52 protein-coding genes and 4 pseudogenes (2 of these 56 running past the window's edge) are annotated in these 57,206 nt (G+C 59.8%); 13 read left to right on the top strand and 43 right to left on the bottom strand.

Annotated features, from left to right (window positions below; translation table 11 throughout):
* Together NUH86_RS22825 and NUH86_RS22820 are read right to left on the bottom strand one after the other, a co-directional pair.
* Positions 1-101 carry the beginning of a S8 family peptidase gene (locus tag NUH86_RS22825; protein ID WP_267253052.1) on the bottom strand. Its footprint begins 2,356 nt before the window's first position, so 101 of the gene's 2,457 nt are visible here — the first part of the coding sequence; the start codon lies at positions 99-101; its stop codon lies beyond the left edge, outside the window.
* The gene (locus NUH86_RS22820) at positions 7-1,095 is read right to left on the bottom strand and encodes an AAA family ATPase (protein ID WP_416365395.1); all 1,089 of its coding nucleotides are present in this window, start codon (positions 1,093-1,095) and stop codon (positions 7-9) included. The genes NUH86_RS22825 and NUH86_RS22820 overlap by 95 nt, the downstream gene beginning before the upstream one ends.
* 466 nt (positions 1,096-1,561) lie before the next feature.
* Here NUH86_RS22820 and NUH86_RS22815 point away from each other — a divergent pair, with 466 nt between their 5' ends.
* Positions 1,562-2,881, top strand: a complete 1,320-nt coding sequence (locus NUH86_RS22815; protein WP_267253051.1) for a hypothetical protein — start codon at positions 1,562-1,564, stop codon at positions 2,879-2,881.
* Positions 2,882-2,918: 37 nt separating this feature from the next.
* Here NUH86_RS22815 and NUH86_RS22810 read toward each other — a convergent pair whose 3' ends face one another.
* The 22 genes and pseudogenes from NUH86_RS22810 to NUH86_RS22705 form a co-directional block, all read right to left on the bottom strand.
* A complete protein-coding gene (locus NUH86_RS22810; RefSeq protein ID WP_267253050.1) occupies positions 2,919-3,203 on the bottom strand; it encodes a hypothetical protein in 285 nt (94 codons plus the stop codon).
* A 739-nt stretch (positions 3,204-3,942) separates the two neighbouring features.
* Entirely contained in the window at positions 3,943-6,717 is a 2,775-nt protein-coding gene (locus NUH86_RS22805) for a conjugal transfer protein TraG N-terminal domain-containing protein (RefSeq protein WP_267253049.1), read from the bottom strand.
* Positions 6,718-6,728: 11 nt separating this feature from the next.
* Entirely contained in the window at positions 6,729-8,129 is a 1,401-nt protein-coding gene (locus NUH86_RS22800) for a conjugal transfer protein TraH (RefSeq protein ID WP_267253177.1), read from the bottom strand.
* A 65-nt stretch (positions 8,130-8,194) separates the two neighbouring features.
* Entirely contained in the window at positions 8,195-8,941 is a 747-nt protein-coding gene (locus NUH86_RS22795; RefSeq protein ID WP_416365400.1) for a conjugal transfer protein TraF, read from the bottom strand.
* Between the two features lie 81 nt (positions 8,942-9,022).
* Positions 9,023-9,418, bottom strand: a complete 396-nt coding sequence (locus NUH86_RS22790) for a hypothetical protein (protein WP_267253047.1) — start codon at positions 9,416-9,418, stop codon at positions 9,023-9,025.
* Positions 9,399-10,268 (bottom strand): annotated as a pseudogene (locus tag NUH86_RS22785) (conjugal transfer protein TraN); the annotation flags it as partial. The gene NUH86_RS22790 and the pseudogene NUH86_RS22785, both read right to left, overlap by 20 nt.
* A gap of 1,931 nt (positions 10,269-12,199) precedes the next feature.
* Positions 12,200-12,949, bottom strand: a complete 750-nt coding sequence (gene trbC / locus NUH86_RS22780; RefSeq protein ID WP_267253046.1) for a type-F conjugative transfer system pilin assembly protein TrbC — start codon at positions 12,947-12,949, stop codon at positions 12,200-12,202.
* Positions 12,946-13,410 (bottom strand): hypothetical protein, encoded by a 465-nt coding sequence (locus NUH86_RS22775; RefSeq protein WP_267253045.1) that lies wholly within the window; start codon positions 13,408-13,410, stop codon positions 12,946-12,948. The genes trbC and NUH86_RS22775 overlap by 4 nt, the downstream gene beginning before the upstream one ends.
* Positions 13,407-14,426 (bottom strand): conjugal transfer pilus assembly protein TraU, encoded by a 1,020-nt coding sequence (traU, locus tag NUH86_RS22770; protein ID WP_044663437.1) that lies wholly within the window; start codon positions 14,424-14,426, stop codon positions 13,407-13,409. The genes NUH86_RS22775 and traU overlap by 4 nt, the downstream gene beginning before the upstream one ends.
* Positions 14,423-14,680: a hypothetical protein gene (locus NUH86_RS22765; protein ID WP_323749041.1), complete on the bottom strand. Its 258-nt coding sequence runs from the start codon at positions 14,678-14,680 to the stop codon at positions 14,423-14,425. The genes traU and NUH86_RS22765 overlap by 4 nt, the downstream gene beginning before the upstream one ends.
* A gap of 11 nt (positions 14,681-14,691) precedes the next feature.
* Positions 14,692-15,348 (bottom strand): type-F conjugative transfer system protein TraW, encoded by a 657-nt coding sequence (gene traW / locus NUH86_RS22760; RefSeq protein WP_416365394.1) that lies wholly within the window; start codon positions 15,346-15,348, stop codon positions 14,692-14,694.
* Positions 15,345-15,881: a S26 family signal peptidase gene (locus tag NUH86_RS22755; protein ID WP_196227592.1), complete on the bottom strand. Its 537-nt coding sequence runs from the start codon at positions 15,879-15,881 to the stop codon at positions 15,345-15,347. Before NUH86_RS22755 ends, traW begins: the two co-directional genes overlap by 4 nt.
* On the bottom strand, positions 15,862-16,407 hold the full coding sequence (locus NUH86_RS22750) for a TrbI F-type domain-containing protein (protein ID WP_267253175.1): 546 nt from the start codon (positions 16,405-16,407) through the stop codon (positions 15,862-15,864). The genes NUH86_RS22755 and NUH86_RS22750 overlap by 20 nt, the downstream gene beginning before the upstream one ends.
* Before the next feature lie 112 nt (positions 16,408-16,519).
* Positions 16,520-16,846, bottom strand: a complete 327-nt coding sequence (locus tag NUH86_RS22745; RefSeq protein WP_267253044.1) for a hypothetical protein — start codon at positions 16,844-16,846, stop codon at positions 16,520-16,522.
* 4 nt (positions 16,847-16,850) lie between these two features.
* The gene (gene traC / locus NUH86_RS22740; RefSeq protein WP_267253168.1) at positions 16,851-19,436 is read right to left on the bottom strand and encodes a type IV secretion system protein TraC; all 2,586 of its coding nucleotides are present in this window, start codon (positions 19,434-19,436) and stop codon (positions 16,851-16,853) included.
* Between the two features lies 1 nt (position 19,437).
* Positions 19,438-20,292, bottom strand: coding sequence for a TraV family lipoprotein (locus NUH86_RS22735; protein WP_267253167.1), 855 nt, complete (start codon positions 20,290-20,292; stop codon positions 19,438-19,440).
* On the bottom strand, positions 20,289-21,158 hold the full coding sequence (locus NUH86_RS22730) for a DsbC family protein (RefSeq protein WP_267253166.1): 870 nt from the start codon (positions 21,156-21,158) through the stop codon (positions 20,289-20,291). The genes NUH86_RS22735 and NUH86_RS22730 overlap by 4 nt, the downstream gene beginning before the upstream one ends.
* Positions 21,145-22,470, bottom strand: a complete 1,326-nt coding sequence (locus NUH86_RS22725) for a TraB/VirB10 family protein (RefSeq protein WP_267253174.1) — start codon at positions 22,468-22,470, stop codon at positions 21,145-21,147. Before NUH86_RS22725 ends, NUH86_RS22730 begins: the two co-directional genes overlap by 14 nt.
* Positions 22,470-23,273: a type-F conjugative transfer system secretin TraK gene (locus NUH86_RS22720; RefSeq protein ID WP_267253165.1), complete on the bottom strand. Its 804-nt coding sequence runs from the start codon at positions 23,271-23,273 to the stop codon at positions 22,470-22,472. Before NUH86_RS22720 ends, NUH86_RS22725 begins: the two co-directional genes overlap by 1 nt.
* Positions 23,270-23,836: a type IV conjugative transfer system protein TraE gene (locus NUH86_RS22715; protein WP_267253164.1), complete on the bottom strand. Its 567-nt coding sequence runs from the start codon at positions 23,834-23,836 to the stop codon at positions 23,270-23,272. Before NUH86_RS22715 ends, NUH86_RS22720 begins: the two co-directional genes overlap by 4 nt.
* Position 23,837: 1 nt before the next feature.
* Positions 23,838-24,128, bottom strand: coding sequence for a type IV conjugative transfer system protein TraL (gene traL / locus NUH86_RS22710; protein ID WP_267253163.1), 291 nt, complete (start codon positions 24,126-24,128; stop codon positions 23,838-23,840).
* A gap of 61 nt (positions 24,129-24,189) precedes the next feature.
* Positions 24,190-24,510: a TrbC/VirB2 family protein gene (locus NUH86_RS22705; RefSeq protein ID WP_267253173.1), complete on the bottom strand. Its 321-nt coding sequence runs from the start codon at positions 24,508-24,510 to the stop codon at positions 24,190-24,192.
* A 630-nt stretch (positions 24,511-25,140) separates the two neighbouring features.
* Between NUH86_RS22705 and NUH86_RS22700 the strand changes: the two genes are divergently transcribed.
* Positions 25,141-25,668 (top strand): hypothetical protein, encoded by a 528-nt coding sequence (locus tag NUH86_RS22700; RefSeq protein ID WP_267253162.1) that lies wholly within the window; start codon positions 25,141-25,143, stop codon positions 25,666-25,668.
* Positions 25,669-26,082: 414 nt separating this feature from the next.
* Here NUH86_RS22700 and mazF read toward each other — a convergent pair.
* The 3 genes and pseudogenes from mazF to NUH86_RS22685 form a co-directional block, all read right to left on the bottom strand.
* A pseudogene (mazF, locus tag NUH86_RS22695) lies at positions 26,083-26,419 on the bottom strand (endoribonuclease MazF).
* Positions 26,419-26,661, bottom strand: a complete 243-nt coding sequence (locus NUH86_RS22690; RefSeq protein WP_044663450.1) for an AbrB/MazE/SpoVT family DNA-binding domain-containing protein — start codon at positions 26,659-26,661, stop codon at positions 26,419-26,421. Before NUH86_RS22690 ends, mazF begins: the two are co-directional and overlap by 1 nt.
* A 437-nt stretch (positions 26,662-27,098) precedes the next feature.
* Positions 27,099-27,743, bottom strand: coding sequence for a hypothetical protein (locus tag NUH86_RS22685; RefSeq protein WP_157009874.1), 645 nt, complete (start codon positions 27,741-27,743; stop codon positions 27,099-27,101).
* A gap of 258 nt (positions 27,744-28,001) precedes the next feature.
* Between NUH86_RS22685 and glmM the strand changes: the two genes are divergently transcribed.
* Positions 28,002-29,342: a phosphoglucosamine mutase gene (gene glmM / locus NUH86_RS22680; RefSeq protein WP_044663451.1), complete on the top strand. Its 1,341-nt coding sequence runs from the start codon at positions 28,002-28,004 to the stop codon at positions 29,340-29,342.
* 1,041 nt (positions 29,343-30,383) lie between these two features.
* Here glmM and NUH86_RS22675 read toward each other — a convergent pair.
* The 3 genes from NUH86_RS22675 to NUH86_RS22665 are packed head-to-tail and all read right to left on the bottom strand — an operon-like array spanning position 30,384 to position 32,059.
* On the bottom strand, positions 30,384-30,530 hold the full coding sequence (locus tag NUH86_RS22675; RefSeq protein WP_157009875.1) for a hypothetical protein: 147 nt from the start codon (positions 30,528-30,530) through the stop codon (positions 30,384-30,386).
* Complete coding sequence (locus NUH86_RS22670) at positions 30,520-31,185, bottom strand: phosphoribosyltransferase (protein ID WP_044663452.1); 666 nt, start codon at positions 31,183-31,185, stop codon at positions 30,520-30,522. The genes NUH86_RS22675 and NUH86_RS22670 overlap by 11 nt, the downstream gene beginning before the upstream one ends.
* The gene (locus NUH86_RS22665; RefSeq protein ID WP_044663453.1) at positions 31,154-32,059 is read right to left on the bottom strand and encodes a DNA-processing protein DprA; all 906 of its coding nucleotides are present in this window, start codon (positions 32,057-32,059) and stop codon (positions 31,154-31,156) included. Before NUH86_RS22665 ends, NUH86_RS22670 begins: the two co-directional genes overlap by 32 nt.
* Before the next feature lie 223 nt (positions 32,060-32,282).
* On the opposite strand from NUH86_RS22665, the gene NUH86_RS22660 reads away from it, so the two are divergent.
* Positions 32,283-32,783 carry a GNAT family N-acetyltransferase gene (locus NUH86_RS22660; RefSeq protein WP_044663454.1) on the top strand — a complete coding sequence of 167 codons (501 nt, stop codon included), beginning with the start codon at positions 32,283-32,285 and terminating at the stop codon, positions 32,781-32,783.
* A 218-nt stretch (positions 32,784-33,001) separates the two neighbouring features.
* On the opposite strand, the gene NUH86_RS22655 is transcribed toward NUH86_RS22660, so the two are convergent.
* Positions 33,002-33,883 (bottom strand): lytic transglycosylase domain-containing protein, encoded by an 882-nt coding sequence (locus tag NUH86_RS22655; RefSeq protein ID WP_267253161.1) that lies wholly within the window; start codon positions 33,881-33,883, stop codon positions 33,002-33,004.
* 111 nt (positions 33,884-33,994) lie between these two features.
* On the opposite strand from NUH86_RS22655, the gene NUH86_RS22650 reads away from it, so the two are divergent.
* Together NUH86_RS22650 and NUH86_RS22645 are read left to right on the top strand one after the other, a co-directional pair.
* Entirely contained in the window at positions 33,995-35,287 is a 1,293-nt protein-coding gene (locus NUH86_RS22650) for a hypothetical protein (RefSeq protein ID WP_267253160.1), read from the top strand.
* A 91-nt stretch (positions 35,288-35,378) separates the two neighbouring features.
* Positions 35,379-36,122, top strand: coding sequence for a MucR family transcriptional regulator (locus tag NUH86_RS22645; RefSeq protein ID WP_044663456.1), 744 nt, complete (start codon positions 35,379-35,381; stop codon positions 36,120-36,122).
* Between the two features lie 208 nt (positions 36,123-36,330).
* On the opposite strand, the gene NUH86_RS22640 is transcribed toward NUH86_RS22645, so the two are convergent.
* Positions 36,331-36,726, bottom strand: a complete 396-nt coding sequence (locus NUH86_RS22640) for a glycine zipper 2TM domain-containing protein (protein WP_044663457.1) — start codon at positions 36,724-36,726, stop codon at positions 36,331-36,333.
* A gap of 46 nt (positions 36,727-36,772) precedes the next feature.
* Here NUH86_RS22640 and NUH86_RS22635 point away from each other — a divergent pair, with 46 nt between their 5' ends.
* The gene (locus NUH86_RS22635; protein WP_267253159.1) at positions 36,773-37,120 is read left to right on the top strand and encodes a hypothetical protein; all 348 of its coding nucleotides are present in this window, start codon (positions 36,773-36,775) and stop codon (positions 37,118-37,120) included.
* A 199-nt stretch (positions 37,121-37,319) separates the two neighbouring features.
* On the opposite strand, the gene NUH86_RS22630 is transcribed toward NUH86_RS22635, so the two are convergent.
* The 6 genes from NUH86_RS22630 to NUH86_RS22605 all read right to left on the bottom strand — a co-directional run bounded on the left by NUH86_RS22630 (position 37,320) and on the right by NUH86_RS22605 (position 45,649).
* A complete protein-coding gene (locus tag NUH86_RS22630) occupies positions 37,320-38,390 on the bottom strand; it encodes a hypothetical protein (RefSeq protein ID WP_230463534.1) in 1,071 nt (356 codons plus the stop codon).
* A 94-nt stretch (positions 38,391-38,484) separates the two neighbouring features.
* Positions 38,485-38,931, bottom strand: coding sequence for a hypothetical protein (locus NUH86_RS22625; protein ID WP_267253158.1), 447 nt, complete (start codon positions 38,929-38,931; stop codon positions 38,485-38,487).
* A 1,253-nt stretch (positions 38,932-40,184) separates the two neighbouring features.
* Positions 40,185-41,429, bottom strand: a complete 1,245-nt coding sequence (locus tag NUH86_RS22620) for a hypothetical protein (protein ID WP_196227588.1) — start codon at positions 41,427-41,429, stop codon at positions 40,185-40,187.
* The gene (locus NUH86_RS22615) at positions 41,429-43,633 is read right to left on the bottom strand and encodes a GumC family protein (RefSeq protein ID WP_196227587.1); all 2,205 of its coding nucleotides are present in this window, start codon (positions 43,631-43,633) and stop codon (positions 41,429-41,431) included. Before NUH86_RS22615 ends, NUH86_RS22620 begins: the two co-directional genes overlap by 1 nt.
* 13 nt (positions 43,634-43,646) lie before the next feature.
* On the bottom strand, positions 43,647-44,300 hold the full coding sequence (locus NUH86_RS22610) for a polysaccharide biosynthesis/export family protein (protein WP_267253157.1): 654 nt from the start codon (positions 44,298-44,300) through the stop codon (positions 43,647-43,649).
* 107 nt (positions 44,301-44,407) lie between these two features.
* Complete coding sequence (locus NUH86_RS22605; RefSeq protein WP_267253156.1) at positions 44,408-45,649, bottom strand: O-antigen ligase family protein; 1,242 nt, start codon at positions 45,647-45,649, stop codon at positions 44,408-44,410.
* A gap of 416 nt (positions 45,650-46,065) precedes the next feature.
* Here NUH86_RS22605 and NUH86_RS22600 point away from each other — a divergent pair, with 416 nt between their 5' ends.
* Both NUH86_RS22600 and NUH86_RS22595 read left to right on the top strand, forming a co-directional pair.
* On the top strand, positions 46,066-47,415 hold the full coding sequence (locus NUH86_RS22600) for an IS1380-like element ISSp1 family transposase (protein ID WP_013039775.1): 1,350 nt from the start codon (positions 46,066-46,068) through the stop codon (positions 47,413-47,415).
* Positions 47,416-47,942: 527 nt separating this feature from the next.
* Complete coding sequence (locus tag NUH86_RS22595) at positions 47,943-48,497, top strand: sugar transferase (protein WP_267253155.1); 555 nt, start codon at positions 47,943-47,945, stop codon at positions 48,495-48,497.
* Here the strand turns inward: NUH86_RS22595 and NUH86_RS22590 are convergent.
* Positions 48,494-49,363 carry an NAD-dependent epimerase/dehydratase family protein gene (locus tag NUH86_RS22590; protein ID WP_267253154.1) on the bottom strand — a complete coding sequence of 290 codons (870 nt, stop codon included), beginning with the start codon at positions 49,361-49,363 and terminating at the stop codon, positions 48,494-48,496. The two genes, NUH86_RS22595 and NUH86_RS22590, sit on opposite strands and share 4 nt — an antisense overlap.
* A 93-nt stretch (positions 49,364-49,456) precedes the next feature.
* On the opposite strand from NUH86_RS22590, the gene NUH86_RS22585 reads away from it, so the two are divergent.
* Together NUH86_RS22585 and NUH86_RS22580 are read left to right on the top strand one after the other, a co-directional pair.
* Complete coding sequence (locus tag NUH86_RS22585) at positions 49,457-50,566, top strand: glycosyltransferase family 4 protein (protein WP_267253153.1); 1,110 nt, start codon at positions 49,457-49,459, stop codon at positions 50,564-50,566.
* 192 nt (positions 50,567-50,758) lie between these two features.
* Positions 50,759-52,078 carry a UDP-glucose dehydrogenase family protein gene (locus tag NUH86_RS22580; protein ID WP_267253152.1) on the top strand — a complete coding sequence of 440 codons (1,320 nt, stop codon included), beginning with the start codon at positions 50,759-50,761 and terminating at the stop codon, positions 52,076-52,078.
* Positions 52,079-52,207: 129 nt separating this feature from the next.
* On the opposite strand, the pseudogene NUH86_RS22575 reads toward NUH86_RS22580, so the two are convergent.
* A pseudogene (locus tag NUH86_RS22575) lies at positions 52,208-52,734 on the bottom strand (ABC transporter permease); the annotation flags it as partial.
* 74 nt (positions 52,735-52,808) lie between these two features.
* Here NUH86_RS22575 and NUH86_RS22570 point away from each other — a divergent pair.
* Positions 52,809-53,066: pseudogene (locus NUH86_RS22570) on the top strand (IS110 family transposase); the annotation flags it as partial.
* A gap of 190 nt (positions 53,067-53,256) precedes the next feature.
* Positions 53,257-54,492, top strand: coding sequence for a hypothetical protein (locus NUH86_RS22565; RefSeq protein WP_267253151.1), 1,236 nt, complete (start codon positions 53,257-53,259; stop codon positions 54,490-54,492).
* A 207-nt stretch (positions 54,493-54,699) separates the two neighbouring features.
* On the opposite strand, the gene NUH86_RS22560 is transcribed toward NUH86_RS22565, so the two are convergent.
* The 3 genes in view from NUH86_RS22560 to NUH86_RS22550 are tightly spaced (at most 34 nt apart) and all read right to left on the bottom strand, a layout consistent with a single transcriptional unit that may run on beyond the window.
* Entirely contained in the window at positions 54,700-55,821 is a 1,122-nt protein-coding gene (locus NUH86_RS22560; RefSeq protein ID WP_267253150.1) for a glycosyltransferase, read from the bottom strand.
* A gap of 34 nt (positions 55,822-55,855) precedes the next feature.
* A complete protein-coding gene (locus NUH86_RS22555; protein WP_267253149.1) occupies positions 55,856-57,076 on the bottom strand; it encodes a hypothetical protein in 1,221 nt (406 codons plus the stop codon).
* Positions 57,061-57,206: the final stretch of a glycosyltransferase family 2 protein gene (locus tag NUH86_RS22550; protein WP_267253148.1), read on the bottom strand. 751 nt of this gene lie beyond the right edge of the window; only the last 146 of its 897 coding nucleotides appear in the window; its start codon lies beyond the right edge, outside the window — the gene reads right to left on this strand; it ends in the stop codon at positions 57,061-57,063. Before NUH86_RS22550 ends, NUH86_RS22555 begins: the two co-directional genes overlap by 16 nt.

The raw sequence follows: 57,206 nt of genomic DNA, 5'->3' as shown, positions 1-57,206 counted from the left end.
AGGACGTCACTGGGCGCTTTGCCGCTGCCCCCGCCCTTTGCGCGAAAGGGGTGCGGCTTTCCGAGATCCTTCAGGAGAAAGTGACGTAGATTCCGTGGCATTCGCGCTTCTTCCCAGCCCCTGCAGCGATCGACGACGCTCCAGCGAGTTCACCAGATCGACGGTCGTTATGCTGTTGCGATCGCTCAGAACCGCGCGACGGGCCGCATCCTCTGCGGCAGCCACGACGTCGGCCGTCGACAGGCCGATCGCGCAATCCGTAACCTTTTTCCAAGACAGCCGCGCGTGGGAAAAGCCTATGAGGCGACGCTCGAGAGCCTGACGGATCGACGCTGCATCGGGCAACTCGTAGGAGAGCACGAGATCGAACCGTCGCAGGACCGCTCGATCCAGGATCTCGGCGAGATTGGTCGTGGCGACGACGATTGAAGGGCCGGTGTCCTCGTCAAGGAACTGGAGGAACGAGTTCAGGACCCGGCGCGCCTCGCCGACGTCATTACCGTCGCCGCGCGCTGCAGCAAGAGCGTCTATCTCGTCGAAGAGATAGACGCCGCGTGTCGATTTGATGGCATCGAACACAAGCTTCAGCTTCTGGGCAGTCTCGCCCATATATTTGGTGATGAGGCCATGCAGCATCACCGAAAAGAGCGGGAACTGGAGCTCCCCGGCGAGACTGTGCGCGCTCATTGTCTTTCCCGTGCCCGGAGGCCCGGAAAGCAGGATCCGCCGCCGCGGCTTGAGGCCCTTTTCCTCGAGCTTCTCGCGCATGCGGGTCTCGACGACGATGTGGGCGAGCTCTTCCTCGATGCGCGTTGGCAGGATGACGCTGTTCAGGCGCTCGCTGGGATAGGAGGCGAACAGAAACTCGGCGAGATCACCGCGCGGAGCTGCGATCGGCGTGAGGTTCGGCTTGTGCGAGGCTGGTGGCGTCTGTCCGGCATTAGCCCACTGTCGAAGCGTCTCGGCCAGGCGCTTGTGGCCCTTCTGCTCCTCCGCAGCCGACAGCTGCATCGCCAGATCGAAGAAGCGATCGGAATCCCCCTCCGCGTGGCTCTTTACGAGACCTATGAGCTGCTGCGCTGATGCCATGTCCATTATGTATCGCGAAATGGTTCGCGATACACCCCCCGTTACCGATTTAGATAAGGCATGAAGATTGCTCCGCGTCAATGCAAAGGGGCGCTTTTACAAGTGTCTCGAGGCTGGTCTTTACCGTTCGCGTCCAGCTCTGCTGACCGGGCGAAAGGTAAAGCGCTGTGCATTTGCCGGTGGAATGCATGAGCGCACACCCCCAGACCCGCATCGCTGCTACCCGTTCGCCGCAGGACCTTGTAGCCATCGACATGAGTTGCGATAGCTGGACCATAACAGGAACAGGCGGGCAGATATGGTAGCGGTACGGATCGAAATCCCCGATTTCTCCAAGATGGATGATGACGCTCTCGAGTGGCATCCCGCCACGATATTTCTGGACGGTCGGTGGAGCAGGCAAACGAGGTCGCTGGTTCGGCAGTTTGGCGCCACCGGCCTCCAGCTTAACGACAATTGGGCATCGACGAGCATGAGCTGGAGCTGTCCTGCGTGCAAGCGCACGAAGCCCGAGATCGCGCGCAAGACGGCCCAAGGCATTTTGCTGTGCCAGCTGGACGAACATCATGATCATCTGCGCGATCATGTCGAGAAATTGCTGAAGATCGACCGGGATAGGGTCAGCGAGAAGCAGCGTGTCCGCATCACGACCGCGCGCCTTGCCGTCATGGACCTGAGCGAGCGATTTGGCCGCACGGTCATGTGCTGCGACTGCAATCAGGCTGATGGTGCGGCAAAGCTCCAGATTGGCGGCTCACTCCACCCTGATTTCAGCTTCTCGCCATTGGAGATTGCGACCTTCATCACACCGATGCCGAACGCCGCTCACCAGCTCGATATTCCGAAGGCCCGCGCGCTCTGGGACAGCTTGCGCGCCGATGTTGCGCAACGCCTCGATTTCGCAACGATGATGGTAGATCGCATATCCAAAGGCTTGCACGATCGCGAACCTCAGCGAATGCCGTCGGAGTCGCGTCACCGACGTGATGCGGACATCGTCTATGATCTTGTCTCGCGCGCAGCAGAGTCCCGAGCATCGGCGCTGAATATGTCGAGAGCCTTGCTGGATCGCTCGTGTGCGTCGGATGGCAAGGCGAGTACGGGCAAGCGATCCGCTTGTCGGCCGATCGCCGTGCCAAGCCTTTCGGATTTTCGCACGCTCAATGAGACCAAGAGGCATCCTGGTCCATGGATGCGGGCGGGCGGGAATTGGTGCTGTCCCATTTGCGAGCGGACGAAGTTCGAGATCGTGCGCAAGTCCAATAAGGGAACTTGGGCAGCCGGCATCCACGAATTCTCCGTCTACACAGAGGAAAATGACGAGGACAACCGTAGGCGTCGATCCCTCCGCTATGACGGTGCGGTCATCATCGCCCAAGCTGAAGTCATTCTCATTTGCCACGATTGCCGCAGCATTCTGACGGAGGCGAAAACCATCGCACCCGGCGCGGGCGATGCTGCTCTGAAGCCGGATGACCTGCGCATGTTGATGGGCGAGCCAGTCCCTCACCGCGCTCATATGCTCGATCAGGACGCCATCCGGCGGACGGTAACCGCCAACAGAGAATGGGAGGCAGGCGTAGAGGAGTTTCAGAGACATCGCTCCGAAGCGCGTCTGTATCGAGGGCGCCACGCCCAACTTTGCCACGACTATCCCAAAAGCAAGGAAGCCGTCTTCCATAACCTGCTCGAGCGATGGTCAAGTCAACTGCCCGAGCCTCTCGCGGATGTTGAGGGCCATTTCCGCTGGCTGCTTGCAGAAGGGCAAAGATATAAAGATGAGGACTCTTGATCAGCGGTAACCCATAATTCTTAACCGGCTGATCGGGTCAGTTCCAAGCAGGCATGGTGGTGCCGCTGGGCAGGCTATGACGCGGGGACAGTGTAACGACATTCGGGCGTCCCTCAGCATCGACCTGCGTGAAGCGCAGGAAATCGCCCTTGAAAATTTCAATCGTCACAGGCGACAGTTCGTTGTGGGGATCATCAAAGGTCATGCGGTTTCGGGGCATGAGCGACTCCATCGCTTGATTTGCCGCAATATAGCAGGGAATGCCTGCAGGATCGCCTGACAATGTCGCGGCGATACGGCATTCCGCGGGGCGGGCGGTCATCGGAGTCGGCCCGAATGCGTGACCTCATTTGCGCCTTGGCCGCATGCTCGGAATGACTATCCTCTCCCAGGCCGCTGCGTTCGTTCAGTTTGCTCGAACCTTCATGATAGAGCGCGACGTACGCGCACGCGAATTGCCTACATTGGACGACGCAAAAATTCTGCCTACAGTCCAGCGAAATGCCAATCTATCACGACCTGATGGCGTGTTGGTGTACTCAGCTTGAAAGCTGCGCGTAAGGAACGCCATTCGGGGACGTGGCGGCGATGGTGGCAACCCGAAGGTCTTCCGCCAGCTCGTCGTGACCCTCATCGAACCGTTCCCCTTCTGGTCACCCGTCAGCTCCTGCCTGCGCCTGTCGGCGATCGTCAACCTACAGGGACATGGCCATCATTGCCGAACCGCACCTCTGGCTGGCTCCGTTCTGCTTTCTGCGACCTCCGATTGATACAGCCAATGATGATAGACGTCGGGCACCATCTGTTTCTGAAAACTTGCGAATAAACTTTGAGTTTCGTAGAGTACAGATTCGGAGGTTTGGGAAGATGATGGACTGGAATACCTACTTCGCGACCCGGCACAACTCGGGTCAGCCGATAGTCAGGCTGCTCGATCCTTCAATTGACCGCGGCGGTGACCGTAATGGAGGCAGTACCTCAACGGGTGCGCTGATCGGGCGGGCAATTAGCTTGACACTGATTGCCGGCACGCTGCTCTATTGTTACCTCATTCGGTAGAATCAATCGTCCGGTAAGCCAGACTGGAAGAATTTTCGGCCCGTCTCGTGGTTCACATTATCTTGTAATTCTGCGCCTGCCTCGATGTGCCCAGCTCTCACGACCGCAGCGACAGATTTGTCCGTCGCCAAGGCCTTCTTTCCTTGCTCGATGAATGCGGATGCAGCATCAGGATTGCCAATGTCCGGCTCCCTTGGCAAACCCGAGATGCCTTGGGGATGATATGTTTTCCTAACATCGTCGGCATCCCCAACAGAACGATGAGGCACATCGACAAGAGCGGGTTCATGCAAGCCGTTCTGCACGTTCGCGCGGATCGAGTCCTGCTTCTCACCCATCCAGCGGCTGATCATGCTATCTCGCGCCATGCGCTGATGATCGGTCAGATCCGTCGCCCATAGTTCGGGAGCATCAAGGCCTGGGTTATCCATTTGCTGCCTGCGGTACCACTGGGCCAGATCCTGGCTGAGATTCTCGCTCAACTGCATCCCGTGGGTTTCGGCATAGCTTGCGTCTCGAGAAAGCTGCTGCGACAGCTCTTCCAGCTTTTCCGCCGATTCCTGATAGGAACGGGCACGGGAGAGCGCCTCTTCCCGCCCCTGGAAGGAAGACGACGCGATAGAAGCGCGGCTGAACACTCCATCCTTCTCATAAGTGCCATCAGACATCGAAATATTGTTACCGGTTGAATGCTCGTCCCGAACGCCGCTGTAGGCGCTGCTGGTTTCCTCATGGGACCGCGATTCTCTGGAGCCCTGGCTCAGGTTATCCTGCTGATTGCCAGAAAATCCGATGCTTCCACTTATCCCGGACCCCAATGCGCCAGCACCGCCCTTTCCTCCCAAGCCCAGTTGACCGTTGATTGAGCTGCCCACCTGTTCGATCCACGATTGTGACCAATCCCGCCCACGGCTTTCAGATTGTCCAAAGCCCGTCGAGCTTCTCTGGTCGATACCCGATGAACTGCTTCCTGATTGCCGGTCGAATTCCTCCATTGAGCTGTTCGCACTCCGGCCAGAGCTGCTGTCCCATCCCGAGCTGCGCTCGGACGACATGCCGGATGAACTACGATCCGTATGCGTGTTGGTGAGAATATCATTGGCCGCCGCACGATAGACCTGGGCCTGGCGATGGGCTTGATGGGCCTGCTCCCGCATCTCGGACACGAACCCGGTGCTCGCCGTCGGCACGAAGCCAAGGCGGGAAATCGCATGGGAGGTGTCGATCACCTCCTGCCCGTTGCCAAAGCTCGATACAATTGTGCCATTGGCCTGGCGAACGCTGAACGCCGAGCTTCCCGTCTGGTAGGCGGGCGCCGTGTTCCACTGATCGCTTTGACGCATGTTCGACGTCTGGTTTGCCCAACTGACATTGCCATAGGCGTAGTTGCCAGTCGTCTCTTCCAGTGCGGCAGCCTCTGCCGCATTTTGCGCTGGCGCCAGCATGGACATGGACTGGCCCGCGATGGACATCGCGCCGCGCGCCAGGCCTGCGGCAAGGAAGGGCACGCTCATCAGCATGAAGCCGGCGATGGTCGCCGTCTCTGCGTTCACCGCATCGATGCCGGCATAGGTCCCCAATGTGACGCCGCCCTTGGCCACCCCTGCCGCGGCGGCCTCGGCGCGCGTCATGCAGATCATGTGCAAAATGACATAGAGCGGTCCCCAGGCTGCAAGATAGAAGAATCCCGTCGCATAACCCTTGAGCGCGGAGACACCCGTCTGGGGCATCAGGAAAAGCGGAAAGATGACCGGAAACATGGCGAAGAAAACAACCGTCAGTACGATGTTCAGGATCGGCACCCATGTCATCGCCTGTTGCGCGATACTGTTATAGGTGTTGCGGGCCTGTATGTCCGCGCGGGTTTGTGCGAACGCATCAATGGTGCTGCCGCTCATATTGTTGCGAGCCCGCATGAATGCATGAATGGCGGTGTTCTGCCGCATCGTCTCGGCAAAACCGTCCGTCGATTGCGTGAAGGCCTGGTTCGCGATCGGCACGTCGTTGCGAAGCTTGGCCTGGGCGATCGATTCACTGAGCTTGGGATAGACTTCCAGACCCCATAGCTTCGAATTTGCATCGATCATAGAAGCCCATTGTGCATCAAGCATCGCATAGGCATCCCGGCACGTCACGATATAGGCCGCGACCGTCCCGCCGCTGCGTTCGAGCCATTCCTGCGACCGCGATTCAGCGGTCGAGCCAATGGCCGCCCAAAGATTTGTCGCCTTCGCAAGATCGGTCAGGGACTTTTGATAGAGCATGATATCGCCAAAGACGCATTGCTTCATATAGTGATCAAGATTGGCAGAAAATTCGGCGTCCTGAATATTGAAATGGCGTGCCGCATCGAACAGGCGCGCGCCATATACCAGGCCGTTCCGGCTGTAATTGAGCTCGGCCGGCATCACAAAGACCGTCTCGGCCGTTCGCGTCAGATAATCCCCGATCTGGGTCGTAAAGCTGGCAAGAACCCCAAGCCCGAGCGGGACGTTGGCGACCGTCGCCGCCGCGAGCCCCGGATTGATCCGGTCCGTCACCTTGACGTCCACTGTCGGGGCCATCAGGCAAATGTAGATGCCGGTGGCCTGGATGAACCAGTTGAGCCACGCCTTGTAGTTGAGCGTGAAAGCCACCACGAACAGCGAATAGATAAGGCCCATCACCATGATCACGCGGATCATGGAGCGATAGCCGCCGCCCCCGGTCCAGGCAGCCACGGCGTTGAACATGTTGACGAGATATTCGCCACCGCCAACCGTGAAGACCTCCAGCACGGCCCGAGCGCCTACTGGAGTCCCTGGGCGCTGAGGCCGCGTGAGAAATTGAGCGCAGCGGACATGCCCGGCGACATGCTGTTCTGCAATGTCGATTCAAGGAATATGCTTCGATTGATAACCTGATAGGTCAATTGCAGCTTGTTGCTGAGCTTGACTTCCCGGGCGCCGAACTTTTGCCGGGTGGCCGCAATCTGTGCCTTCCATTGCTCTGCGGTTGCCTGGTCCGCGGTCTGATAGTGAACCCTGGCCTGCTCGACACGATCGAGCATATTGTCCAGCATCGCGTTCAACATGTCCACAGCCACCATCTCGGACAAGGCCTCTATCTCGCCATCGGTCAGCGCGTTGTGAGCGAAAGCCTGCACCGTGACGATCTTGTAGAGCGGGATAGTCGCCATATTGAGCAGTTGCTTCTCCGCCGATGTCAGGGTCCCGTTTGTGCGAGCCTTGATGCTCATGTCCCTGATCATTTGCCTGATCCGGGGACGGAGAGCCGCGGAAGAAGGGATGGCGAGCGTGGTCTCGCCCACATCGTAGCAATTTGGATCATTGCATTTGAGCACCTTGATCGCGGGCCCATTTTCGGTGCCGTCGAGGAGCGCGGTGACAACCGCCTCCTCGGCTGGCCCATACATGATCACATTCCCGCCTATGCTGGCATCGGCGGATGGCCGGGTGATGATAGTCCCCACCAACGTCATGATATATTCGGAAAAATCCTGGTCAAAGGCGCCGAACTTGGCTGATTTCTTCAATGCTTCCCAGGTGTAGTTGTGATTCTCGCCTACGAGCTGATCCGTCATCGCAGCGTCAGCATTGCCGGCGATCGTGCTGTCGCGGCTTCCACCATTATTGCAACCCTGGCGGGATGCAGCCCAGTCGGAAAATACGCCCTGGGAATTGCCAACCGCCTCGCAGATCGTGGCGCGGGTCGTGTCCATGGTTGGCCAAAGGCCGCCAACAAGAGCCTGGGCCGTCTCGCAGCTCGAGATATTCATCTGGTTGAGGAGCTGCGCCTTCTGGCTGAACTCGTCCATGACCTTGCCAATCTCGGGGGAAACCGAATCGATGGCCAGCTTGAAGGCGAAGCCGAGCGCGTTGTTGGCCGTAGCCTTGAGCATCGCCACGATCTCGGAAGCATTGATGAAGGAGAAGCTCCCACTGAACAGGTCTATGCCGCCGCAGCCGGCTCGCGCGCCGGGAAGCTGAAGATTGAAGGGAGCAACGCTCTTTTGAGGGAAGCGCGTCCAGACATTCCCGAGCGAATAATAGCCAGCTGACTGACCCTGGAACGACGAAGGCCCCGTCACATTGGCCGCGCCGCCCGCCTCGCTGAAGAAATTGTTCATTTCCGAAGCAACATTTGCATCTGCCACGCCAACGAGCGCCAGGTGAACGGCGACAACCATGGTTATGGCGGAGCCTGCACGTTTGAGCATGCGGCGAGACCAACCGGTTTCATGTCCTTCCGGCATTAGAAGTCGCTCCCTACCTTCGTGTTGGTCAACATGAAGATCCGATCCATTATCTCCTCAGCGGAGAGGAGACCGAAACCTACAGGGATGGTGCGCCTGGTGGCGGTGTCGAACAGCACCAGCGCGGGCGTCTGGTTGCCGGCAACACCCATGCGGGCGCGCTGCCCTGAATCCACCACATAATTGGGAAAGTCCCGGTTCGGGCCACCATCCATGGAAACGGCCATCACGGTCATCCCATGACTATCGGCAACCGAACGGAGTATGGGCCCGAAAATCTCGCAGGCCCCGCAGCTTTGCGCATAAAAATAGAACAGACCGTAGCGCTGCCCGAGATTGGTCAGAACAGTATCGCGATCGGCTTTGCGATTGTCGAGCCAGGCCCGCTTGCCCACGGTATTCACAGGGCGCTGAAGCGTGTAGTCGAGATCCGGATTCTGCCACAGCGCCCGTTGCCATGTATCGGAGAATGTCGATGCTCGGTCGAGTTGTTCGCGCTGGAAACGCACATAGGCGATGACATTCTCTTGCGTCGGTTCCAGTATCGCCCTGGCCTTCAGCTCATCGAGCTCCCGGCTGATGGCCGCCATTCGTTCCGCGGCGCTGGCCTGCGGAACCAAAGAAGGGCGCTCGGGAACCTTGGGCCTGGTGCAATAGAACCACTGTCCCAGTCGCCGCTCGCGACAGTAAAAGCCGTCTTCGTGATCCTCAGCCTGCATGGCTTCGGAAGACGTAACCTGTGCCATGGCCACCCCTGGCGAGACTATTGCAGCGAGTAGCAAGGTCGCGATTTGCGTAATCGTCTTCGTCATCGCCATGGTTCCTTGTCACCCATCATCTTCAACAGGATTGGCCAACTGGTCATGCGTCAGCCGAAGGATCGACATCATCAGCGCTACATCGAGGAGCCGGGTCCCCTGATCCAGCATCCGGATGAGGCCGTTCACGAGAGGACGAGCTATGATCCGGCCCCTGTTGCTGGCCCGAAGCCGGTCTCCCGATTGCAACAGCCATCCCCGTCCCAGCATATATCCAATGCAGCCTTTCAGGTCCTCGGAACCGATCACCCGCTCAAACCATAGACTGACTTCCCGACGGACCTCATCAAGCAAGAGAGAGGTTGGACTTCGATAGATGCAAATGAAAACGGCAAGCTCAAAGGCCGTCATCTCCCAATCAAATGGCTGATGCCGCGAAGGCGCGTCACTGGCTGTGAAGTTCATAATAGTCCTGTATCTTTTGCTGGATATCGGTCATCGTCTGAACTTCGTCGGGCATCCGAACCGCATCCATGAAATCTGCATAGACTTCCGTGAAATCCATTACCGAGAGATCGAGGCGCGAAAATTCATCGACCGTGAAGCCTTCGCACTGTTCGTTTCTGGGCTTTGCGAAAGGCTTGTTGATCTGAGGGCGGCCCTGTTCCTGCAGAATACGCGACAGCTTGCTTTCAAAGCAGCAATAGGTCTTCCGCTTGGTGGTGCAGACGCCCAGGATGCTGGAAGAACAATAGCTTCCAACGAAGGTGCAGAAGCCCATACGATCCTTCACATCGAGCATTTTCTCCTCGGTAGAACACATGAAGGTGGTAAGAAATTGCGTCGCGACTCCCGCCAGTGCGGCGACATTGCCACTGATAGCGCCTGCGAGCGCGGCGCCGCCGACGCCCAGCGGCACCAATCCGGAGACCTTGCCCGCGCAGCAGTTCACGGCACCGAAGATCTTCTTGCTGCATGTGTCGCGCTCGCCGGGGAAAACATGCATGTCGTCCGGATCGAAATCCTTCCCGGCGGTGTCGACCGCATGGAGAGCCGTCAGCGCATCCTTGAACTCGGTGGAAGCTTCGCGCTCGATCGCCTCGCAATCACCGTTGATGCAGTAGACATCGTCGCCGCACACATATTCGGCCGGCTGTTCGATCTTTCCACCTGGTACCGGACATCGGAAGACGCGCTCGGTCATCTTGCAGACGTCGCCGGACGGAGTCTCGTCCAGACAATTATCGTATTTCCAGCTGCATTGCGGATTTGCCTGGAGATCGCCGCAGTCCGTTTGCGGGTCTTCAGTATAGCACGTCCCGTCGGGGTTACTGTTCGATCCTGCCGGACATTGCTGATGAGAGGAGGCTGCCTGGCTGTGGACCTTGGAGCATTGCTGGCCCGATAACGTATAATCCACCGGGCAATAATGATTGGCCTGCGCCGCCACGGTCGCGGTGCATTGCGAGCCCGAGAGCACATAGCCTGCGGGGCAGGCGTAGATCGGTGTCGCCCCCTGATCTTCCAGCCTGCTGCATGTGGCACCGCTCAGCGCATAGCCTGTGGGACAGGCATAAATCGGCGTACCAGCCAGTGCTTCGGTGCGCGAACAGCTTGTACCGTCGAGGCTGTATCCCGAAGGGCAGGAATAGGTCACCGAGGCGGCGATCTGCTCGCTTGCCGAGCAGGTTGCGCCAGACAGAGCGCCCCCGCCAGGGCAGCCATATTGGACGTTGGCGGACTTATATTCCGATTTCACACATGTTTGTCCAGATAACGTATATTCTGCAGGGCAGACATGTGTGACGGTGGCGCCTGTTACATTGGTGCGATAGCAGCTTGTCCCCTGCAAATTGCCACCTTGCGGACATGTATAGGTGACCGTGCCATCCTGCACGATGTTTGACACGCACTGGCTATAGGCAGGATCGAAATTCCAGAATGCGCTGGGGCAGGTATAGGTCGTCAGGGGCTTGTACAGGCACCATTTATCGCCATATTTCTTCTCTTCCCGAACGAACTCGATACTACCGGGCCTGTCGACCGTGGGAGCGCATTTCCGGCTTGCGAATTCCGCCTTGCGCATCACGCAATGAGGCCCACCCGAAAAGCCGGTGGGATTATAATAATAATAGGGACAGGCATAAGCCGGGGTGGCCGATGTCGTGCTGGTGGTAACGCACTTGTCGCCCTGCACCGTTCCGCCGCTGGGACAGCTATAGGTCGCCGTTGCCTGATAGTTGGCGCTCTGCGTACAGGTTCCATTGTCCAGGCCATATCCAGGTGGACAGGAATAGCTTTGCGTGGCCGGCTGTGTGACCTGCCGCGTGCAGGTCGATCCATTGAGCGTCCAGCCTGCTTCGCATGAATAGGTTACCGTGGCCTGATAATTGAAATTGCGCACGCACATCGTTCCCGCGAGCCAATAGCCGCTCGGGCAGGAATAGTTAGGGCTCGCCGCGCTCGTTATTGTCGTCTGGCAAGTCGATCCGGCGAGGCTGTATCCATCGGGGCACGCATAGCCCGTCACAGAGGCCTCTTGCGACAAGGTGCGGCTGCATCGGCTACCACTGAGGCTCCAGCCCGGCGGGCAGCTATAGGCACTCACATTGGCGGGCTGTGATTGCGCACATTGTGAACCGTCCAACGTCCAATCTGCATCGCAGCTATAGCTGATATTGGCTGGGACCACTTCCGTCATCAAGCATGTCGTGCCATCGAGCGTCCATTCGGGAGGGCAGCTATAGATCGTCTCAGCCGGCACGGAATTGACGACGACGCCGGTGTCGCAGGTGGCATCATAATAGATCTGGCTTTCTTGCGCCGGCAGAGGTTTGCACTCGCCGCTGGCGCCGCTGATGGTCTCACCGCCCAGCTGCGTGGAGGGATCCTTCTCGATTGCGGAAGCATTGGCCGTCACCGCCTTGATCTCATCGAGAGAGAAGGTGGGCCGGCTTTTTGCGGCGTCGGTCGAGATCTGATAAGCTTGGCTTGTCCCTTTAAGCGCATTGGCGTCGCTGGCCAGCTTGTCAGGATTGCTGAAATAGTCCGCCTCGGGGAGTTCCACACCCTGGTAGCCAGGTACGACCGCCGCCTGGGACTCGCGCGTCGGAACCCAGTTTTCATCACTGCGCATCGCCGCGCCGAGAGCTTTACCTTCCTCGCGGGCCTGCTGGCTCGTCATTTGCGCCGACGTCGGCATGGCAAGCCCAAGGAAGGCCAGCAACAGAAGGGAGGTGAACCGCTTCATCGACGGTTTCGCTCAAGGTTGGCAAGAGCAACGGCCGCGATTTGCGCTCCTGGACCATTTCCATCGACGAAGCTGCCCAGCGCATATTGCACCGTCACATTGCCGGTCATGCGATCATAGGGAGGGACGCTGGTCCGGCAGTTGAAACCTGAGCATGGGTCGAAATCCGACGACACCGCGACATAAGTGGGGACTGCCCTGACATCGAACGCGCGAAAAAGCCGCGGATCAATCCCGATGGCCGGGAAATCCTTTTCATCGACCACCCTGGCAAGCGCGGTCGAAAAAACCTTCATGCTGTTGCGAGGAAATCCGCGAAATACGACGACGCCTCGGGCCTTCGCGGTATCTTGAACCATCTGCCGAAGAGATGCTGGCGGCATCGACAGGCTGGCGAAGGCGATGAATTGCGGGGCCTCGCCACGACCGCCTTCCAGATTGGCGGCGGCGCCCGAGACGATCTCATCGAAATCTATCGGACCGTCCGGACCGTCGGGCAGACTCGCCGTCGCGACCTTGCGCATATTGGCGGTGCCACCGGCCTGCACGGCAAGGGCGTCTTCGCGGAAAGCCTCGCCCCGATCCTTCACATGGCTGGCAAACGCTTCGGCGTCGCTCTGGATGCTCGCGGCCCGACGTTTGACGGCCTGGATGTCCAAGCCATCGGCCTTCTGCGCCACAAGCGCCGAAACCCCGACAACGCCAGGCAGAATAGCGACAGCGACATATGTCCAGGCATGCTTCATCGTCCAGGCTCCTCCATTGCCGTCGAGAGCTGCATGTGGGGGGCGTGCAATTCGCCTTTGTCCGCTTCTCCGTTCCTGGCGCCGAGCGTCAAAACGACGGCAAGAACCATCGCGGAGAGGAGGCTTAGGCCAAGCAGGGCGGACCTGACGCCCTTACCCCGGATGCGCGGAGCGCCGATATCGCCCCTGCGGCCAGCTACCAATTGCCTTTCAAGAAGATCACGCAAGTGTCTCGCTGCCCAGCTACCGCTGCGTCCCTCCTCGATTTCGTCAAGAAGGGTCAATGAAGCCCGCGCGACATCGAGAATATCCTGCTCATGCCGATCAATTCTCCCGGAAAGTTCGCGGCCCTCGAGCACATGACCGATCCGGCGGAATGCCGTGCCCAGCGCCGACGCAGCGCCTCCCTCTGCGGTCAAGGCGTCCGTCACGAGGCTTTGGGCTGCCCTCGGCTCGCTCATAGCACGCAGCAATTCCTCTTCCTCCAGACAAGGTAGCCCATGTCCTCGCCGCCGGCGGGGTAGGAGCGTCCAGTTCCTGGAGGCATGGTGGATGCGCCGATCGGCGAGCAGGCATAGCGACCCGACACCGTCGGGATCGGGTTCACCATCTGGAACCGATATTGCTGTTTTCGCATGATCGGCATGACATATTTTTCACACAGCCCCTTCGACCCCATCGTTCCCCAGGCAAGCCCTTGGCGATGCATTTTGTACGCGAACCGCGAGAGCGCTAGGCGGGAAGACTGAACATGTCCGATCGAGGAGGGAATGTTCCCGTTCATGGGATACATGGAGCCCTGACAGCCCGCGCACCAGAACAGCGTGTCGATCGGCATGGAAGCTGTCGCCGTTACGCAGTCGGCGGCGCAGGCGGCCTGCGCGACGGGATTGGCGAACACGATCGCCTCCGGATTGATGAGGCCCGACAAGGCATCGTCCTGCCAGAGCGGGTCAACCTCGGTCATATAGGCTATATCGAAGCTCGCCTGCTCGAAGCAGAGAAAGTCCGTGAGCAGCTCCATCCAGTAAAGGAGCGGATAGACATACCAGTGAACGTGCCATTTGGCGGTGCTTTGCGACCGGCCACCGACCATCGATGGGCCTGCCATATAGCCTTGGCCGATATCGAAGCCCGGCGCGATCCGCACCCCGCCAAGATTAGGGAAACACCAGGGCTTCATCGTGACATCGGCGAGCCTTGCCGGCTCCCAGAAGCCGATCGAAATGCCGATGCGCGGAATGGGGTCGGCGCAGGCGCAGACAGGCGAGGACGGATTACTGGCATCGGGCCGATTGCCAGGCCAGATCTTGAGCCCGCCGACCGACAGGGGGAAGAGGCAGGACCAGCAGACATCGGTGATGGGATTGACGAACTTGCCATTGCAGCTCGGCGCGGCAATGGCCGCAGGCGCCATCGCAACAATGGACAGCAGGGCCGTCAGAGCAAGGACCGAGTGCCGCAGGAGACGGTTCATTCCCCTTCTTCCCCGCTATCGAACAGGCGATTGTCGGCGCGCTGCTTGGCATTCCAGTAGAGGAGGCTCTGCAAAAGGGTGAGCGCAAGGATGATCGCGACAAGATAGAGGGCGGCCCTTCCCATCAGCGCGCGCATCGTTGAGAAGAAGGCGACGCAAAGGGCCGTCAAAACACACAAAAGCTGCCAGGCCATGCGCAGCCGGCGTAGACGCGCGGTCTCCGGGGCCGCCATCGGCGTGCGCAGCAGTTCCAACCAGAGAGGCATCAGCTCGCCCTCCCCTTCTCCAGCAGGATCTCGCGCACGCGCATGACCTTGCCCGCCTGCTTCACCACGGCCGGTGTGTGCCGAATGCCGAACTTGGCGGTAAGGCGGCCCTGCTGGTCGAAATAGAAACGCCGCTGGCGGCGGGTCATTTCCTCGATCGGTGAGCCCGCCACGAGGATGATCTTGGCCTGGCTTTCATCGTAACGCGAGGTCGCCCATTCCATCTGGGCAGGATTTTCGCCGTCTATGAAGACAAGGTCCTGAGCGATCTTGAGGAAATCGAGCGGATTGATCTTCTGTCCGGCCGCCGCGATCAGTCGCCCCTTCTGGTCCCGAATGTCCCGCTCCAAAATGACCGACGGATCGAAATCCCATTCCTTCGGCCGGTTGGCTGGAGATAGCCCGCTCACCGGATCAGGTCTGCGCACCTTTGCTTCGACCCGCCGGGCAAACTGCTCGTTCATCCGTGCGATCTCACCGCTGGCTTCGGCTCGCTTCAGCCGGCTCTCGATCGTTGCAAGAAGGTCCGGCTCAACGACGGGGAATGTCTGTCCGGCCTGCCCATAATCCTTCGCGTCTGCGCCCATCGAACCGATGGCGAACGCAGCCCCCGCCAGAGACCCCAAAATGCCGGCGCCGGACAAGAGCCGCCTCACAGGATCGGAACCCCTGTGCCAATAATCTGGCGACTGCAGACAAAGCCGATTTCGGCATAACGGCTGTCGAACCCATCCTTATGCGCGGACCCCGCAAAATAGCAGCCGCGCGGCACGGGGCCAGTGTGTCCCGGGGTCAGAGGTTCGCCAAGGCGCGTACGGGGCTTCATCGTCACCACCGGACGCCCGTTAATGGTCACGAGGGCGCCTTGATGCGCTACGACATCGCCAGGCATGCCCAGAACCAGCTTGCCGAAGGGCTGGCGCCTTTCGCCAAAATGGCGGCGGAGCAGCGCTCCGGGCGGCGGCTGGAAGAAAATATAGTCACCCCTCGCCGGCAATCGGTCCCGCTCGACCAGGAAGGCCCAATTCGGCAGCGATTGGGTCAGGTTGATCAACAGGAGGTGAGAGCTGCGCCAATGCTGGAGCGCGCTCAGGGCGAGGCACAACAGGACTGCGCCTGTGAGCAGCAACCATCGACGTCTCGCCGCCCGCCACGGCCGGGGCGCGCTATCACCGTGCGGTCGCGCCATCGGTTCCTCCAAAGGTCGCGACCGAGGCGCCTGCGGCAAAGCCCGGCGCGGCGGTCGCATCGCTTACGCCCTGTGCGCCCGGAGTTGTCCGTTGCGCCGGGGGTGCAGCGGCGGCAAAAGGGTCTGGCAGGTCCGGTCCTTCGCCAGCGGCAGCCGCGGCCGGCACGGCCCCTTGCACAGGCGGTTCCTTTTCCCGCACACGCGCTTGCCTCGGCAGGGAAATGCCCGAAGAATAGACCGCTTTTTTGACGCTCTCGGTGATATCCGGCACGTTCCTGCTCAGCACCGCTTCTCCTGCCATCACTACCTGCCCGGCATGGGAGCGGCGCTGCAATTCTCCTTCCAGCCTCGCCATGAAACGGCGCGTCTCCGCCGCAATCTGTTCGGGCGGCGAGGCTGATCGCGCCTGCGCCTGCACATATTCACCGACAATGGCCGACAGCCGGGCGGAAACGATCTGGTCGCGGCGCGGCGCAAGAAGCGTCCTTGTCACCCACATTGCCCAGATGAACCCCAGGAGGATCACAGCCCCAACCAGGATCTGACCGCGGCTGTATCCGGCGAAAACCGGCCTGCGCCGCTGCGCAGCGGCGGAAGGCGTGGGAGGAGGCGGAAGGGTGAGGTCGAGTTGTGTCGGCTTAGACATGGGGAATGCGATGCCTTCGCAGGAAGAGGAGGATGAGCGAGAGGAGAAGGTGGGAGATCAGCAGCAGCATCTGGAAAGACAGGGCGCGCTCCGGGCTGGCCGCGATGTAGCGCGAGGAGAGATTGGTCAGCTGATGCATCATGCCATCGAGCGAAAATCCTCCCAGGCACAGGAAGGCAAAGACGAACAGGCCCCAGGTCATGAGTACTATGCCGGCAAGGAAGGCCGACATGTCGAGGATCAACCATGCAAGGCCCGCCCAATCGCTTCGTCCAATCGGGACATACCGCGTTTTTCTCTCGTCCTTGCCGCCGCTCATCGCCCTACTCCGCAGCAAGCGCGGCGCCGGGCGCCGCCGCCGACCATTTTTCAGGATCGTCAGGAAAGGCGACGCGCTCGATCGCCTGTTCCATGCTCATGCCTTGCCCGACCATCTGCTCGATCGCGGCAAATGTATCGGGACTGGACGAGAACAGGGCGGCCGAATAAGGATCAAGAACCAGGCGTCCGAGGGCCAATGTCTCGGGGCCCTTGATCAAAATATCGGAATATTCAAAACCGTTGCGCTTAAGCGACCTCAGCAGGGCATCTGTGTAATCGTCCATCTCGAAGCGATCATGCTTCTTGAAATCGGCGATGGTCTCCGGCTTCTGCTGCAGAATGAAGAACCAGTCACTATTCTCGAGCGCAGCAATCGAGCCCGCCGATTTGTAATAATCGTTGAGTGACTGCGTCGCTGTCACCAGAGATGCGCCATATTTGCGGCAGGTGCGCGCATAGGTTTCGATGAAATCGGCCATCGCTCCGCCGCGCAGCATCTGCCAGGCTTCATCGAGCAGCAGCGCCTTGGGAATGGCGCGATCCACCTTGCGCATCATCTGCTGGGAAAGAAACATGATTGCCGTCAGCACGACGCTGCGCAGTTCCTCGCGCGAAGAAAGATCGGACAGCTCGAACACGGTCAACGACGCTGACAGTTCGAACGAGACCTCTCCCTCGAAGAATTTGCCATATGTCCCGCGCGAGGAGAACGGCCCCATGGCAATGCCAAGATCGCGCGCCATCTGATTGTCGGTCGCGTCAAGGGCGGCGATGACGTCATCGATGGACCCGGCTCGCCCCTTCTCTTCCCACACACGGTTGACCGCTCCATCGATCAGTCCGCGCTCGGTATCGTTCAGCTTGTCGATGTGACGCGCCATCTGGTTGACGATGGCCTTGAGCATCGCCATGCAATCGAGCAGATAATCCTCGTCTCGCGCCGCTTGGGCTTCATCGATCATGCTGAAGGGATTGAGACAAAAGCCGGCGGACATCGTGAATTCGACGAAGGCGCCACCCTGGAGCCTGGCGGAATGCTCAAAGGAGCGGCCATCGTCGATCACCACCACGCGCGCGCCCGCGCCGCACAGCGAGGCACACAGCTCCTGCAACGCGACCGACTTGCCGGAGCCCGATTTTCCGAACACCGCGACATTGTGATTGCCCGCTCTGTTTTCGAACGGACTCCAGAAGAAGGGTTGGCCCCGCCGGCCGATCAGGAGCATGTGGGGGATCGCTCCGCCGAGATATTCTCCCTGCAGAGGGGCAAGGTTGGCGGCTGTCGTCGTCAGCATGGTGCGCATGCGCTTCATGCGTTCCAGATCCTTCGACAGTCCATTGGCCATGGTCATGGGCATGGCGCAAAGAAGGCCCATGACCTGGAGATAGCGGTCGTCGAGCAGATCCCAGCCGGCAGCGCGATAAACGGATTTGAGGATCCGTTCATGGGCATCGCCCCTCCCGTGCGGCGAGAAGGATGTCACCGAGTAGAAGAGGCGCACCAGCTTGCGTCCCTGCTTCATCTCATCATTCACATGCGCCCATTCCCGGCTCTGTTCCTTAAGCTGCGGCAGGAACCGCGCCGATCTGCTGTCCGCCAGGCTCGTCGTTCGCATATATTTGAAGCCCGCCCTGCTCGCAGCGGCCTCGGCATCGGGAAAGTCGATGCAAAGATTGGTCGAGACAGGGCAAGGCATACGCAGCTTGTCGGTGAACATGTCCCCGATCAGCCGGGCAACATCCCAGGGCGCCCAATGCTGGGGCAGATTGCGCACGGAAAATGCGCGTACGTCGAAGCAATCGGGATAGATTTCACCGATTTCAGGCGTGTCGTCGAGTTCCCGGCCCGTTGGGCGAAAGCGTTCGGTGCGCAGCAATATCCGGTCTGCCTCCACCCGCATCTCGATGTCGCGGCGGATCGCCTGATCGGCGATGCTGTCGAAGGGATTGTAACTAACGGCATCTTCTCCCGGTGCCGTCGTGGGAGAGGTGATGTCGTCGATCCAGGCTATGAGGGCTGCAGGGTCCATCTTGCGGGCGCTCACATTGATGGAGGCGAGCGCGGACACCAGGCCGTCCATGACACCGGCAATGTCCTCATTGGATACTTTTGAATTTTCCGGCGTCGAATAGGAGACGGCAACGCGGTGATTGCGCAGGAAGAAAGGTGCGTCGGCCGAGAGCGAAGACCAGACACCCTGCGTCATCAGCGCGATGCGATGCCTGGCCATCTGCTCATAGAGCCCGCGCGCCCTGTATCGGGGGATATACCATTTCGAAAGCAGCTCGCTGACGCGCGGGCTCATCCATTGATGGAACTGAAGGCAGCCAGGAGTGGGGATCGCCTCGGAGAGAAATTGCGTCAAAATCTCGCCGCTGCGCTCGTCAGCCCCGACCATGGGCGCCATTTCGAGCACGAAGCCGCGTGAGGCGCTGTTGTAGAATATGCCGCTTTTCGCGTCGTAGCTGCGATAGGGAAGCCAATGGGCCAGCATCGGGACGCCAATCGCCGGTCGCTCAGCGTCCGGACGGCCCATCCAGCCCAACAGACCGGCCATCGCCCTTTCCACAAGACCTTTCTGCGCCATGTCACTGATCTTCCGGAACGGAGGCTGGAAAGCTTCCCGCCCGCACCGTGTGGATTGAAGACGGAACCGGCGGCGCATCCGCGCTGCGAGAGGTCGGCCGGGACCCCGGGACCAGTTTCTCTCGCACAATGGGAACCCCCGCGCGGTGTAGGGGCCCTGTCCCCTGTTTCCCGCCGGACGACGTCAGGGCGGTCGTGCGCGCGTCCGAAGCCGAGGGCGCTTGCCCTTCGCCGCGCCGCGGCGGGGACGCCAGGCGCCGCTGCACATCGGCTTTGATCTGCGCGATGGGATCGGCACCGCGCCTGCGGGCGGCCGCGACGGCATCGGGATGGGGGAGGTGAGGATCGACCTCAAGCTCCGAAGGATTGCCGGTGCGGGCGGCGTTGGCGCGCTCCTGCATCTGCGGCGCGGCGGCAAGCGCATTGCGCGCAGGCGAAGCTTCGGCAGCGACCGCCTGCCATTCGCCAGGCGCCACTACGGCATGGATCGCGCTCGCTTCATGCAGCCGCCCCTGTTCATCGATATAGGCGGGAAACACAATTCGCATCACGCGGTCTCGCGTTCTCCCGGCGTCTGCGGCAACCGGCCCGCGTACCGCCTGCCTCGAGGCGGATTTGGCGACTGTGGGCGCAGACGCGACGGGCTCGGCGCTGAACGATGGGTCCCCGCTCATCATGGCAAGCGCCCGGTCGTCGATGACGGCACTGGGCGCGCAGATGCCGTCGGGCGCCCTGCAGGCAAAGCTGCTCTTCACATTGCCCCCCAGCCCGACGCAGCCAGGCAGCGCGGCAAGGACGATGCACCCCGCCACCGCCGCCGCCCGCCCGGCCGGTGCGGGAATCGCGCCTCGGCTCACGACCGAACCTCCTTCAACCATTTTTCGAGGAACGCTCTGGGGCGATAGCCCTCCAGTACCGCGCCATCGCTGCGCACGATGACCGGCGTGCCATTCAGCCCATTCCGCGCCGCGAAGGCTTCGTTGGCGTCAAGACCGCTGGTATCGCAGGCCGGTCCTGGCTTGATCGGCTCTCCGGCATAGGCCGCGTGCAGGGCCTCCTCCCGATTCCTGGCGCAATAGACCCGCTCCGACAGGTCACGGCTCCCGAGCGAGGAAATGGGCCGCTCGACCACCCTGACGTTCATCGATCGCAATTCATTCGAGAGGGCACGGCAATAGCTGCACCGGAAATCGGAGAAGACCGTCACGGAAGGCGCCGCAGCCTTGCCCCAGATAATCGCGCCATCCCCGGGCAATCCGGCGAGCGACAGGATATGCGGGGAATCCGGCACGACATGGGAAGCCATGGCGTGCGTGGCGGCTGTCTTTTGCACTTCCCCGCTTGTAGCAGCCGCATTGGCCGAAGCCGCCGCACCTACCAGCATGTCGGGGTTCATCTCCAGCAGCCGGGCTGCCGTGACGTCCTGACGCGTCTGCATGTCGTAGATGCGGCCGATAATGAGATAACGCGCCGAGCCGTCGACATAGAAGAGGTTCGATCCCGCCGTGACCTCGCAAAGTCCCCTGACCTTGGCGCAGTTCACCTCGCTCACCTGTGTTTTGGGAAGGCGCGCCTTGAGCAGGTTGCGCACGGCGCTGTCCTCTTGGTTTACGTCAGCCGCAAGGGCGAGGCTACCCAGCCCCGCGAACGCCGTCGCGGACAGCAAGACGCGCGAGGGCCGGAGGGCGCAGCCAAGACGGCGGATGATCTCAATTGCGGACATAGACACCTTCCAGGAAGACGATTTCCACATCGATGCCGGTCGGCATCTCGATGACCGGCTGATATTGCTCGGCACGCTCGATCAGATATCTGGACACCATGTCCCCGGTCTGGGCGACGCCTTCGCCGAGCCCGCCTTCCAGGATCTCGGAGGTGGAAAGCTTGTCCCGCTTGCCGCCGGTGCTGATGTTGGTGCCCTGAAACACGCTATTGGCGTTGGCCGAAAAGCCTCGGCCAAAACCGCCGACCAATCCGGCCATGAAGGCTTGCGTGACGAGCGAGCCCTCGCGCGATACCACTCTTCCCCTGACACCTGTCTTGCCGCCAAAGGCGATGAACCCCTTCACCTGGGAGACGGCATAACGTCCGCCCGGTTGGGGACAGGTCATTTTCTGGAGTTTGACATAGACCTTCTCGCTCGAAAGATCCCCGCGCGCCGCACCGTTCACCAGACATCCCTCGATCCGGGTTGTAAGGAGCTTGCCATCGGCGAAGACCGAACGGGCCGGCCCGGTGACGCGCAGGACAACAGGCAGCGGATCGGTCTGACTGTTGACGCCGGCGCTGGCGTCCACCCCGACAATGACGCGCGCACGGGCAAAGCTGTTGGGAGGCAGATAGTTCGCGCTGTCGGTATAGACGGTGTCGCCCTTCTCGACTTTCGAAGCGGTCCCCTGCTCAACCCCTGAGAAACTCACCATTTTCACTTCAGGTCCAGGCGCAACGGCTATGGGCGGCGCCTTGCCATCGGATGCGTCGGGCCGTTGATAGGCCTGCGTCCCGCCCGGGCCATAAAGCGCTGCGGGACCCGGCGCAGGGGGGCTGGATGAGCGCTCTTGCGCGATCTGGCGCTTGAGTTGGTCGTTTTCGGCCTGATAGGCGGTCAGCACCCTCTGACCGTCGGCCTGCATCGCCTGGTTTTGCCCTTTCAAGGCCTCGACCTGCGCCGCCAGCGCGTCGATACGCTGCTGCTGACCGCCAACGGCCTTGAGTTGATTTTCCTGGGCCTCGAACTGATTTTCCGAAAGCGCCATCCATTCCTGCTGGGAGAGATTGCGGTTCACAAGATCCCTGGTGGAGACGGTGACGTCGCTCACCCCATCATCGCCTGGATCGACCTTCTTCTCGCCGCCGCCAAAGACCCAGAAAGACGATGCGAGCAATCCAGCAAGAGAGGCGCCGGCAAGCAGGAAGCGCTGCCGTCTGCGTACCGCCTCGTTGCCGCCAGGGTCGGAGGACACAGGCGAGATGTCGTCCCCGTTGCCGGCGCCGCTGCCCCTGGGCTTGCGGGCAAAGAGATCGGACAAGCCCATCATGGCCTCCCATTGCGCGAAACGAGATAGGCCGTGGTCGCCTGCCCCGGCTCAAGTTGCGGTTGGGCGATCGAAATCGCGAGCGCGTGGGACGGCGCGATGATCTTGTCGTCGAGCGCGACCGCCGTCCTGCCCAGATTTTCGATCCGCAAGCTTTGACCACTCAGATCCTCGCCGCGATATTCCGCGATCATCCGGACCTGGAGATCGCCGACCGTCACTGGTTTCAAGGATCGCTGCCGCCGCTCGTAACCTTCGGCCTCGTTGTTCTGGGCCATGGCCTGGATCAGCATGATCGCCGCATCTTGTGGTCCGGCCTTGTCGGTCAGGTCGCCCGCAGCCTTTTGTTCCTTGCCGATCGCCGGGTTGGAGACAAAGACCTGCACGGCTTGGTCGCCCTGGATGCGGCATACGAACTTGTAGACATAACCGCGCTTGCTGGTGCCGAAGAAGGACAAGGCGGGCTTTGCAAAGCCATCGGGCACCGACAGGTAGATATCCCCACGCACCGGCTCGTTCACGACCGAAAAATCCGCGGCCGGATTGCCGGAGGAGATTTTCGAGACACTCGCGAACTGATCATCGACAAGGCTGATGCGGGTCAGATCCCGCGCCGAGGCGTGGCAGTCCACCTGCGCGCTGTCCGCTGCCATGACCGTTTGATCGGCGAAGGCGGGCTCGCCTGCCGACAGGAACGCCAGAATGAGAAAGCACAGACCCGTCAACCTGCTGGCAAGGCATTCGACCCGCGAGAAGAGGACGAGGCCCACCGCGATGCTGCCCATGAGGTAGATCGACATCATTGATCCTTCCCCTCAGGATTTTCGACCATGCCAAAGCCAATGAGCTTGAGGCTCAGCCCCGCATATTCCCAGTCATAGCGAAAGGTGCGATGCTGTTTGGACACGACCTTGCTGCCGACGATCGTGCTCAGGTCCCCGGTCACTTCCGAGCGCAGATTGCGGGTATCGATCTTCATCGACTGGATCGTGAAAAACTGCGCGATGGACGATCCGCGCTGTTCATCGACGATCTTGAGAAGGTCGGCCTTGATCTTTCCCTGGACGCGTGGCGCGGTGATCGCCAGAACCGCATCCAGCCAGTAATCGAGGTTCTGCGGACTGCGATCGAGGGTCAGCAGCGCGGCGTCGCGCGTCACCATTTCAAGATAGTCATGCGAAACGCCTGAAGAGCTGATCGTCAGCGGCGTGCGCAGAACCGGTTGAAGGATTATTTCGCGGTCCCGGGTGCCAAGGACCAGCAGCAGGACCAGCGTCAGGCAGGCCAGCGCCGCTACGCTCAATGCCAGCAGATTGCGCTGCTTGAGGATCTGCTGATTGCGCGAATGCTGGTACGAGATGTCCATGTCATCCTGCCATCAGTCGAAGATAGGAGGGTGGCGTGGCCCGCAAACCGGTGAAGCCGGCGGGCAGATGCCAATAGGCCAGGTGCAGGAGCCAGGATACCGCGCGCCCTGCCTTTGCTTTCCGCAGACCCCACCAGCCTGCCGCGGCAAGCGCCATGCCAATGAGAATATGCTGAGACAGGATGCCCCATATGAATGGAAGGACCATTGCCAGGAACTCATCCAGCGTCCACAGCCCGATCAGCTCGGGATCGTCCAGATGAGCCGGGACACCATATTTACCCTGCGCCATGTCGCCACCCTCCCCCGGCCGCACCTGGAGTGATCACCACCCAGGCACAGCCGGGAATGCTTCAGATCGTTGCCGTCACGGTCGAGGTCACGATCGGAATGCCGGTGCCGGCTCCGACCCCGACGCCAACGGGAATGGCGATCTGGCCGAGCGAGAAGCGCCCCGAAGCAAGACCGACGATGCCGCCTACCAGAGACAGGATGGTGATGATCCGGCCACCGGATCCTTCGAGAAAGCCGGTAAAGGTGTTCTCCGCGGTGTCGAATGTCGCGTCGGCGCCGGCAAAGGCCGGCGACGCAAACAGGACAAGCGTAAGAGCGAGAAGAACCAGGAAAAACATAGCCGCTTCAGCACGTCCGGCCGATTTAAGGAGAGACTGCATGAAAGTTTCCTTCCGGTGAACGGCACAGCTGATCTGCGCCTGACCAGAGGCTTCAGGCACTTGGCGGGTTCATCAAGAGCGACAGGGAAGCGAATGCGTCATTTCCCGCTATAAAGGGTCGATTACATCAGAAATTGGGCGGTCTGTCCCGCAGGCAAGGACAAGTGCCAATAAAGCCGGGACAAAAATTTCCTTGATTGAAGGCCGCCTGTCCCGGTCTTGAGGACAAGCTATTTTTTCCTTCGCGATCCGGCGAATCACCTCGCCTGCATTATGGTTCTTCCTGTGAAGCGCAACCGAATGATTTCGTGACCGTGAGGGGAAAAATCGGGAAATGCACGGCGGCACGTCCTGCGGTCCTGGAGAAGGACTTGCAGAAAGCAAGGCGCATGATGCGAAGGATGTCATTGAAAACCGTGTGCAAATCGGAATCGTCGGCGAAGAGCACAGATCAGGATGCGCTGACGAAGCGCCTCTACGCGCGATTGCTCACCCTCCACCAATCGGCAGGAACCTTTAGCCGTTCCAAGGAATCGCGCCGGATCTAAAAGCATTCATGTCAGCCGTGATCAAAGAATCATAAATGCACTTGCCCAAAGGATTAATATCTGTTCAGATTGTTACGTCTGCGTGAACAATCAGATAGGGGGCGCAATCGTGCAAATCACGATACCGATCGCTAACGCTGAAGCTATCCGTCTTGCCGTAGAACAGGATCAGGCAGTCTTGATCGACTGGATCCGGGGAGAAATCAAACGCGACAAGCTGACACTGCGCAAGCTTGCTCTTGTCTGCGGCCTGAACAAGACCCGGCTGGGCTATATATTGCATCCCGACCCGGGCAAGCGCCGGGTAGCGCAGAATGCTGAAATCCTGCTGATATTGAAGGCGATGGGCCTCAATCCCATCCAGGCATCCGTCATGATGGAAGCGAGCCACTATAGCGATGAGACCTTCACCTCGCTCTTTGACCTCCTTGCGCGCCTTTATGTCGCACTTCCCTTGCTCGTCATGAATGCCATCAAGGATATCCAAGGCATGGATGGATCACTTATCAGGCCCGAATGGGCCGAAGCGCTGGCGGTTGCGAACGCCAAGAAGCTCAAGGAAGTGGTCATGCAGTGCCAGTTGCGCCGGGACCTGCTGACCGAACTCTGATGATCTGGCGGGACGAGCAGCCCGTCCATGGTCGACTCAACCGAGCGTCGAGGCAGGCGATATTGGGCTGGAGCCGAAGCGGAGGAGCATATCCATGAAGTGGATATGACGATCCACCTCAACATCGCCCGACGGCAGGATGAGCCTTCCAGCCGATCTCCGCGCCCGGCCTGGCCTGACGGAGGGAGGCGTGGTGGTTTCTACAGGAAACAGAGGGCGCTGTCGTGCTGCGAACCGGCGCGTGTGCCCCCGCAAACGGCCATGCGATCATCAGGTGCATCACGGGCGCGAACGCTGACCACCCTGTCTGGTTGTTCGCACTGCCGATGCCAGGGTCCGCTAAGACCGGCTCATCGAACACTGCTTTCGGGCAAATGTGGTCATAAGTTACTGTGAGGCTGGCCTCAGCCCCAGCTACAAGCCCAAGAGTGCGCCTATCTTTGCGCGTACCTCATCGATCACGACCTTTGATCCGCAGCCTTTTTTCTTCGCGCTTTCGCGCCTTCCAACCAAGGCTCTTGATCTGATCGGACAGAACTGCGCTGGGCGGTGCCTGAGAGACAACCACTTCGAAAGGATAATCCTTGATCTGGCTCGTCATAGGACAGCAAATCATCGTGCCCCGCATTTTGTTGTACGTCGCAGGGGAGAGGACAAGGGCTGGACGATGTCCCGCCTGCTCATGTCCTGCCTGGGGATCGAATTGCAGCCACACAATATCGCCAGTGTCGGGAATATAGCGACCGGCCATCAAAGCATTTCATTGCCGATCCGGGGACCAAAATCGACAATCTCGTGAAACCTCTCTGGCTTCATGCCCGCGAGCAATTCGTCGAGCGTGTAAACAGGCTTCAAAACGGGTCCGATGATGAGCCTGCCATCTTCCTGGCGAACCTCGACCTCCTGACCGATATTCAGCGCAGCAGCCGCCATGATGGCGGAGGGGATGCGGATTGCCGCACTGTTACCCCACTTCTTTACCTGAATACCCATCAGACATTCCTTTGGTTCCAGCATCAGTGTTCCATTACCAGAATGGCACGTTGTGTCGACAAATGTATCAACGATGGAGATGGGTCGTTAGTGAGCGATTCGCTCCCGCATAGACTGCCGCGTGGTCCGCCCATCATGTGGTAGTAGCTATCAACCCGCAGTGTCGGATGACCCAAAGCTTGGGTCCAGCCCGCGCGGCGCTTGAACGAAACCCACCTGTGTTCATCGAAACCGAGCACGAAGTCGAGCAAACACTTCCTGCCGCGCTTCTCTCGTCCGGCTTGGTTGCCACGTCACGGGTGATCCATCCTTCTGCAATCGATGCCTTCTTCACCGAAGCAGCCGATAACAAGCTGCATCAATCCCTGCTCATCAATAAAGTGCGCGGCCTGTTCCCCGATCTCACGCCCATTCGTGCATGGGGCCCGCCCGTTCGCCTATTGGATCATCGCTGGGGATCCGCCGGCAGTCCCGATTTCCACCTCCTCGCCCCTGGACCATTCCACATAATGCGGCGCCTCCCGTTCGATCGATCGGATACGTCCGGCATTCAAGGGTTCGATTGACTGGATGAAGCTGCGGGGCTTCTTCATCAGCTTCTTGTCCTCAACGACCACCAGCCCTGCGCGCCGCATGGCTTCGGCCACGAAATGCACGCAGTTCCGGCTGTTAAGCCGATAACGATGATCGCCTTCTTCACCCCATTCCGCCACCAGTTTCATGATCGCGTCATGCTGTGCTTGCGTGAGCACCACGGAAAAATGAGCGTTGCTGCGGGCGATATAGGCGTCAGTCGCCTCCTCGATACGGCCCGGCACTGTGCCGAACAGGATGGCAGGCGTTATCGCCTTGGCCGTGAACCCATAGCTGGCGCGCACCCGTGTTCCGTCAATGCGTGTCCCGTGGAGGGTGAAGAACGCATGAGGGAAATTACGGCCCAGTTCCTGCGACCAGAAGGTGGCGACGACCTCCGCCCGGGCAGCCGCAGGGAACAGTAAGCCCAGGCAGAGCACGACAGCTATCGCAAGCTGAAGACGCAGCAGCATGTCGGCGGCTCGACGACAGGTCACGAATACCTCCATGCCACGCCTCCGCGGCTCGGGACATGAGCGGGCGTTGCATTGCCGCGACCGGCTGCCGCATCTGCCACAGTTCCTCCGGGCTCTCCGGCCATCATGAAAACTCCCCGCTTCCCTGTCATTCAAATGAAGGCAAACCGCGATAGGCGCTGCAGATCGCATGCTTCACCTTTCATGCGACGATGACGGCTCGCCGGTAGAATGTCGAACAAAGATTGATATAGGAATCGATGAAGATTTCGGACCATTGAGGCAGCAAAGATGAGCAGGAAATATTTCGGCACGGATGGCATTCGTGGACGAACCAACGAATGGGCGATGAATGCTGACCTCGCCATGAGGGTCGGCATGGCCGCCGGCAAGCATTTTCAGCGTGGCAGCCACCGCCATCGCGTGGTGATCGGCAAGGATACGCGCCGATCGGGTTATATGGTGGAAAATGCGCTGGTCGCGGGGTTCACCGCCGTCGGCATGGACGTGGTGCAGTTCGGGCCGATCCCCACCCCCGCCGTAGCGCTGCTCGCCCATTCGATGCGCGCGGACCTTGGCGTCATGATCTCGGCCAGCCACAATCCCTATTATGACAATGGGATCAAGCTGTTCGGTCCGGACGGGTACAAGCTCTCGGACGAGGATGAGCTGAGGATCGAGGCGATGCTCGACCAGGACATCCCGCTCGCAGCATCCCAGGATATCGGCCGGGCCCGCCGCGTCGAAGACGCCCGGGGCCGTTATATCCATGCCGTCAAATCCAGTTTTCCGGCTGACCTCAGGCTCGACGGCCTCAGGATCGTGATCGATTGCGCCCATGGCGCAGCCTATCAGGTAGCGCCCTCCGCGCTTTGGGAACTGGGAGCAGAAGTGGTGGCGATCGGGGTTACACCCAACGGCACCAATATCAACGACCAGTGCGGGTCCACCGCGCCGCGTCTGCTGCAGGAAACGGTGCTCTCCTCGGGCGCCGATATCGGCATTGCGCTCGACGGCGACGCCGACCGGCTGATCGTGGTCGACGAGCATGGCGCGATCGTCGACGGCGACCAGATCATGGCGTTGATCGCAGGAGATTTTGCGCGGGCAGGCGCCCTGCGCGGCGGCGGCCTGGTAGCCACGGTCATGTCCAACCTGGGCCTGGAGCGCCATCTGGCCGCGCACGGCATCAGGCTGGAACGGACCAGGGTAGGCGACCGCTATGTGCTGGAGAAGATGCGCGAGGGAGGCTATAATGTCGGCGGTGAACAGTCAGGGCACATGATCCTGTCGGACTATGCGACGACTGGCGACGGCACGGTCGCGGCGCTGCAGGTGCTTGCTGCCCTGGTCCGCGCAGGCAAGCCGGCGAGCGAGCTGCTGCACCAGTTCGACCCCGTGCCGCAGCTGCTCAGAAACGTCCGCTTCAAAGGCGGCAAGCCCCTCGAGCATGACGCGGTCAAGCGCGTCATTGCACAGGCCGAACAGGAACTGCATGGCGGCGGCAGGCTGGTGATCCGGCCTTCAGGCACGGAACCTGTGATCCGCGTGATGGCCGAAGGCGACCGGGAAGACCAGGTCAAGGACGTGGTCGAGCGGATCTGCAACGCCGTGGCCATGGCTGCTGCATGATCGCGGGTATTGATGCCCATGTCTGACGCCGCCAGGAGGCGCGGCCCACCTCCCGGGCGAGCCGATCGGATCAAGCGATCCTTTCCGCTGGCAGGTGGGCAACCTCGTGCATCGAACCATCCTTTGCGAAAAATCCGCGCCGAATTCGCGATCGGCGCGTCGCGATACGGCCGCATTGGGCAACAGCGCGATTACGGGATACGCCGCGAGGATACAGACAGGCACGGGAGGAGCCCCAAGTGCGGTGCGCTTACAGCAGGGCACGCGCTCCATTAGCGGCTGCTCTCGCCGCCCTGCGGAAGGCAGGGTCTCAAGAACGCGCCTCCCGATCCGCGCGCCCATATCATCGCGACCGCTGAGGGGTAGGTGATGCGCTCAAAGCGCCCGGACGTTATGACATGGCGACCCGCCCTTTGCATAAAAGGTGCAAAACAGCCCCCTCATCGCCGGCCTCCCAGGCCAGGAGCCGACACCTTGCGCTCTGCTTTTTCCGTGGGTTACTCTGTGCGAAGACTCAGCCTCAGCCTTCCCATCGGCAAGTTGAGTCTATGGCCGGCCACTCTCCTCGGTCGTCCATCTGTCCCGGTGCGCGCCTTGCATGCTCAGTGGCATGGCGCTGCGCCGGGGCACTTTGATCGCTGATAATCACCCAATCGCTGGCCGCCATCCAACGCGCCGTGACCAAATTTCGCCCTATCAGGTCTGGGGTCTTGGACTCTGCCGCGTCAAATCTCTAATGATCGCAACGACTCAGCTCTCACACAGACAGTCTGGGCTGTGTCGCGACGGCCGGTTAACGGGGCCCTTTCCTCCCGGCCAGCCTGTCCCGACGCTGGCGGCTTACAGCGGCTTCATGACACAGCGTCGGGGCTTTTTTCGCCGCCATTGCCCTGCTCATCGCGCCCTTGGTTCACGTCCGGCATGGGGCGAGGCAAACCGCAGGGCAAAGGAGGGAAGGCGAGGCCCGTCCTGTCATCAATGCTACAGCGGTGCCAACCGCAGCCGCTATTGGGTACCTCGCGCAGCAGTACGAAGCTCTTTTCAGCGCAAAATGCCGGTCTCGTACGACAGGTCGAGCGGCAACCGCTGTGGCGCAGAACGGATCATGGCGATCGCGATGCGTTCGTCGCTCATGTGCTGATGTGACTGTTCGCGCCATGAGGGCAGTGTGCCGCGATCACCAATCATCTATGTTGATCGCCTCAAAGCCACTCGTTGGGACGCGCCGCGAAATGAAAAAGCCAATCACGCGCGACTCCGGGGCGTGTTCCAGAATAAGGTCTTTGCAAGCCCTGAAGCTGCACCCTGTGGTCAACATGTCATCGACGAGAAAAACGATAGGTGGAAGTGTTTCCAGCATAGACACTGCAAGGCGAAGCTTCGCCCGTAGGGCATCCGGGTCGCGCGTATCATCATTTTCGTGCGCCGCATCGCGAGCTTGAGCCAAAGTGACTAGCTCGAGAACGTTAGCCGTGGGATGGATAGCCCTACAAACCTTAGCCATCCTGTCGTCATATTCAGCGTCATCTGGCAGCTTGGAAGGCGGTATCGGCACAAATACGCACGAACCAAGGGATGCCGGATTCAGACTGCTGGCGAGTGCCGCCGCAGCATCCCCGATAGCCTGAACCTTGTATTTCCACTGGAACGTGCCGCGCGTGCTTGGTTTCTTCTTTAAATTCGAAATCAACTGGTTGGTGGCGCTGTGGGCAAAGCCTGCGCGCGGCGTATACTCGCCAACAAAGTAGCACTCATCACCCTCAGTCAGATGATGATGATCTCCCCGTTCGAGTTCTGTGATTTTGCGAGGCTTACCCGACCAGCTGTCGTCTGACTTCGTCATAACTATCCACTCGGATCGCGCCCTCCTTCTCGAACCGAGCAGGCCAGGTCAAATCACTCCTCTCGAAACAGCTCTTCATGATAAGAAGCTTCCGCCCTTGTCGGAGCGCCTCCTTCGCCTGGACAAGCGTTCCTGACGTCTCACCGGCCTCCACGATGATTGTAGCTTTGGTGAGCGCGGACATGACTTTGTTGCGTTCGGGGAAAAAGAACCGGTTCGTTCGGAAGTTTTGTGCGTCGTAGCGCTCCACTGGGATCGGGCTGATTAACAGATAATCTTTCGCGATCAGATCCTGGAGTGCAGCGTTCGCTTTGGGATAGGCTTGCCCCAAGGGCGTGCCGATCACGGCGATCGTTTGCCCGCCTGCTGCTATCGCCCCCTGATGAGCTGCCGTGTCAATGCCTTCAGCCAAGCCAGACACAACGGTGAGGCTATCCTGCGTCAGACGCTTGGCGACATAGGCCGCGCGCGCACGACCTTCCTCGGATGGCTTTCTAGTGCCGACGACCGCCACCCCCGGCTCAGCTGCGAGTGCCCAATTGCCTTGAAAATAGAATAACTCGATTGGGTCCGTCGCATCTCTGAGCCGTTCTGGATACTCCCATTCGCCATGAACGCGAACATCAAATCTGTGAGGCGTGCGAGCGCGAATCTTCTCCAGCACGCGCCGTCCGATTTCCCGCGCTTCGTTCTCAGGGACCAGGTCGGAGGGACGCGCTCCAGGACTATTGCGAAATGTGGCGGCGATGCTCTTGAAACTCGCATTGTGTTCCGACCAGAGCGCTTCATATGCGCCGAGTTCGAGAACAGCGTCGAACGGCGCGGCAATAGGCTCCGCGCGGTCGTCAACGTTCCAAAGAGTGTGCTGCTGCACGGCGTGTCCCCTTCCGGTCAACCAAAGCCGCTGGGATTGCGGGAGTCAATCATCGCCCCGGCCAGCCTATGAAAAATTGCTGCGAAGAGCATAGAACAAATAAGGAACATCGTCAAACTGGCTGGATGGCGGCATGGATCACTCGTGGGTAAGCGCCGGGCCACGATCGTCGCGGCGGGAAACGCCCCTGTGCGGAACTTCTGAAGAGAGTTATGGCGCGACCATGAATCCACATCTCTGCGCCTTTTCGCCTCTCAGCACTGAGCGCCTTAACATCCGGCCACTTGCAATGACGGATGCGCCCGCCGTCGCTTGCCTCACGGATGATCCTGCAATAACGGATGTTGTTCATTTCCTTCCCTCACCCTTCACCGTCCGCGAGGCGGAGGCGTTGATCGCCAGCAATAACGATGCGAACTGCTTTCTTGGTGTCTGGAGGCAGGGTGACCTGATCGGGGTTGTGGGGATCCACGCACACGGTCGCGATCGGTTGGAAGTAGGATATTGGATCGGTTCACATTTCCAGCGCCAGGGATATGCGGCCGAAGCCGTGGCAGGCGTCATAGCACAATTGCAGCGTCTGCACCCCAACCGGCAGGTGACGGCGGAATGTAGAACCGGAAACGAGGGTTCCTGGAACCTTCTGCACAAGCTAGGCTTCCGCGCTACAGGACAGCAGGGCGACCGCCCCGGACGCGAGTTGCTAGTGTTCCACGGTCGTTGAACCGTCGCCGGTAGCCATCCACTCTCCACCCCATAACGCGTTTTATCCTCGTTCATCTTCGCGTCATTCGCGGCTGCTATCGGGAGGCGCAGGCGGCGGCCTTCCTGAAGGACTGCAAGGGTCGCCGCCTCACCGCAGGTCCACCTTGCGTGCGTAGATGGCCAAGGCATGACGGTCATGTTGACCGACAACGCAGTGCCATGAGCCAGGAAATGGCTTCAGAAGAGGGTAACGATCGCCATTCTGCGCGGGGCTGGCCGAGATGGCTCCATGTCATTGATCAAGGCACGATCCTGCACCCGGCCAAGCCGATCCCAGTTGGCGAGCGTCCGGGCAACATAGCGTTGGGTTTCCCCAATCTGCGGCACCGCGCCGTTGCGGATGCGGCCGGGTCCTGCATTATAGGCCGCCAGAGCAAGATGATAGGCGCCGTAGCGGTCCAGCTGGGCCCGCAGATATCGAGCCCCTCCCTTGAGATTTTCCGCGCTGTCATAGCGATTGACGCCTAGCTCCGCCGCCGTCAACGGCATGAGCTGCGTCAAACCGAAAGCACCCTTGGGCGAAACGACGGAAGGGTTATAGCGGCTCTCGCTGATGATCATGGCATCGAAAAGTCCCACCGGTATGCCATGTTGGCAGGCCGCCTCCCGCATAAGCCCAAAATGGGCCGCCCGCCTCCGTTCTGCGTCCGCTTTGAGGAAGCCCGATGGACGATAGGCCATCTGCGAGCAGTCGCCCGGCGAGAATTGGGGACCGGACGGTCCGCTTCTCATCCACAAGGGGATCTCGAGCGCCGCGATCCCGTCCTCCGTGGGGCGGGCTTGACCGTACATGTCTTGGTCGCCGATCGTTGATCCTTGGGACAGTGGCGGCTTTTGCGTTTCCGCCTGCCCCACAAGAAACATCTGGAAAGCAGGCCGCGACAGGTCTTCGCTCTTCTGTGCCCGAGCCGCCAGGATCGCAGGGTCCTGCCCCACAAGAAGCTGCGCCGGATTTCTCATCTCGATCAGCTGGACCGCGCGTCCCACGTCGAGGGTTTGCGCAGATGTCGTGCCAGGGAGAAGAAAGATGACAGCGATGAATGCCAGAATGTCCCGCATGAATGCCTCGCCATTGCTTGGGAGTTCAAGGAGAGAACGGCATGTTTAAGCTTGTCAAGCCCTGCCCATTGCTCGAAACTTGTGCGGTTCATCCCATCGGGAGCACCATGCATGTGGCTGATCGACCGGCAGACCGACGGCAGGGCAGGCAGTCGCCGGATCCCGCTCCCTGCAGTCCTGCAGGACGCGCTCATACGCTGGTATATAGGCGCCGGCAGCCGGGACGACGAAGCCGCGGGCATCACGCTCGTGCAGCAGGCGCGGATCGGCGGCAAGTGGATCGCCTGCAATTGCCTTGGCCATGCCTCGCTGCCGCCCATTCTGACGCCGGCATATCTCAGCGAAGCGGAAACCTATTATTTGCGGCGGTTGACGCAAACGAACCGGCCCGAGCACCGGTCCGATTGCCCCTTCTTTCGCGATTCCGCGACCAACCGCATCACCCATGTGCGCAATCATTCGGACCCGGTCGACCCGCCGACCGGCTTTTTCGAGGTTCTCAGGCCAGCGCCGGACAAGCTGGCGCAAAGACCCGAGAGGGAGCTTACCGACGATCGTACTCGCAACGCATCCATTCCGCGCCTTGCCCGGCTGCTCTGGCGGCTGATCGATGCATCGGGCGTAAACCGGCTGCCGCCCCTTGCCGAAACGGCTCGCGACCATTCCATCGCTCGCGAATTCAGGGCGCTTGGCCGATCGGCGGGGCAGATCGAGATCGCTCCCGGGATCGAGCTCGGGCGGCTTTTCTGGACACATGCTGGAGCACTGCATGGAAAACAGGTTTATGCAGCGCTCCGCCGGCTCGCCGAAACCTGGCCGACCGGACATGCGCCACAGGCATTCCTGGCGCTGTTCGCGGACAAATTCGAAGGCAATGTCGTCAGCGCCGCAGGCGCCGAACCGGTACATCTCGCCAACCGCGTCCAGTCTCCATCGGTCCTTACCAATCGTATCGCAGGTCCCTATCTCGTTCTGGTTGTTGTCGGCCAATATCCGGAATCGCGCGGCTATTCTCCGCTCAGGGCCTATGCCCAGCCGATCCTCTCGGGGCGCAGGTTCGTACCGGTGGCATCAGAGTTCGAGCGCACCATCTTGCAGGAGCTGTTACGGGTCCAATATTCCCTGCGGCGATATCATATTGAGTTTGCGGTGGAAAAGCCGGTCTTCGACCGGTTGACCCAGTCCGGTTCATGCCGACCCGACTTTCTGATCGAGGCACGCTCCATGAAGACCGGGGAGGTCCGTGAGCTTGTCCTGGAGGCGAGAGGTCCAGACGCCTCGGACCCCGCGCCCATCAGCGCTCCCGCGTCTCCTGCCCATGACAGATCCGTGCTGAGGCTCACTCCACAGAACTGGGAAGACGCCCCCTTGTCGGAAAAGCTGCTGAATGCTCTTCATCTGTAACGCCGACCGCATCAAAACTGTTCACGGCTCTTATATTTCCTGTACAGCGCCCCAAGTCGCCCCAACATTCCTCCCATCATGAGGCCCAGACATGGCAGATGAGACCAGTTCCGACATTACCACCCTCACCGTCCAATTGCTGAGCGCCTTTGTCTCGAAGAACAGCGTGCCGAGCGATCAACTCGCGGAATTGATCAAAACGACACGCGCGGCACTGACGCAGGACATCACACCATCCCCGGACGCCAGCGTCGCGAAAGAATATACGCCCGCTGTTTCGGTCCGCAAAAGCCTTGCCTCGCCTGACCATATCTTGAGCCTGATCGACGGGAAGCCCTACAAGACTTTGAAGCGGCATCTGGCGACAAACGGATTGACGCCTGACGAATATCGCCTCCGCTACAAATTGCCGGCGAGCTATCCCATGGTAGCGCCGAGCTATTCGCAGGCGCGCCGCGCCGTCGCACAAAAGTTGCGCCTCGGTCACAAGACGAGCGCGGTTTCTCCACCGCCACAGCCATCAGAGACAACCGCACATGCAGATCCCGCCCGCGCGGCAATAGAGACGTCGCCGGCGCCATCAGCTGTGACCGCAAGCCCCAGGGCGCAGCCTCCGCAGACGCCGGCCTCCGCCAGGAAGCCGCGCGCTTCAAAACTGCGCCTGTCCTTCAAGATGGCGGAGCAGGAAAAGCCCAAATCGGCTGGCGAGGAAAGCGGGTCGACCCCGGCATCGACCGATGACAAATCCGCAGTCCCCGGACCAACCAGATCGCCGGTCCGGAGCGCAGGCAGGCGCCCCACGAAGCGCCGGTCGCCGACCAAAACCATGGGTTGAAGTCGAGCCGCTGACCCCAACAAGCCTCCCGGTAAAGCGGCGTGCCCTTTACCGGGAGGCTCGCCGGGCCGGCTCATGCACTGGCGGCCCGTCTCGCTGCTCCCGATGATCCACCCCTTGACCGGATAATCCGGGGAAGCGGCGCAATGCTTCCAACGTCATGCGGGGTCACAGCGATCCTTGAAACATTTATGAGGCAATCATCCTGTTACCGGCACTTCACCTTGCCGCGATCGATTTCGCGGCCAAGAAGCGCGCCGCCCACGCCGCCTGCAATCGTGCCGAGCGTCTTGCCCCCGACAAGATTCGCCAGGAGCGCGCCCCCAACGCCGCCAATGACAAGCCCGGTCGTCCCATCGGAACGACGGCAATAAGCGCGGCCATCATGACCCCGGAAGATCTGGTCATTACGGCCAAGACGGCGCTCGCGATAATTGCCGCTCCGGTAGCTGCGCGATGGCTCCCAATTGCGCTGGTTGCCGCGCCACTCGTAGCGCGCCCTGTCGTCTTTCCGATGATGGGAAGGCTTGGCATCCGCCACCCCTGAAACGAGCGTGAGGCCCACGGCCATCGCCGATACCAGACCCATAAATTGCTTTCCCATGATTGTCTCCCGTGTTCCGGTCATCTCTAAAAGCAATCGCGCATGAATGCTTTATGAGCGATTGAATCATTTCTTCCTTTTTTTCGCAATGCCTGGCGATAAGCTCTGGATCCTGCCAGAAAGGATAATCGCCATGTCGCCTGCTGAAGACGTTCCTCTGCCTGACGCTGCCCTGGTAAGAGCGATGGGCGGCGCCCTTTCCATCTTCGCGACCCTCCTGACCCGCCGCGGCATTGCCGACATGAGCGAACTCGCCGATCTCCTCGGGCTTTATGCGGTCGCCACCAGCCAGGCGGATGAAGCGGAAGGAATGATTTTGGGATGCTGGGCCGGGATGCTGAAGGATGTGGCGGAGCATCAGGATGAGCCCTCTGATAATGACCGTCCGACCTGAATATCCTTTCCCGCCTCGTCAGCGAAAGGAGGTGAGGAAGATGCAGAGCCAGGCATGGTTGTGCTGAGCCTGCTGCTGCGACAGCACCCCCTTTCTCCATGCCCATCTTACGGCCGACCTGCTGAACGCCGCCCCGGCCTGTGAAAAATCCGCGCGCGCGGCGTATTAGCGGGGCCAAGCAGAACTTTCCGCTGCGAGCTCATCGCAAATTTCTGTGACCGGAATCGGAGGATGCATCGACGGCTTTCCTGTACGCGCCCCGACGGAACAACGCCTGGGCGCCCAGAGATCGATCGGCGCCAACGGGCAGGACGATCTCCTGGAATGGCGGCGTCACGGTGCCTGCCAGATCCGCGTCGATGATCTGGACCACACCCGCCGGGAGACTGACCGACAAGGTCGTCCCTTTTCCCACCTGCGTTCCCGGCGCAGAAAGGGTTAGTCCTACGATCCGCTCGTCGTCTGCAACCGGGAAAAAGGCATAGCCCCGTTCCACCACATCGCTTATCGGCGCGCGCTTGTCATAGCGCGCCTCTATGCAAATACCCTCGCCCCTCAGATAGCGGTCCCGATCGAAAAGCTGGATCGCCGCACCGCGAAATGTTCGTGCCAGTCTTTCCGGGTCGGGGAGCTGGCATTCAGCCGGAAGTTTCAATGGGGCCAGCTCGGGGCCGTGCGTCCCGCTTGCTGCGTGAAGGCCCTGCGCCGCGCTCAATCTGGCTTGAAAAGCCTGGATCGCCGCTTCGCTTTCGAGGATCAGCGCTTTATTCGCCTGCCAGGCGGCGGTCCGCCTTAGCCGATCGAGTGCCAGCTGCGCGGTATCACGGGCCCGCCGAGCCTCCGCCTCGACTTGCGCAATCTCGGTTGGTGACGGTTGCTTGTCGCCATAGGCGACCAGGCTGAGGTCCGGCACGACCTCCTCGGCAAGCGACGGCAAGGGGCAACGGGCAGCCCGCTCTGCCATCGCTCCCCGTTCTCGCCGTAACTCCAGCGCGTGGGTTGCCCGTCCGCTCCAGGCGCCTCTTTCGCCCAATCGATAGGCCGCGCCTTCGGACTGAGGCCGCCGCGTGGCTTGCAGCCTGATCGCCCTGCCGTCAATTGACCAATGGCCGGTTGCAGCCGCATCGACCGCCCCATAGGTCACAGCCCATTCAAAGCTGCCATCGGGGCGCAGGAGCAATTCGGAGCCGGTTTCCATCACTCCGGACAGATAGTAACGACCCGACAACTGGTCGGTCGACGGTTGGGCGGCAACGGGCGCAACCGACATTGCCAGACCGAAAATCCCTGCGGAAGCCCAAGATCGCATTTTCATCCGGTTATTGCAGCACTGAGCCAGATGCCAGGGCGTTCCAATCATCGGATCAATGCAAACCGCTGGCTTTCTCGTGAACCCAGCCCTCGTTGGTGAGAATGACCGCCGCCTTCCCCTCGAGACTTGCGGCGGTGTTCCGCACCAGGTCAGGATAGGTCGCCTTCAGCTTGGAGTTTCCCGCCCAGGTCGGCACATCATTGAGGTGATAACGATAGGTCACCTGGGAAAGCTTCATGCCCATCGCCTCGGCCGGCTCTGTATATTGAAGGATCTCGTCCACCGTTGGCGTCCCGTAACAGAATTTCGGCGCGGCTGCATTGAAGGCGGTCTGCTCGCCTTCTGTCGCAACCGCCTTCTTGCCGTCATCCGACAATTCATAGGCATGCACCGGTATTTCCTTCAGTCCATCGCCGAAGAGACCGGCTTTGATCTGGATGCTGGCGTCCTTCACCGTCAACAGGCCAGCATCGGCCAACGCGGCAAGCGGCGCTTCCACGCGCGCCCGGCTTTCCTGCGCGAACTTTGCCGTCAGCGGCGATGCGTCCACATAACGCGGAAATGCCGCATTACTCTTCTCGGCGGGCGATACCTGTCCCCGCGGAACCGAGATGCATGGCGGATGCTTCTCGATCCAGCCATTGATAGCCGTTTTGAAATTTCCCTTGCTCGCCTCCTTGGGATCGGAGCAGCCTGCCAAGAGGAGCGCACAGACAGATACCGACAGTGCAAATTGCTTCAATGCTCAACTCCTCGCTATTCCCGGGCGTTCTAACATATTGAACAAACATCGATATGTGCGCTTATTCGACTCATCGCACCATTGCCTCGGCTGAACGGTCGATTGCTGTCCGATTGCTTGAGCGCATCCGTTCGGTCAGCCGTTTCCTCACGCGATCCGGATCCTGTCCGAGCGATAGGGCTCCAGGACCGGCCGCACAGGATCTGCAAGGGGTTCGGGCATGACCTGTCGGCGGTCCCGCCCGACAGCCCCATGCTGTACGCGCACGCTCCTTTTTTCGCTTTCCCGAGTCCGCAGTTGATGCCACCTGCTTCGAGAATGCATGAGAGCACACATGAAAAAATGGAATGTCCCGGCGCCCAGGGGGTTGGTCGCGCCGCTGAAAGCGGCTGGGGCACCGGGACGCTGAAGGCCGCAAAGGGTTTGGCAAACTTCAGGACCCCGCCTCGGGTCAAAGACGAGGGAATCGTCAGGCAGGATCTTTTCCACGCTATTCAATAATCAGATCGGAGTCGAAACAAATATGGGAGTTTTATCACAGCATCCGGGCACCGATTCTTTTCAGAGAGGAGTGTGACGGTGCACGGTCCAGGCATTCATCTCCAGATCTCTCAGCAAAGCAGGTTCCCCGCGTCGCTCGTTCCTTGAGATCGCAGGATAGGCCCGTTTTCTCGCGAACAAGGCCCGCTATCGGCGGGGAGTTTGAACGCGTGTGCTGCGTTCTGCGGCCACCTCGAACGGCGATGTCGTATTGGCACGCGGATCATAATATCGGTCGATCCGGTTACGGAGGCGACTTTGGACGCGGTTCGCCACGCGGCTGTTCAAGCGCCCCATAGGTCCGGCGCCAGTCGGCGAATTGCTTTTCGTCTGGCGCTGCCCCACTTCTCCGACGGCGGAATCAGCAAGATGCCCCTGTTGTGGCGCGGCCTCCTGGGCCCCAACGGGACGGGCGAGGAGCAGAAGAACTCCCAATATGACGAGCTTGCAGGAATTTGTCCGCTTTCCCATCATGACCGGCGCGCATTCGCAGGACGTAGCAGGATATGGGTGATCTGTCCCGTCACCCCCGCGGCATCATCAGAGGAACGCGCCACCAGTGCCAGCGTCTGGACAGGGCAATTTGCCGGAATGCGGACCTGTCCCTCGAAGCGTCCCTTCGCCTGTGATGAATTGGTCACCTCAACCCGCGCAACCTCCTGCCCGTTCCGGCAGCGGACGGTCCAGTAGGGCCGCGATCCCGTGGGCTGCTCAATGCCGCGGCTGCGCCCTTCCAGTATATAATCGCCTTGGGGAAGCATCTGCAGCTGCTGCAACAGCGCCCCCCCATTGCCCATCGAGACCGTGAAGTCGAAAAGTCCGTTTGCCGGATCAGGAACAAGGGCCGTCGACACACCCGTACCGCTCATGGCAACCCAATCGAAAGCGCTTGGCGCTTCCAGAAGGCTCCTAAAATTGGGATCGCGCGAACTGCGCCTGTCAGCCCCCTGGCGGGTCGCGGCATAATAGGACCAGGCATCCTCGGACAGCCCCCCCGTCAAAAGCTTGTTCACGACAGCAGAGCTGGCGCTATCGGGAACCGGAAAGCGCTGCGCTGTCAAAGCGCGGAAAAAGGCGGCGGCCGCAACCGGATCGGCGTCGCTTCGCGCGACATGGCGGACAAAGTCGAGGGCCCAGATCGGCCGATCGGCCAGCGTCCGCACGAGACCCGTCCGGATCGCGTCATCACCAAGCGCCGAGGCCAGCACGGGAAAGAGGAGGCCTGGCGCATCCTTCTTGGTCCGCAACGCGATGTCATAATGATGAAGGGCGCCTGGGATATCGTCGCGCGCAACAGCAAGTTCGATTGCCGTGAGCTGCGTGCGCAGATCCCGCCGCGACATTCTTTGCGAATAGGCGAGCAGACGGTCTGCCTTGGACTCATCGCCCCTGAGCATTGCATCAAGCCCAAGCGTTGCGACAGCCTCAACCGCGGTCGGATCATGCCGCAAGGCCTCGTGCGCCGCAGCGACGGCGCGCGCACGGTCTTGAAGCGAGGCCTCGGGACCACTTAGTTGCTGCGAGAAACGCGCTGCTACATGACCATTGCCGGGCGCAAGGGCGTAGGCCTCTTCGATCCTGCTGTTCGGCAACACCAGGGCCAGCGACTGCATAACTGAGAAATAGCCCAGCAGGGCCGCAATCGCCGCCAGTGCGAGCCGCGCGACCCAATTGGGTCGAGCACGTCGCTGCCGCCGGATTCTTGCCCCTTTCATCAGGCCGCTTGGGCTTCAGTCTTGCGGCCATAGCTGTAGCCATATTCATAGCCATAGCCGTAGCCATAATGCGCCTTCTTCGCATCGAACTTCGTCAGAACACTACCGATGATCCGGACGTTGGCCGTGAGAAGACGACCGATCGCATCCTTGACAAGATTGGTGCGGATGCCATGCGACTCCACAGCGTAAATGACGCCTTCCACCCTTGTGGCGATGAGCGCCGCGTCCGCCAGACCCATGACCGGCGGGGAATCGATAATCACATGGTCATAGGTTTCAAGCAGGCGGCCTATCAGATGCGCGAGGCGATCGCCGGTCAAAAGCTCCGCTGCATTGGGCGGAAGCGGCCCGGCTGACATGGCCACGAAACCCAGATCCTCCATCGAGAACAGCAGCGACGCGATATCGTCTTCCCCGCTCAGGAAATTGCTGAGACCACGCCGGTTCGCAACACCCCCCAGTTGATGGATGGACGGATTCCGCATGTCACCATCGACCAGGATGATGTTTTTCCCGGCGCGGGCCAGCGTGGAGGCCAGCGCAAGGCACGTTGTCGACTTGCCTTCGCTCGGGCGCGTCGAGGTGACGGCGAAGGCACGGGGAACGCCATGATCCGTCGAAAAGGACAGATTGGTCTGTACTGCAAGATAGGCATCCACCAGATCCGATTTGCGGTCGAGCAGGATGTCTCTGGGCGCCGCGTCCACCTTGGGAATGGAACCCAGCAACGGCAGCCCGAGCGCTCGCTTGACCTCTGCGGGGTCAGTGATCCCTTCGTCGATCTGCTCAAGACCGAATGCGAGGGCAGCGCCGATCCCGAGACCCGCCAGAATGGCGATTGCAAGATTGATGAGTAGCCTGGGGCTCGAGGGCAGCTTAGGCGCCTGCGCCGGATCAACGACAGCGATATTATTGACGCCTACACCGCCGGCTACGCCGATCTCCTTGTATCGCTGCAGCAAGCCATCATAGAGGGCCTGGTTGGTATCGACCTCTTGCTGATAGATATTATACTGGATGCTCCTGCGGCGCTGGTCGAGATAGTCTCCCTTAAGTTGCTCGACCTTCGCTTTGAGAGCCTGTTCCTGTTCTTGGGCCTGGCGATAGTCAGCCAATTGCGAATTGGAGACGCGGCCTTCCTCTTTCGCGATGCTGCTATCGAGCTGGTCTATCTGCGCCTTCACCGCGTCAGCGGCAGGATATCCCGGCTCGAACTGCGTCATCAGCCGCTGATATTCGGCCGCCAGTTCGGCCCGGCGTTGCCGCAGACCGTTGATCGCGGTGTTGCTCAGCGCCTGGGCGGACGCCCCGGCCTTGCCACTTTCCTCATAGCGGGTCTGCGCCGCGATCCGGTTGGCGGTAGCCTGCGCGAGCGCGCCGTTGAGGGCCGCCAGATCATCGACCACGATGGATCGCTCGGCGCTTGAATCCCCACTGCCCGATTGGGCGGGCAGATTGATGATTTTCGCGTGCGACGCATAGGATACCAGTTGGCGTTGGGATTCATCTAGCTTCTGCTTGAGCTGGGCCAATTGGCCCTGCAGAAGATTGCGGCCATAGGACGTCGCCTGGATCTTGCGGTCGAGATTGGTCTGGATGAAATTCTGGGCCCAGACATTGGCGACCTTCGCGGAAAAAGCAGCATCTGGACTGGTGAAACTCACATCTACCAGACGTGACAGCCGCGTAGGATTGACGCTCAGATGCTTGCGGAGAATTTCACCTGCCACGCGCTGCCGGGTCGCGCGGCCGGCGGGTGCAAAGCGCCCATTGACCAGCTTGAAGGCAGGGTCTTCGCTCTCGAAATCGAACATCTCGAAAAATTTCGGGGAATCGATGAGCTTGAGCTCGGCTGCAACGCGTTCTGAGAGCGAGCGGGACTGCAGCAATCCATATTGCGTCTGGTAGAATTCCTGGTCGGCAATGCTCGCATCGCGCTCGACCCCTTGCAGATCGGTGACCTTGTCCGATTCCCGCGAGATCTCGATGGTAGAGGACGCCGTATATTGGGGGGTCATCAAAAGCGTGACCACCAGCCCAATCAGGAAGCAGATCGCGACTGCCCCCAGGATGACATAGCGCCATCGCATGGCCATCCGCAGATACTGGCGCAGGATGGGGACCGAAGCTTCTTCGGATTGCGACTGATGCAGCGCAGCCAATGCCGTGTCGCCGCCAAGCTTGGAAACAATGCTATTCATGTGACTGCAGGCCTCAGCGCAAGATGGCGACAAGCGGAGCGGCGACCAGAGGCGCCAGGGAAACGATGTCGCGGAACAGCCGGCGTTCCGGGGAATCGCCAACGATCACCACGTCATTGGCATAAATGGGCGGATCGACATAAGCCCCACGGCGGATCGCGCCGAGGTCGTACAGGCCAGCCATGCGCTGGTTGTCGACCGTGCGCAGGATCACCACCTGTTCCTGCTTGGCGAACTCGTTGAGACCCTTGGCCGAGGCGATGACCCGCATCAGCGTCATCTGGTTGGTGACAGGATAGAGCCCCGGTTCGGTCACCTCGCCATCGACCGTGACCACCTGGCTGACCGAACTCTTGATATTGACCGTCACCTGGGGATTGCGAACATAGCGCCCCTTGAGCGCATTCTCGATGGTCCGCGCCAGTTCGTCGGCGGTCTTGTTGCGGGCATCGACCGTGCCGATAAGCGGCATGGAAATGCGCCCGCTTGCATCGACCTGCATTTCCCGGCTGAGCTCGGGAACATTGAAAATGTCCACGCCGATCGTGTCGAGCGGACCGATGAGGGCCGGCCGGTCAGCCGCGCCCAGATCGCTGCGATGGGGGGCTGGAAGCCCCTGGCTGTCCGGCACGACCGTCAGCTGCCCGCTCGGCTGGGGCGGAGGCATTCCTGCACATCCAGCGACACTCGTCGCAATAATCAGTGAAACAAGAATTTTCCGCATGTATATGAATTCCGCGACCAAAAGAATTGGATCTGCATTAGATGCTGATCCTACCTGCGTAAAGCGATGCGTGATGCGCCCTGACCGAGCCAAATCGCAGCAATCACAATAATCGCCATAAAAATGGGGGTTCGTGCCGGGTAATCGAAAACACTGGCGACAAGAATCAGGAGCAGCATTCCCGACCCGATCCGGGCCAATCCATAATAGGCCGGATCGGCCCGCCATGCTCGAATGCTCGCGCGGATATACCATCCCAGCGCCACGAGAAGCAGCACCAGCGCGGGCAATCCGCCATCGAGCAGGATCTCCAGAAAATCATTATGCGCATGATTGAAATAGGTTCGCTTCAACAGCTCAAGCGGTTCATATATCCGAAACATCGGATCGAAACTGCCAAAGCCCGTTCCTACCGGGAAATAGGCGCCGATCATGGCCAGTACGGTGGGAAGCCCGCGGCGGCGCATGTCCTCTCCGGGGTCCAGCTCGATGGCGCGATTGATGGATTCAGCCCGGTCAGCAGCAATACTGATCAGGACAAGAAGCGCGATGATGCCGATGATTGCGACGACCAACACCGGGAATACCCAAGGTGGCGCGCGGCGAAACGCGTGCCGGATGTCGCGCCAGCTGAACATCAGTCCCATCCCGATGGCCAGAAGGCCCGTCAGGATCCCGGATCTTGATCCTGTCGCAAGAATGGTCAGCGCAAATAGGATGACGAGGGCGAATGCGACAGGCGCCCGCCAATGACGGCCCTGCTGTCCCGAAAAGGCCCAGACAGGTGCAACAAGGCATCCCATCGCCAGGAAAAGGGCAAAATGGTTGCGATTGGCAAAGATGCTGCTGACGCTTCCATCCGTGTCGTTGACCAAGGGATGGTTGAAGGAAAATCCGCAAAACTGCCACAATCCGACCAGCGCCGACAGAAAGATCATGCCGAGCAGAATACCCGGGAGACGCTCCCTTTCATCATCGTTAAGAACGCTCAGAAGATAGAACGTGACCACAGGAACAATGAGCGAGGATGCCGCATTCATCGTGGCCCATGGCACGATCGCCCAGGGACGCCAGGGCGGAGCGCCAAGAGCACTTTCGAGAAACGGTCCGCGGCCCGGTAACAGCGTCCAGACAGCGGGTGGTAGCGGCACCAGCTGTAGCAGAACGAGCAGGAGCGCCGCCAGGAACAACCATGCCACCGCTCCGGTTTTAATAATGTCCGGCTTCAGGCCGCACAGGATCGCGATGACCAGCGTCAGCCATGCGACCGAGCGAGTCACGACCTGACCCATGACGTCCGCATGAGACGCTCCTCCCGCCGCCAGGAGCAATGAGACAAAGGTCACAAACAACAAGGAGGCGGCCGTTGGCCTTCCCGGCAAAAAATGCCTAACTGCAGGCATAATCATCAAACATCTTCCAGCGCCCACGGCGCGATACATTCACACACCAATGGCAATCTAACTCGCATCAGCCACGGCCGCGCCAACACGCGCTAGCTGTCAACGGCCGCCAACCTGAGCTTGTAAGCATCCTGATACACCCCTCATCTAGCAGCCATCACAACGGCACACCCCTAGCCCGCCTTATTCACCAAAAGTGTCCTGAAGGGTTGGCGGGAGTGGCGTAAGCCTCTGATCTGAATTAGGAACTGGGTGTCTAAGCCGAACCTGCCGCAGGGCAGAAAATGCCACGGGCCACACCCGCCATGAACGATGATATCGCAAGCTCATTTGGATTCCCAGCAGTCGGCCGCAAGAAAATCACAGCTGCGTTCGACGGTGGCCGGCTTACCTCGGATGGCGGTGTTCTACTGCTTGCACAGGCCGAGCGCGCGATGGGGATTTGCCAGCGCCTGGCGGCTTGTATTGCCGATCCGCGCGATCCAGCGCGGGTGATCCATCGCCTGGATGACATTCTGCGTGCCCGTGTGTTCGCGATTGCGTGCGGCTATGAGGATGCCGATGATCTCGATGCTCTGCGCGACGATCCAGGCTTCCGCCTGGCGCTCGGCAAGCTGCCGGAATCGGGCGCGGGGCTGGCCAGCCAACCGACGATGAGCCGGTGGGAAAATGCACCGACTACGCGCGAACTGGCCAGCATGATGGCCGCGATGATCGACATCTACTGCGCCAGCTATCCCGCCCCTCCGACAGCGGTCACGCTGGATATCGACGACACGTGCGACGTCGTGCATGGCTATCAACAGCTCTCGTTCTGGAACGGGCATCATGGGGAGCGCTGCTTCCTACCGATCCATATCTACGACACCGCGACCGGCAGGCCGGTGGCCATGCTGCTGCGCACAGGCAAGACGCCTTCTGGAAAGGAGGCGGCGGGGCACATCCGACGCCTGGTGCGTCACCTGCGCCGTAATTGGCCCGATACCCACATCACTATCCGCGGCGACGGGCACTATGGTCGACCCGAGGTCATGGCCTACTGCGATGCGGCCCGCGTCGATTACGTGTTCGGCCTGCCCACCAATTCAGCGCTGCGCGCCGATCCCGCCATTGTTGCGGTCGCCGATGCCTGCGCGGTCAAGCGCGCCCAGCGTCAGTGTCCCGTCCTGCGCAACTATGCCGAGACCCGCTATGGGGCAAAGACCTGGAAGTGCCAGCGTCGCGTCGTTGCACGGATCGAGGCCAGCACGCTGGGCATGGACATCCGCTATGTCGTCACCTCGTTGGCAACAGGATCGGCCGAGCACATCTACGACACGCTCTACTGCGCGCGTGGTCAGGCCGAGAACCTGATCAAGCGCCACAAGTCCCAGCTCGCCAGCGACCGAACCTCGTGCCGCTCGGCCAATGCCAATCAGATGCGCCTGATACTGCACACTGCCGCATACTGGCTGCTATGGCGCATCCAGCAGGCGATGCCCAGGACCGCTGCTCTGGCAAGCGCGGAGTTTACCACCTTGCGCCTGCGGCTGCTCAAGGTCGCTGCGCGCGTCGTAGAAAGTGCTAGCCGCATCCGCATTGCCTTCGCTTCCGCCTGTCCGGATGCCGACCTGTTCCGCGCCCTCGTTCTCCGGCTGAAGCCTGCGCCGACGTAGCCCATGCGGCAGCGCCGCAGAACTCCGAGCCCAGCCCTTCAACCCGAAAAGCCCATCAATCCGAATGCGGTGAAACAAACGCCAGCGATGCCGGTCGTCCGCGCAATACAGCCAGCCGCAGCAAATGCCCAGAGCGGGCCCGAAACCGAGCGTCGTGAATAAGAGAGGCTAGTGCCATCACAACCGGCACACTATCCATTTTAGATTCCGCAATGCAATGAGAAACATACAGGTGTTTGGTTTCTTTGTTTGACAAATTCGAAACCATGTGGATTCTTGGACGAAAATTGATTGTTGCCCAATGTTAGAATTGCCATATGGAATATTTCACCCTCCCTCAGTCGAGGTGGTGGCGCAAACCTACGGTGCGGTCGTGCGCTGCCCAGCGCGCCACATTAATCTCTGGGCTTTACACGCCGTTGCCGGAGTGCGGCATGGGGACCTTGGCGCTCCAGCTTCGCTAGCGACGATACGATTCGCGGCAGCGTTTCCGATGCGCTTCCGCTCGACGACAAAGGTAGTTTGACATGAAGCGTGTGTTTGATCTGGCGGCTTCACTGATCCTGTTCTTGCCGGCGGTAGCCATTTGCATCATCGCGGCGTTTCTCTCGTGGTGCGAATTTCGCGCGAACCCGCTATTCATCCAATGGCGGGTGGGCAGGGGTCAGCAACCCTTCCAGATCTATAAGATTCGTACCATGCCGCCGAATACCGGCGATCTGCCGTCGCATCACGCTCCCATCGTCACCATCTCACGATTGAGCAGGCTGATCCGCAAGTTCAAAGCCGACGAATTGCCCCAGCTAATCTGTGTGATCCGCGGAGACATGAGTCTCGTCGGCCCGCGCCCCGGTCTACCCTCACATAGCGAACTAATCGCCGAGCGCGCGGCGCGCGGCGTATTCTCAGCTCGCCCCGGCATTACGGGGCTAGCGCAGATCCAGGGCGTGGACATGTCCGACCCGTCACGTCTTGCCGCGCTAGACAGCGAATATGTCCGCACCCGTTCGATGGCATTGGACTTTAACATCCTCGCTCAGACCATTTACGGACGGGGACATGGCGATGCACGGGCGGCTTAAGGTTCAATCCCCTCCAATGCCCTTTCAACGATCATCGAGGCCGGAATAGGCCAGGCGACTTGGACAGCTGCCTCAAAGCGGGCACCCGAGTACGCTGCATCACCAAACAGACTTTCGCCGCGGCGGCCCATTGCGTTGCGCAGTATCGCACGGCCCGATCTGCCGATGGAAAACAAACGCCGTTGGTAACCTACAGCAGCAAGCATCCGTGCATATAAATCAGCGCTCGACAGCGGCGGTGAATCAGTGACGATGAAGGCTCCAGAACAGCGGGCCCTTGCCGCCGCAAGAATTGCGGCGGCAAAGTTGTCCACATGCATAAAGCTGCGCCGGTTTTCTATCCCATGGAGCGGCAGCGGAATGCCCGCCCGCGCAGCTGAGCGCAGCAATGCAAACACACCACCGGCGTCGGGCCCGATCAAGATTGGCGGTCGCAGCACGACAAGCGCGCTATAACTACGCTCGTAAGCGGCCTGCAGCAGGGCATCGTCACCTTCCCGCTTGCTACGGCCATAGACGCCGGTCGGCCAACCTGCAAAGTTGTCAGTCACTATCTCACCGGGGCCGCTGCTGCTAGCAAGCGCGGCCACGCTGCTGACTTGGATCATAGCAGGAATATCGGCGGCAATCACGGCGGCGAGAAGGCGGAGCGGCAGTTCGACATTCGCCTCCCTTGCGGAGGTGCCGAGGCCCTCCTTATTGCCAGCGCAATTGACCAGCGCATCGCATCCAGCGATCGCCGTGCCGAAAGTTCCCGATGCCACTTCATTGCGGCTGATCAGCACAGCGTTTATTCCTTGATTTGACAGGAAACGGGTGAGATGTCGGCCAACGAATCCACGGGCGCCCACGACGGCAATGCGCATGATCTATCCTGTCATCTCGGCGAGGAGAACTGAAGCGCATTTGCAACCGAAGTCCAAGCTTCGTCAAGCTCGCTGCAAAGGACAAGCACGATAATGGCCAGGGTATTACTAAACGGCTCGCATCCGCATTATCTATATAATTTCCGCACACATTTGGTCAAAAGCATGATTGCCCGAGGGCATATCGTTCACGTATCCTCGCCCGGCCTCACCGGACGTTTCGCCGACCACTTCCGGGCACTCAGTGCGATACCACACGATGTCCCGCTAGAACGGACCAAGGTGTCGTTCTTCGGCGACATGGGCTATTGTTACAATATCCACCGCCTGATCGTGGAGGAAAAAATCGATCTCGTCCTTAATTACACCATCAAACCGAACATTTGGGGCAGCATCGCGGCGCGGCTAGCCGGGGTGCGGTCTGTGAGCATGGTAACGGGACTCGGTTTCGCGTTCATCAGTCGCAAGGGATTCGTCCGCCGGCTGACACAAATGGTGGCCCAGCGCCTCTATCGGATCGCCGCGAACGGTAACAACCACGTCATTTTCCAGAATCCCGATGACAGGGACGATTTCATTCGCGCCGGCTGCCTATCCGATCCCCGCAAGGTCATCATGACCAATGGGTCGGGGGTCGATCTTCAACAATATGCACGGCAGCCCCTGCCGGACGCGCCCATTTTCCTAACCATCGCTCGTCTCCTCTACAGCAAGGGGCTTAGTGAACTGGTCGAGGCTGCGCAAATCGTTCGCGGCGCGGTGCCGGAAGCACGCTTTCAGTTCGCGGGGATGCTTGACACCGGCCCCGATGCGGTCAGTCGCAAGCAACTCGACGCATGGATTACCAGCGGCATCGAATATCTCGGCCATCTGGAGGACGTCCGACCGGCGATCGCTTCTGCCACGGTATTCGTCCTTCCATCGTGGCGCGAGGGTACGCCGCGCACCGTTTTAGAAGCGATGGCAACCGGGCGGGCAATCGTGACGACTACCGCCGCCGGATGCCGGGAAACCACAATTGATGGTGAAAACGGCTATTTGGTTTCCGTTCAAAATACGCAAGCGCTCGCAGAGGCGATGATCGACCTCGCCAAGAATGCACACAAGCGACAGCAGATGGGCGATGCCAGTCGCAGACTGGCGGAGGAAAAATATGATGTCCATAAGGTAAATTCGAAGCTGCTCAACGAGCTTGGATTGTAGATCAGATCACATGGTCCATGATCAAGCCCTCGTCCCGTCCAACTCAAGCCGTCGTCTTTTCGATATCAAATGGACACCTTCTGTAATCGGTCAAAGTGCCATGGCGGGTAAACGCGCCTCATGCTTCTGTACGCGGTCGTGGTTGGCTGTGGCGCCTTACTCCATTCCATTTCTGTGAGGATGCAAGTATTTATGAAGATCACGATGATCGGCACGGGATATGTTGGTCTGGTGTCCGGGGCATGTTTCGCCGATTTCGGTCACGACGTCGTGTGCGTCGACAAGGATGCCGGCAAGATCGCGGCCATCGAATCGGGCCGGATGCCGATTTTCGAGCCCGGCCTCGACCAACTGGTGGCGAGCAATGCTTCGGCCGGGCGGCTGACCTTCATGACGGATCTCCCGGCAGGCGTAAAAGGCGCGGACGCCATCTTCATCGCCGTGGGAACCCCGTCGCGGCGTGGCGACGGGCATGCGGACCTCAGCTACGTCTATGCCGCCGCGCGGGAGATAGCGCAGTCGCTCGACGGGCCGACCGTCATCGTTACCAAGTCCACCGTGCCGGTGGGAACGGGCGATGAAGTCGAACGGATCGTCAAGGAAGTGCGCCCCGACATCAACATCCAGGTCGTGTCCAACCCCGAATTCCTGCGCGAAGGCGCGGCAATCGGCGACTTCAAGAGGCCTGACCGCGTTGTCGTGGGAACCACAGGCGACGAGCGCGCCATTTCCGTCATGGCTCAGGTCTACAGGCCGCTGAACCTCAACCAGGCTCCCGTCATGTTCACCGGCAGGCGAACGGCGGAGCTCACCAAATATGCCGCTAACGCTTTCCTGGCGACCAAGATCACTTTCATCAATGAAATGGCGGATCTGTGTGAAGCCGTTGGCGCGGAAGTGCAGGACGTGTCGCGCGGCATCGGGCTCGACAATCGCATTGGGTCCAAATTCCTTCACGCCGGGCCGGGCTATGGCGGCTCCTGCTTTCCGAAGGACACCCTGGCGCTGGTCAAGACCGGCCAGGATTATGACACGCCGATCCGCATCGTTGAAACCGTCGTGCAGGTGAACGACCTGCGCAAGCGGGCGATGGGGCGCAAGATCGTGAAGGCGCTGGGGGGCGACGCGCGGGGCAGGAAGGTCGCGCTGCTGGGCCTCACCTTCAAGCCCAACACCGACGATATGCGCGACGCGCCGAGCCTGGCAATCGTGCAGGCGCTGGAGGATGCGGGTACGAAGATCGTCGCCTATGATCCCGAGGGCATGGAAGTGGCGGCACCGATGATGCCCGGAGTCACCATGGCAAAGGACGCCTATGAGGCGGCGCAGGATGCCGATGCGCTGGTGCTGGTGACCGAATGGGACGCCTTCCGTGCGCTGGACCTGAAACGGCTGGCCGCCGCGATGACCGGCAAGGTGTTGGTCGACTTGCGCAACATCTATCCCCCTACCGAGGCGGAGGCAGCGGGCTTCTCGCTGATCCGCGTGGGCGGCAAGGGGGTCGCGGCCTGACGCTGCTGCGCGAGCGGGAGGGCGCGAAGAAAGCGCCCTTCCCCGCCTGCACCACTGGGCACTGGCCATCCTGTTGCTGGCAGGCACGATGCTCGTCGTCCCCGTGATCGCAGGCCTGACCTGAAACTGTCAGGCCTTGATCTTCCACCCGCGCTTGAGCAGCGTGTAGCAGAGCGGGTCAATCCCGACATTCAGCGCGAACAGCACGATGCTGCCCCCAGCGCGTCACCATCCGCCACCGCGACGAAGCCATAGCGGAAGCCCGATATCACGTAGAAGGAGGGGTTGAAGTGGCTGATCGCCCGGAACGCAGGCGCCAGGCGATCGATCGAATAAATGGTGCCCAATAGCAGCATCATCGGCCCGATCACGAAATTGGTGATGGCGACATAGTCGAACTTTGTCCACCCAGATCGACGTCAGCACGCCCCGCAGCGCAAGCCCGACGCAAACGGCGCGCGTCACCGCAGCCCCCACCAGCGCCAGCAGCAGTTCGCTGTTCGCTGTTCGCTGAGGGAGAGGGGCGGCATCAGATCGATCAAAGTGCCCCACATCTTGCCCACCAGCATGGAAAAACTGCTGTTGGTGAAGCCATTGTCCATCACGCCCATGATCATCAGGCCAGGCGCGATGAAGTCGGCGAAGGCCACCCCAACCGGGAATGATGACGTGGACGGCTCTCCAACCCTTCCGCAGGATGCTCTGCGGATGAGCCGAAAGGAGAGGCACGATGGGGACCGCGAAGACGATAGGTTTGGACCCAGCGAAGAACGTGTTCCAGGTACATGGTGTGGATGTTGATGGTGCTCCAGTGTTGCGGCAACGATTGACACGCGGGCGCATGCTGAAGTTCTTCGCTAAGCTGCCGCCCTGCTTGGTCGGCATCGAGGCTTGCGCATCGTCACACTATTGGGCGCGTCAGCTCATAGGTTTCGAGCATGATGTAAAGCTTATGCTGGCGCAATACCTTAAGCCCTATGTCAAAAAGGGCTAAAACGATGCCGCGCGCTCCGGCGCCGGATCCGTCCCAGAACACCCGCAAATGCGCCACAACGAGGTGCGGTCCTCGAGGCCTCGGACAGCTTGGCGTCTACGCGGCGCATCAGATCGACAGCAACAGCCCCCTGTCCACACCACTCGCACTTGCCGTGGCCAATCTGTTCCGCTAACGGCTTCGCATGGGCTTTGCTGTCGCCTTCATCGTCATTCTGACTTTCATTTATTGTGTGAGATGTCATGGCTTGCTAAGCTTTACCACACTCGGGTGTGTCGGGATGGCAATCTACAGTATTCCGGGCATCATTGGTCTCGAGATGCCTATCTACGTTTCCGTAGTTGCCAAACAGCGATTTTTGGTAGATGCGCCGGATGCATCGGACTGGGTGCTGCTCACCGCTTGGCTTGCCTTCATGGCCGGTGCCATGATGACAGCTAGAATTGATACCAAACGCCAGTTTTATCCACCCGTTGCCGTAAATGAGCGTCGGCTGAGTCATGTCATGTGGGCTTGCGCATTTCTCTCGCTCGCAACTTTTGCATACTCTGCGTACAATCTTGGGCCGCTGTATTTTCTTGCCGATCGCGCTGAACAAGTGAACGACGCTATAACACTGACGGCTAAGTGGTTTGTTGCCATCGGCCTCGTTTCATCTTTGCTGATCTCCAGTCGCAAGATGACAGCATTTTTCATCGCCATGCTTGCGCTCAGGTTTCTTAGCGGCGACAGGACTATGGTAGCGATTGTCACCGCAGCAGCGGTGCTCACACTTGGCCACAAGAACGGCGGGGCCCGAACGCTCTTTCAGGGTCTCGGAGCCCCAGCACTAGCCGCAGCGGCAGTGATCGTTGTCTTCGGTAAGCCGATCTACATCTCTATCAAGAACTACTTCGGCATTGGAATACTTGAGAGCGGCACCTCGATACAAGACACGCTCCTAACCTTTGAACCACTGATTATATACAGCCACCTTAGCCACGTCATGGACACCGGTCTTGATATCGGCTTTCTTCAGTTTCTTGTAAGTGTACTGGGTAACCTACTTCTCGTTCCCTCCGCGTTCGGAGTGAGCACGAACCTCTATAACGAACTCGTGCAGAGCAGCTTTACATTTAACGTGACCTACGGAGTGGCCGGCAGTTTCCTCGCGCACGGCTGGGCTGTCGGCGGGGCTGTTGGGGTGATTTTGTTCTATTTCGGCTATGTAATGGCTCTCGTTTGGTGCGACCGCCAATTCGTCAAACAAAGTGGTCTGCGGAAGGCTATGATTGCCTGCGCAGGAGGCGTTCTTGCGTTCTACGCTCATCGCAATGGTATGGACAACCTTGGTTCGTTTATGCGACAAATCGCCATAGCGGGCCTGATAGTATCCTTTGTCAGTGCCTTATTCGTAGCATTTTACGCTGAAGCGAAGTGATCTGCTCGCCTGTGAACTTCGACTTCTTCATGCAAAACCTCCAGCTCCTATCAGCTTCGATTTTGCCGGATTCCTCTCATCCCCGCTGGAGGCATTCCCCGGGATAAGGTCAATCACGAAAGCTCCCTATCACAAATCGGAGCCTGCGGAAAACTTAGGGCGCTTCACCACCTCACAAGGCCGCAGCGAGAGTGAGGTAGCAAAGTCCTAATCCGCTACCGCGCAGTCACGAGTGCTCAGCAAGTGCTGGATGCGATCCCAAAACAAAGCAACGGAGCGCTCCTCTGCGATATAGGCTTGAAACATCTCCGTTCGCCTGGCGCCCTTCAGCGCCGCCTCGAGGGCGGCGGCCAATCGTTCTTCATCGAACGGATCGACGATATCGACTCCAGGGAGATCAAGCACTGCAGGCGTGCACAGCGATGAAACGATCCGACCAGTCCCGGCAGCCATCATTTCTAGGAGGACGTTTGGAAAGCCCTCAACCGTCGACGCCAGCACGCCTACCCGAGCCCGCGCAAACACTGTGTAAGGGTTGTCAACCATACCCCGAAATACGACTCGATCAGCAATGCCGAGCTCGACCGCAAGCGCGCGCAATCCATTCTCCTGACCACGGCCAAGGAACTGAGCACTCCGCCAGCTTTCTCGATCCAGCCGAGCAATCGCACGGATAACTAGATCGGGCCGCTTCAACGCAATCAGTCGGCCGCAGAAAACGAAGTCGATCGGACCGTTATCGGTATCATCATCGCCTTGGACAACGCACCGGGCGATATGCTCCGCGTCAGTCGGATTTGGCAATACCGCCATCGGCACACGACGCAAATGCGGAACAGATTTTAGCAAATTGCTCTTCATCAGTGTTGTCTGACAGATCAACCCATCGATATCGCCGTATAAGCGGTAGAGCAGGTGAAGAAGTATGCGGGGATATTTCGTTTTCCGCATAAAAATCATCGTGCTCTCGCGTGCCACCAACGCGCGCGTCCGCAGCAATCGGATGCGGCGCAACACCGATAGCATTGCATTAACGTGTATGTGTGTAGAATAGACGAACGAAAAATTATGACGGCGTGATAGTTGCGCTACAGTGGCGACAGCCGCCAGCATCCCAACCTTGTCTGACTTTGCCTCTAACGCCGTCCACCGGAAGTTCGAATCGCCCTCAAGTTGATCCCACCCGGGGGTTCGCCCGCGCGACATCGTGATCAGCGATACCCGCCAACCGCTCGAAAGTAAGAGCAGAATAAGATTGAACGCGACCCGCTCAGCACCTCCGATCAAGCTGCTGGGCATAACGAACAACGCCTGCTTAGATTCTGTCATGTCGTAATGCCTAATCGTCGAACCTGGTGCATCTTCATACGGACAGCTTTTCGCGAGCACCCATGACGCGGCGATAGCCCATTCTCGCGATGAACGTAGCCAGCGAATAGCCACACATTAATACAACGGCGACACCATAATAGCTGCCACATCGCAACACCAATGCCACGCTCGCAAAGGTGACTGGAGCTGAGACCAAATAACCGATCAATATGAATTGGGATTTGTTGAAACGGATCGCCACAGGATCGACGAGCAGTTTCTTTAATCGATTGATCCCCAATCCCAGTGCAATTAAAACAAAAATCGGAGGGTCGAGCAACGCCAGAATCTTCGAAGGCAGCAGCCCAGATTCACGCACGCCCAATATCGACAGCATCGAAGCCAGCGCAGTAATGGCCCCAACACCCGCTCCTTGGCGCAGAATAGCGAGGAAGGCCACATTACCCTCTTCTTCCGCCTGCTTATAAGCACGTGGCACAAACTGGAAAGTCGCAAGGTTAATCATAACCCCGACCAGACGCTGTGAAATATCAATACAGAACGAGTATATTGCCAATATCTCTCGTGCATTGAATGCAAGGAATAGATAGCGAGTACCAAGTATAAATCCGCCCTCGACGAGAGTACTAGCTGTGTAAATACCCCCTACCTTAACGGCTTGAGCAAGTCGACCGATCCCTCGCAACCGAAGCGAAGGAAATCCGAGTAGCGCAAACGCAACGCCCATACCAATGACACAACTCCCGGCGTAAAGCCACAGCGCCAGTTCGGGTGCATCATGATCAATTAAGAGGAATATTAAACCTACGAAGGTCAGAGACTGCGACAATGCTACAGCACCATAGCTCCATAAGCGCAACTTACCGCGCAAGAGTTCCTGCAGTGCTGTCATGGCACCACTACCAATGGTCGCTAAAATCGCGCCTGCGATCCCCTGCGCGACGAACATTATTGTTATAGAGAATCCGAAAATTACTGTTACGACACCGACAATTAAACTGACAAAATGACTCTCTTCTTCTCCTTTAGCATTACGGCTATACTCTGGGAGAACACCGTAAATTATCGGGCCGAAGAGAATGCTCCCTAGCGTTGTCACGGTAGCAAACGCTGTAGAGTATGTGCCGTAGGATACGGTATTCAACCTGTCAGCCAGCAACCCTAATGCCAGCAGATTGAGCAATCCAGGGCCCGCGCGAATAACCGCGCTCTCCATCAATCTTAACGCCGCAGTCTTCACTTCCGCGCCCACCGGCGACTGAACGCTAGCGCCCCATACTGAAGCGCACCGAAGGCAGACCTGACGGCAAACCACCCTGACTTATAGCGCCCTCGAGTCCAAGCTCGAAAACGCAGACGGTGCGTTTCGAACATCGGGAGTG

Source organism: Sphingobium sp. JS3065, from assembly GCF_026427355.1.
Classification (GTDB): Bacteria; Pseudomonadota; Alphaproteobacteria; order Sphingomonadales; family Sphingomonadaceae; genus Sphingobium.
This window is presented reverse-complemented; position numbering and strand designations above follow the sequence as displayed.

What these genes read in the sequence shown, in the direction of transcription:
- NUH86_RS22820 (WP_416365395.1), bottom strand. Translation starts at nt 1,095, where the DNA reads ATGGACATGGCATCAGCGCAGCAGCTCATAGGTCTCGTAAAGAGCCAC.
- NUH86_RS22815 (WP_267253051.1), top strand. Translation starts at nt 1,562, where the DNA reads ATGAGCTGGAGCTGTCCTGCGTGCAAGCGCACGAAGCCCGAGATCGCG.
- NUH86_RS22810 (WP_267253050.1), bottom strand. Translation starts at nt 3,203, where the DNA reads ATGACCGCCCGCCCCGCGGAATGCCGTATCGCCGCGACATTGTCAGGC.
- NUH86_RS22800 (WP_267253177.1), bottom strand. Translation starts at nt 8,129, where the DNA reads ATGGTTGTCGCCGTTCACCTGGCGCTCGTTGGCGTGGCAGATGCAAAT.
- NUH86_RS22795 (WP_416365400.1), bottom strand. Translation starts at nt 8,941, where the DNA reads ATGGCACAGGTTACGTCTTCCGAAGCCATGCAGGCTGAGGATCACGAA.
- NUH86_RS22790 (WP_267253047.1), bottom strand. Translation starts at nt 9,418, where the DNA reads ATGAACTTCACAGCCAGTGACGCGCCTTCGCGGCATCAGCCATTTGAT.
- trbC (WP_267253046.1), bottom strand. Translation starts at nt 12,949, where the DNA reads ATGAAGCATGCCTGGACATATGTCGCTGTCGCTATTCTGCCTGGCGTT.
- NUH86_RS22775 (WP_267253045.1), bottom strand. Translation starts at nt 13,410, where the DNA reads ATGAGCGAGCCGAGGGCAGCCCAAAGCCTCGTGACGGACGCCTTGACC.
- traU (WP_044663437.1), bottom strand. Translation starts at nt 14,426, where the DNA reads ATGAACCGTCTCCTGCGGCACTCGGTCCTTGCTCTGACGGCCCTGCTG.
- NUH86_RS22755 (WP_196227592.1), bottom strand. Translation starts at nt 15,881, where the DNA reads ATGGCGCGACCGCACGGTGATAGCGCGCCCCGGCCGTGGCGGGCGGCG.
- NUH86_RS22745 (WP_267253044.1), bottom strand. Translation starts at nt 16,846, where the DNA reads ATGAGCGGCGGCAAGGACGAGAGAAAAACGCGGTATGTCCCGATTGGA.
- traC (WP_267253168.1), bottom strand. Translation starts at nt 19,436, where the DNA reads ATGGCGCAGAAAGGTCTTGTGGAAAGGGCGATGGCCGGTCTGTTGGGC.
- NUH86_RS22730 (WP_267253166.1), bottom strand. Translation starts at nt 21,158, where the DNA reads ATGTCCGCAATTGAGATCATCCGCCGTCTTGGCTGCGCCCTCCGGCCC.
- NUH86_RS22725 (WP_267253174.1), bottom strand. Translation starts at nt 22,470, where the DNA reads ATGGGCTTGTCCGATCTCTTTGCCCGCAAGCCCAGGGGCAGCGGCGCC.
- NUH86_RS22720 (WP_267253165.1), bottom strand. Translation starts at nt 23,273, where the DNA reads ATGATGTCGATCTACCTCATGGGCAGCATCGCGGTGGGCCTCGTCCTC.
- NUH86_RS22715 (WP_267253164.1), bottom strand. Translation starts at nt 23,836, where the DNA reads ATGGACATCTCGTACCAGCATTCGCGCAATCAGCAGATCCTCAAGCAG.
- traL (WP_267253163.1), bottom strand. Translation starts at nt 24,128, where the DNA reads ATGGCGCAGGGTAAATATGGTGTCCCGGCTCATCTGGACGATCCCGAG.
- NUH86_RS22705 (WP_267253173.1), bottom strand. Translation starts at nt 24,510, where the DNA reads ATGCAGTCTCTCCTTAAATCGGCCGGACGTGCTGAAGCGGCTATGTTT.
- NUH86_RS22690 (WP_044663450.1), bottom strand. Translation starts at nt 26,661, where the DNA reads ATGGGTATTCAGGTAAAGAAGTGGGGTAACAGTGCGGCAATCCGCATC.
- NUH86_RS22685 (WP_157009874.1), bottom strand. Translation starts at nt 27,743, where the DNA reads ATGGAGGTATTCGTGACCTGTCGTCGAGCCGCCGACATGCTGCTGCGT.
- glmM (WP_044663451.1), top strand. Translation starts at nt 28,002, where the DNA reads ATGAGCAGGAAATATTTCGGCACGGATGGCATTCGTGGACGAACCAAC.
- NUH86_RS22675 (WP_157009875.1), bottom strand. Translation starts at nt 30,530, where the DNA reads ATGATTGGTGATCGCGGCACACTGCCCTCATGGCGCGAACAGTCACAT.
- NUH86_RS22670 (WP_044663452.1), bottom strand. Translation starts at nt 31,185, where the DNA reads ATGACGAAGTCAGACGACAGCTGGTCGGGTAAGCCTCGCAAAATCACA.
- NUH86_RS22660 (WP_044663454.1), top strand. Translation starts at nt 32,283, where the DNA reads ATGAATCCACATCTCTGCGCCTTTTCGCCTCTCAGCACTGAGCGCCTT.
- NUH86_RS22655 (WP_267253161.1), bottom strand. Translation starts at nt 33,883, where the DNA reads ATGCGGGACATTCTGGCATTCATCGCTGTCATCTTTCTTCTCCCTGGC.
- NUH86_RS22650 (WP_267253160.1), top strand. Translation starts at nt 33,995, where the DNA reads ATGTGGCTGATCGACCGGCAGACCGACGGCAGGGCAGGCAGTCGCCGG.
- NUH86_RS22645 (WP_044663456.1), top strand. Translation starts at nt 35,379, where the DNA reads ATGGCAGATGAGACCAGTTCCGACATTACCACCCTCACCGTCCAATTG.
- NUH86_RS22640 (WP_044663457.1), bottom strand. Translation starts at nt 36,726, where the DNA reads ATGGGAAAGCAATTTATGGGTCTGGTATCGGCGATGGCCGTGGGCCTC.
- NUH86_RS22635 (WP_267253159.1), top strand. Translation starts at nt 36,773, where the DNA reads ATGCTTTATGAGCGATTGAATCATTTCTTCCTTTTTTTCGCAATGCCT.
- NUH86_RS22630 (WP_230463534.1), bottom strand. Translation starts at nt 38,390, where the DNA reads ATGTCGGTTGCGCCCGTTGCCGCCCAACCGTCGACCGACCAGTTGTCG.
- NUH86_RS22620 (WP_196227588.1), bottom strand. Translation starts at nt 41,429, where the DNA reads ATGAAAGGGGCAAGAATCCGGCGGCAGCGACGTGCTCGACCCAATTGG.
- NUH86_RS22615 (WP_196227587.1), bottom strand. Translation starts at nt 43,633, where the DNA reads ATGAATAGCATTGTTTCCAAGCTTGGCGGCGACACGGCATTGGCTGCG.
- NUH86_RS22610 (WP_267253157.1), bottom strand. Translation starts at nt 44,300, where the DNA reads ATGCCTCCGCCCCAGCCGAGCGGGCAGCTGACGGTCGTGCCGGACAGC.
- NUH86_RS22605 (WP_267253156.1), bottom strand. Translation starts at nt 45,649, where the DNA reads ATGGGTCAGGTCGTGACTCGCTCGGTCGCATGGCTGACGCTGGTCATC.
- NUH86_RS22600 (WP_013039775.1), top strand. Translation starts at nt 46,066, where the DNA reads ATGAACGATGATATCGCAAGCTCATTTGGATTCCCAGCAGTCGGCCGC.
- NUH86_RS22595 (WP_267253155.1), top strand. Translation starts at nt 47,943, where the DNA reads ATGAAGCGTGTGTTTGATCTGGCGGCTTCACTGATCCTGTTCTTGCCG.
- NUH86_RS22590 (WP_267253154.1), bottom strand. Translation starts at nt 49,363, where the DNA reads ATGCGCATTGCCGTCGTGGGCGCCCGTGGATTCGTTGGCCGACATCTC.
- NUH86_RS22585 (WP_267253153.1), top strand. Translation starts at nt 49,457, where the DNA reads ATGGCCAGGGTATTACTAAACGGCTCGCATCCGCATTATCTATATAAT.
- NUH86_RS22580 (WP_267253152.1), top strand. Translation starts at nt 50,759, where the DNA reads ATGAAGATCACGATGATCGGCACGGGATATGTTGGTCTGGTGTCCGGG.
- NUH86_RS22565 (WP_267253151.1), top strand. Translation starts at nt 53,257, where the DNA reads ATGGGCTTTGCTGTCGCCTTCATCGTCATTCTGACTTTCATTTATTGT.
- NUH86_RS22560 (WP_267253150.1), bottom strand. Translation starts at nt 55,821, where the DNA reads ATGACAGAATCTAAGCAGGCGTTGTTCGTTATGCCCAGCAGCTTGATC.